Consider the following 56,799-nt stretch of genomic DNA (forward strand, 5'->3'; position numbering starts at 1 on the left):
AATCGATCAGCGGCTGGAGGACGGACATCGCGCCATTGTAGAAGAAATAGGCGTTGTTATCGTCGGGCGAGCCGCCGAAAACTTCTATGTTCCAGGGCTTTACGTCGCCGTAACGTGCCTTGAGACCATTTACCAGATTTGTCGCCTGGAGAACGCCCACCTGGAAATTGTTGAAAGTGGAATAATAGTCGACATGTTCGCTGTCGCGGATCAGGCGGTCATAGGCGATCACCTTGATGCCGGCGGCATTTGCGTTGGCAAGCGCATTTGAAAGCGTCGTACCGTCGATGGCGGCTATGACGAGGACATTCACGCCCTTTGTGATCATGTTCTCGATCTGGGCAAGCTGATTGGGGATATCGTCTTCAGCATATTGCAGATCGGTGGTGTAGCCTGCGGCCTCGAATTGCTCGACCATGGAATTGCCGTCGGATATCCAGCGCGAAGAGGATTTCGTCGGCATGGCGATACCGACGAAACCGTCGGCAAACGAAAGGCTGGGCGCTGCGAATGTGGTTGCAGCTAACGCGGCAGCCATAAGGGTCCTGGTGAATTTGCTCATCATGTCCTCCCGGATCGCCGCAGGGCGAGAGGCGGCGCGCCGTGACGGCTCGCGAAGACCCTCTGCTGCGATGCAATCTCGTTTCCTCCCAACGGCGCCGGTAAGACAAGGGATCGGTTCGCGCGGCACCGCTGCGTCAACCTGACGCAACGAAAGCGTTACCCAGTTTCGATATTCCGTACAAATACATATAATGCTATTTGATATATATAAAATGTAATATCAAGTCGAGAGAAGTACGATGGACCATGTTGACGCGGCTTTCGATAATGCCGGCAAGGACAGGCTGGTGCGAAAGGGGCTCAAGCTGCGCCACTTGCGTCTTATTTCCGCTGTTCGGGATACCGGTCAGGTCGGTGCCGCCGCCCAACGCCTGAGCATGGCGCAGCCCGCCGCTTCGCGCTTGCTGGCGGATCTGGAGGCGATCGTCGGCGCAGATTTGTACGTGCGCCACCCACGAGGCATCGAGCTTACCGAGCTTGGCGGGCGTCTTGCCGAGCGGGCGAGACGTATCCTCTGCGAACTCGATGACACTGACCGCGAGATTGGGGAAATGAGCGCCGGACAGCGCGGCAGGGTGAGTCTTGGATCCGTTACCGGGCCCGCACTGGAAGTGGTTCTTCCGGTCATAAGGCAGATGCGCGTCACGCACCCGGCGATAGATGTCATGGTGACTGTGGAGACAAGCGGCAAGCTTGTCGAAGCACTCCTCGATGGGACCATAGATTTTTTCATAGGCCGAATTCTGGGCGATGCCGATCTGGATCTTTTTTCAACCCAGGTCGTCGGCGAGGAACCTATCGGCTTGATCGTGCGCAACGGGCATCCGCTGACGAGGCGAAAGGACCTCGAGCTTGAGGACTGTATCCCTTATGATTGGGTAATGCAGACGAAGGACGGATTGCTGGCGCAAACCGTTGAGCGCTATCTGGTCGAAGCCGGAAATCTGCTGCCGCAACGGGTGGTACGCACGTCTTCCCTGCTTATGACACTTGCGCTGATCGGGCAATCGAATGCGATCGCGCCGATCGCCCGCTCGGTCGCGGAATTCTACTCGGACAGTAACGGTTTTGGCGGGCGAATTACCACCCTGCCGGTGGCCGAAGACCTGACCGTTTCGGCGTATTCGCTGATCCGAATGAAAGACAAGGATCTTTCACCCGCCGCGCAGCTGTTTTATTCGGCCGTCGAGCAGCAATTGAACCGTTGCCAAATGGCATCGCGGCTTTCCAGGGAAAAGTCCGACGTCATTTCTTGATAGTGGTTGCTTGTCGAATTTCCGGAGCCCGGATTGATCGGCCGTTTGCTATTCGACGTTGCCCATCTGCTTGGCCTGATTGATCAGTTCCTGACATGCTGCCTCGTCGCCGTCGCGCCGTTTTTCATTCGCCTGGTCAAGCAGCACCCGCATCGACTCCGCTGTAGTGACATCAATGCCGTAGTCGCCAGGCGTACCAAGAGCGCGCTCCACCTTGTCTATATCCTCAGCGCAATCCGCCAAGGCGATCGCCGGTGCTGCAATCATGAAAGCCGAACAGGTGAGCATTATTGTAAGTAAATTCGATTTTCCGGGCATTTTCATTTCCCTTCATTGTAAGAAACTGGCGTCGAGCCTTCGCGCAAGACAAGTATGAAACCCTATTGCCGTTTGTATCTACGAGACTGATTTCTCTAGAGCATATCCCGCAGAATCTGGATTGGATTTCGCGACAAGGATATGCTCAAGATATTGATTATGAAGCGGTTTCCAATCACGAAAGTGAATCCGCTTTCGTGGAAAGCGCTCCAGGGAATTGCCGCAAAAACTATGTGCGGATCCGAGTTACTATAAAACAACATTCTTATTCCGTTAAGTTATTATCGCACCAGTAGCAAAAGAATGAAAGTATGTATTTTCGCTATCAGGAATTGTGATTCTGGTGAACTCATTCTCTCGACAGGACTCTTGCCAGCCACACATTGCTATGGATCTTCATTTTGGCGCGCGGCCTCTTGCGCGCGTTCAAGAAAGCGCCTTGCCTCCTCCTGGCGGCCTGTCGATCCGAATATCTCCGCGAGCGTAGACATTAACAGGGCGCTGTCCGGCCTTTTCTTCAACCCTTCCTCGGCAATGGAAATGGCGCCTTCCGGATCTCCCGTTGCCCATGCAATACGAGCGCGCATGCGCCATGCCTCGTGGAGCTGGGGATCGAGTTCGGCGGCAGTGCGAAACGCCTGATCCGCCACCGGCACGTTTCTTAGCGCGAGCGCGAGGCCGCCGATCGCCATCTGCGTTTCAGGAAAATCCGCCTTGGCCGCCAGGGAAGATTGATATTCGCGAAACGCCTCGCTCAGCGCTTGCCGTTTGTCGTCGGGGATCGGCCGGGACAGTACGGAAATCATGTACCTCGCGGCATCGATCCGAACGCTTTTCACAGGATCGGTGAGAAGCGGAAGCAAACGCTCCAGAATGTATTCCGGTTCTGCACCGGCCTGCAGATCGGCGGCTGCCGACCTGACAAGCGGATCTTTATCGTCCAGCAAAGGGGCGACCCGGATGCCGACTTCAGGCGTTTCCGCCTGAGAAAGGCGCTCAAGCACGCTTGCCCGCGCAATGCCCGCATTTTCGACCGTTTCCGCGTAAACGGCGAGACGTTCGACCGCCACATCGTCAAGCGTCATGCCCGGATCGAGAAAATGCGCAAGGGAGGGCGTTCCGGAGCGACCGTCGGGATACCAGCCCTTCACCGTTTCCGCGGCCCATTCGTCAGTCTTGCCGGTATGGCATCCGGTACATGCGTTCGGGACGCCGAATTCCACCGATAGATCGGGTCTCGGCACACGAAAGGAATGATCGCGGCGCGGATCGACCCGCATGTAAGTGGTTTCGGGCATATGGCATGATGTGCAACGCGCACCGTCGCTCCTGGCCTCGTGGTGATGGTGGCCCGGATCGTCGTAAAGCGCCGGCTTCAGGCCGGAAAAATCGGGATTTCCCTGAGGATTGTGGCACTGCGTGCAGAGCGCATTGCCCTCCGCCTTGAGCTTCAGCGAATGCGGATCATGACAATTCGTGCAGGTCACGCCTGCGGCGTACATTTTACTCTGGAGAAAGGAACCGGCGACATATACTTCGTCGCGGATCTGGCCATCTGGGTAGTAGAGCCCGGGCCTAAGCAGTGAAAGGCGGTAGTCATTCGAAAACAGTGACGCGGCGGGCGGGCTGTCCGCGCCAATCGGTTCGCGCCGCGAATGGCATCGAAAGCAAAGGTTGAGTTCCCGGAACTGGTTCGATCCTTCGAGCCCTGTGAGAAATCCGTAGTTGTCGATGCCCGCAAAGCCCGAGATCGCAGCCGAAGGATCGGCTCCGCTTTCCTGCGCATGAGCCCAGGCGACATGCGCTTCTCCAGCGCCGTGGCAGGCTTCACAAGTAACGTTCAACTCGCTCCAGGTGCTTGAATAGCTGCGTGTTCTCGGTTCGTAATTCTTGCGAAAGTCGGTCTGATGGCATTCCGCGCAGCGCGCGTTCCAATTCTTGTAGGGTCCCGTCCAATGCAGGCCGTCCTCCGGCGTAAGCTTCTGGTCGGGGAAAAGGTGAAACCAGCGGCGATTTTCAGTGTCCCAGGCAATGTCCAGTGCCTGAAGGCGACCGGGTTTCGTCTCCACCAGATACTGTTGCAGGGGGGTTATTCCGACCGCATATTCGATTTCATATGACGTGTTTTCACCGTCTGCGCCTTCCTGTTCTACTCGAAAAGCATTTCCATCGCGATGGAAGAGATAGGACGTGCCGTCGTGTTCGAATTCCGCATCATCGAAATCGCCTAGGACGTATGGCTCTTCAGCAGGTTTCAAGGCCCAGTCGTGATGCGAACCCGACCAATCGCCAAAAGCTTTCGAATGGCAGGACTGGCAGGTCTTGCTGGTGACGAAGGCGGGATCCCGTGTTTCTTGGGCTAATGCAGGGGGGGCTTCGAAAAGACATAGGCAAACGAAAAGAGCAGAAAGAAGGAAGGAGAGCGGATTCAGAAAGAACATACGGTGCAACCGCCGGCGATCATGTGCCGGCGTGATGACTTGGCGGTTGCCTAGACGGTCAAGTCGAGGCGGAGCCGGCTTTGTTTTCTTCCGATCGAAAATCAGATCCTGAAACAAATGCCCTCCTGAGTGTCGGCGATGTCGTCGAAATGCAGCTTGAGGAGTTGGAAATCTTCCTCCGCGGATGCGGCGAAGGCAAGGTGATCGCTTCCCTCGTGGACGACGAAAGCAGCCGTCCAAACGCCGATCACGAAGCCTGTGCGGTCTCGAAGCTCCAACCTGTGCCCCAGAAGGTCGCGGTGATCGAAACCTTCCTTGTCCTTGCTGGCGACAAGCTCCAGGCAGATCAGAGCGTTTTTGTATATGCGCCAGCGCACACTATTGAACGTGCAATCATCCAAATGCTGGTCGACTGGCCAGTCGAACTGCTGCCAACTTATCGTCTCCTCGCCGCTCACGACATCGCCGCGCGTGACGGAGACCGATGTGGACCGCAGATGCCCTTTGATGGAAGGAGTGGCTTGCACGCGCCCCAGCGGAAGCCACGCATCGCCCGTCCCGCCAGCGAGCAGTGTATTGACGGCAGCAAGCTTCTTTCCGTCCCCTTCGCCGGATGAAGCCTTGCCAAGGAAAGGGCGGGCCAGAATGCTGGCGAACTGGATCACTCGGGCACGACCTCCCAAGCCTCGTCCGGGTTGAAGCGATCGATATATTTTACGATCGCTTCCGTCGGCGTGCCGAGGTCGGCTTCATAGACGATGCCGTGATGGCTCACCATGAAGGTGTGAACGCCCGTTTCGCCGTACTTCAAAGGCCATGCTATGAGCGCGAAACCGGCGATCATATTGTCGTTTATGACGTAATCGTAATTGCCGCCGGCGATGCGGTCGCCTTGTCCCGTGAGAATGCGGTAGCGGTAGCCGAAATAGCCTTCGCCTTCCTTGGCCTTGTCGAGGGCGGCTTGCTGGACGAACTCTCCGGCTGGGCTGGCCTCATCTTCCCAATAAAGACCGTCTTTTAGGCCTTCACTGCTGATGAGTTTTTGGGCGAACTCCAGTACGCCGTCGTCGTCGCGATCTTCCTCCGCATAGTCGTGCTGGGCATCGACATAGGCGCGCATGGTGGAGATCGTCTCAAGCTCGTTCTCGCCAACGCGCCGGTTCACGATTTCTTCCAGGCCCGCGTAGGTGTCGAACGCCCATTTGCCGTCTTCACCCTTTGTGATGGGGAAGGGAAAGGGCCACAATTTGTCTCCAATGTCGATAAGTGCGCGATCATCCATTTCGTCGACGATAACGCGCTTTGCGGCTCCCTCCCGGATTTCGCCATAGGCTTCCATGGTGCTCTCGTCGCCTTTGAGCTTCGAGGCATCAAGGCCAAGGAGTTCCGCCACCCGATCGAAGTCGTCGTCTGCAAGCGCTTTCTTGAAGGCTTCGACGGCCGCCTCGGCGTTATCGAAAACCGGCGGGTCCTGATCGAGAGCGAAGTCGGAAATCGAAGGTTCCTCCTGCGCCAAACCGGGAGCGGGATTAGAAACGGCGACAGTGCCTGAAAGGACCATGGCCGCCGATACCAGAAGCATGCGATGAAATGCCGTGTTCATGATTTTCGTTCCCTGTCCCGGAAGTTCAGCGCCTGCGCCGTCCGCCGCCGCCCTTGCGTTTGACGGACTTGTGGGCTTTCTGTCCGCCACCACGCCTTCCGCCACCCATGGACTTGTTCCCGCGCTTGGCAGCCACCTTCTGCTGTTTGCCGCGGCTGGGCTTACCGAGCTTGGAGGCATTCTTCGGTCTGTTGTCTCTTTTCGCGGCGGGCTTTTTCTTGCCGGACGGCCGGCTGGCTTTCTTGTTTGCCGGGCGTTGAACGTTCGCCTTCTGGGGCCGTTTCCTGTCGGCTGCGGGCCTTGATGGTCGGTTCGCCGGGCGGGCATTCGCGAGGTTGTTGGATGCGCCGGGCTTGCCCTTCAGGCCGTCCAATGTGCTTTTGCGAATGTCCCTCGTGTTGCCGGCTTTGCCCGGAAGTGTCGTCGGCCGCTTCTTCTTTATCTCCGACGCCCGGTTACGGATCGAATTGTTCGTGTTCTGCTTGATGTTGTTCCTGATTTGCGATCGGTCGATGTTCTTGAGTTTGTCCTTGTCAAAGTTGATCTTGCTCCGGTCGACATTCTTCCAGTCGATATCGTTGAACTTGAATTTTCCGTCGACATTGACGTTGTTGAAACATCGGTTGCAGTCGATATCGACGCCGCCGCCGTTCCAGCGTCCGCCCCAGACGCCCCAGTCGTCCCAATCGACAGCCGCCGCCCAGACCGCACCGGTGACGGCCGCAGTGAAGAAGGTGGCGGTCGGCCAGTAATAGTTGGGATAGGGATCGGGATAGTAGCTTATGGGCGCGGGAGCATAGCCGGGATCATAGAGCATTTGCGGTTCGTACTGCGGCACGTAGACGACTTCCGGATCCGCCGGCTTGATGATGATGTTGTCGTTTTCTTCGCTCACATCCATCTTGTCGTCGGATTTGATAATGCCGTCGGCGACCGCCTGCTCGCGTAACTGCTGGATGGCGACCAGAACGTCTTTCTGCTGATAGGTCAGCGCGTCGCCTAGCGACTGAGTCCAGTCGAGATCGTCGCTCATCATTTTTACGATCTCGGGATAGTTCAGAAGCGATATTATGCTGCCGTCCCAGGTGGACTTCGGCTCTAGCGAATTGTCCTTGGCGTAATCGTCGAGAAAGCGTGAAGCTTCGACGATCTGGAGCGGGTAAAGAGAAGCACCGGAAATGGCTGCGATCAGCTCGTCGGGATAGAGCGCGATCCGCGCGACCAGTACTTCCAGCTCCTCTTCGGTCAAAGGCGGTGGAGACTGGTCATCCACCGGTGCGGCCGCTTCCGCCGCAGCGGATTGGTCCTGGGCGAAACCGGGAGGTGTTTCGAACATTATGAAAAGCAAGATGAGGAATGGCGCGATAATTGACAGCCAGATTGACTTTACGGTCATCTTTCACACTCCCACCAATACAGATTATCTTTTTATTTGCTCCCGGTGCGTTTGATCTTCCTTAGAGATCGGCAGAATATCTTCAATCGGCTTGAGATTTCAACGTTTTGCGGTTCAGGCCGCTGTGGCGTTTTCGATCGCATTTGCCACCTCTGAACTATCGAGAGGTTTTATCAGGTAGGCGACAGCTCCGGCATCCAGGCATTTTTCCCGCAAGCCCGGCTGGTCGAAGCCGGTAATGGCGATAGCCGGAACGTGTCGCCGTCCAGCGGTCATTTTGCGAAGCACACCCAGCCCGCTGAGCCCTGGCATGTGGACGTCAAGCAGCACACAGTCCGGCATCCGGCGATCCAGGCTGGCGACAAAGTCGTCGCCAGACTGAAAACCCACCGGGTCGAACGATAACGACAGGACCATTCGCTGCAACGCGCGGCGTACCGACTCATCGTCGTCCACGATCGCGACCACGATTTCTTTTGGGCTCATTCATTATTATTACGACAACGGCCGCCGTATTGGATATTGCCCTTGGGTCCAACAGCGTCAGCTGAAATAACGATTATGATTCATGGAGCGTGATAATGCGCACAAGATCGGCAACGGTGCGGACCTCCATTTTTGTCATCATCCTACAGCGGTGAACCTTGACGGTTTTTTCCACTATGCCGAGATCGGCGGCGATCTGTTTGTTCATACGCCCGGTGACGACATGGGTCATCACTTCCAGCTCGCGTGCGGTAAGGCTTGCCAGACGTTCCTCCACGGATTTCTTCCGGGCAAAGGCGTTTCTGGCATCGATATCTCGCTGGCAAGCTGCCTTGACCGCGTTCACGAGATCGTCCGCTTCGACCGGTTTTGTAAGAAAATCGATCGCGCCGGATTTCATGGCGTTGACACTTCCGGCAATCGTTCCGCGTCCTGTCAGGAATATGGCTGGCCGACAGGGGGGCATTTCACGCAGCCGATCGTATAGGGCAAAGCCGTTGAGTCCCGGCAGTTCGACATCGAGGACGACACATCCGGGCGCGGCAGGATTGTGTTTGCTCAGGAAATCCTCAGCGCTCGAATAGCGTTCACACCGATATCCGTAACCGGTAAGCAGTCTGGAAAGCGCGGAGAGCACACTTTCGTCGTCATCGACAAGATAGACTGTCGCAGGCGTGTCGTTCATTGCCGGCATGCCTTCACCCTCCTATTGCCGGCAAGGTGAGGATGATGCGAGTACCCTCGCCAGCCTTTTCATCAAACTCCAGAGTACCCCCGTGCGCTCCGGCGATTGACCGGCAAATGGCGAGGCCAAGACCCATGCCGTTCGTCTTTCCGCTGACGAATGGTTGAAATGCCGCCTCCCGTAACTCGGGAGACACACCGGAACCCCGGTCTGATACCGAAAGCGTGCGCGTCCCGTCTTCCCGAGCATATGTTTCGATCTGTATACGTCGATTGGACGCCGGGAGATCAGCCATGGCATCTGCTGCGTTCATTGTCAGATTGAGGACGATCTGCTGTAACTGCGCCATATTGCCTTTGACCGGCAGTACTTCGGAATTGCGAATGAAAGAGACCTTTGTCTGCCGTTCGACAAGTTCGCCACGCAAAAGCGCAAGGGTGGCCGAGACGGCTTCATTCAAATCCATCGGCTCGAGCGTCACTTCGCCCTTCAGCATCATTTGCCTGAGCTGCTTGATGACGCCTGCAGCGCGGCGATCAGAGGAGGCTATGTCTTCAAGGATATTCCGGATCTCCGGAATATCCGGCTCTTCCCTGTCAATAAGGCGAATGCCCGCTTCTGCATTTGCTAGGATCGAGGTGAGCGGCTGGTTCAGTTCATGTGCGAAGGATCCGGAAAGTTCGCCCAGTTGCGTGGTCCGCGATAGGTGGGCAAGTTCAAGCCGCTCCAGCGCGAGTTCTTTCTCGATCCGCCGCTTCCTGCGGTCGAGCACGATCAAGGCAGCTATCGTGCCGGATTGAAGCATCAAGATCGCTAGGATCGCGAGGATCTGCAGTCGATAGCGATCCCAAATCGAGGCATCATGATGCAGAACGAGTGTATCCGTCGGCAGCAATGCCTCGTGTATTTCCCACCGCGCTAATTGACGCCAGTCGACGGTTGGGCGCCCCGGGGAGGTTCTAAGTCGTTCCCCGGAAAGGCTCCCGGATATTATCCGCTTAGCCATCAACGCCAGATCGACGCCAATCCCGTCAAAAGTCTCAATGAAACCGCCGACAATGCCTGTGCCGATGTATGAGCTGTACACCCCGTATGCGGGTGCAGCGGATGCGGATGCGATTTGTGTCGTCGCATCCTTAGGGATAAAAGCTCTTCCGTCGGCATCCTCAAAGACCGTGAGTACCAACAGAATGGCAGTCGGCGGCAAGGCGGCGGCGGCTTCCTTGAAACCGTCGAGCGTCAGCCCGGATAGATATTTCACCTCGACGCCGTGGTAGCTTTGCGCAAGATCGCGACGTGCGCTCTCCCGCCAGCTCCGGTCGAAATCGGATGATCCGCTGAGGACTACGATCCGGGAGGCGTCCGGCTGAAGCCGGAGAGCGAGGTCCAGCGTTTTTGGCACGTCGAAATGGCTGATGATGCCCCAGACATTTTCTTGAAGGGAAGCAGGATCGATCGATGCTTCAGTGATAGCGCCGGCGACAATCGCCACATCCGGTGCTATAGCCTCGCGGTTTTCCAAGATGAAACGAAATGCGCCCGGGCCGATCGTGATCACTACGTCGAGAGGGGCATCCGCGTATTTTGAGGTCATCATTTCGACGAGCCGATCGCGTAAGTCGGACCCGGGAAAACGCACCGTATCGAGATATTCCGTGTAGAGCTCGACCGATGTTGGCGCACCTCCCTCAAATTCACGCTGAAGGGCAGTCCTTATTTCCGCAATGGCGTTGAGCGTGCTTTCATTCTCGCTGACTATCAGAACGCGCGCTACCTGCGATCTTTCGTCTCCTTGGGGTAGGGCAGGGCTGAGTGGATAAAGAAATAGTTGTGCGAGGAGGAAAATCCTTACGGCCAAGCCTCGATTTGCGACGAAATTGACCATGCTCACAAAGCTTATTCAACAATTGCATCGACAGTATTACGTAATGTCATGCTGCAAAATTCAAGACAATTAGCTCGGATAACGAGCTGGCGGCCGTTTCCTGAAAGGCGAATGAACTCTCTTTCCAGGACGCTGTTACCCATGTCAGAAACGTCAGCAGCGGATTGTCCCGCTGTGTTTCCCCAAGGTCCAACTTCCCAAACGTAAGATTTACCAGGACAGTAAATATCGCCATTACCGCGGCTGTCACCACGTCGTCGACCGGATTCGATCCGGATTGCCGCAGGCTGACGGGGCTTATCACACCTGAAGAGGTTGGGAGAGATGCTGGCTGAATTGGGATTTCGTCATTTCCTGAAAGGTATTTTCACAAAAGCTGTTTCGAGCCGCCTTCCGGGGAGGGTGTTTCGCGACTGGAAAACCGTCTTCCCGAATTCCGATTGAAATTCCGAAACGTCCCGCGCGGCGCCGGATCGGCGTCTGCTTGTCAGAGGTATTGAAGGAATTACGAGGAGGAGCAGATGAAAAGGATACTGCTGGCCGCTGCATTCGCGGTTTCGCTGACCATCCCGGCATCGGCCCAGGATGGCCAGAAACCGAACATTCTGGTGATATGGGGCGATGATATCGGCACATGGAACGTCAGTCACAACAATCGTGGCATGATGGGCTACGAGACGCCGAATATTGACCGTATCGCCAATGAGGGTCTTTCCTTCACCGACTATTACGCACAGCAAAGCTGCACTGCCGGGCGGGCCGCCTTCATCGGCGGCAGTGTGCCCGTGAGAAGCGGTATGACGAAGGTTGGCCTACCCGGCGCAGAGCAGGGTTGGCAGGAGACAGACGTCACCATGGCGACCATTCTTAAGTCGCTTGGTTACGCCACCGGCCAGTTCGGCAAAAACCACCAGGGCGACCGAGACGAACATCTGCCGACCAATCATGGTTTCGATGAGTTCTTCGGCAATCTCTACCACCTCAATGCCGAGGAAGAACCGGAAAATCGTGACTATCCCAATGAGATGGTGCTCGCCAACGGCAAAACTTTCGAGGAGCAATTCGGCCCACGCGGCGTGCTTCACACATGGGCGAATCAAGATGGGACGCAGCGGATAGAAGATACCGGCGCACTTACAAAGAAACGCATGGAAACAGTCGATGACGAGACGGTTGCGGAAGCCATCCGCTTCATCCGAGAAGCGCACGAGGCGGGTACACCATTCTTCGTGTGGTGGAATGGTACGCGCATGCATTTCCGCACGCACGTGAAGGAGGAGCACACGGGTATCTCCGGACCGAGTGGCGATGAATATCATGACGGTATGGTTGAGCATGACATGCACGTTGGCCAATTGCTCGACCTGCTTGATGAACTCGGCATCGCCGACAATACAGTGGTGATGTATTCCACCGACAACGGGCCGCACTACAACACATGGCCGGATGCGGGCACGACGCCATTCCGCAGTGAAAAGAATTCCAACTGGGAAGGTGCTTATCGTGTTCCAGCCTTTGTGCGCTGGCCGGGCCAGTTTCCGGCGGGCAAGACGTTGAACGGAATCGTGGCGCATGAAGACTGGCTGCCGACATTCGCCGCCATTGCAGGTGATCCGGAAATCAAGAACAAACTGCGCGAAGGCGTCGAACTGCTTGGTCGGACTTATCGTAATTACATCGATGGATACAACATGGTCGACTATCTCTCCGGGGCTACGGAAGATTCGCCACGTCATGAGTTCTGGTATGTCAATGACGACGGGCAGGTTGTTGCAGCCCGCTATGATGACTGGAAAGTGGTTTTTCTGGAAAACCGGGGACAGGCCTTCGGTGTATGGCGCGAACCTTTCATCGAACTGCGTGTGCCGCTGATATTCAACCTGCGGCGCGACCCGTTCGAGAGGGCCCAGCACAATGCCAACATTTATGATGACTGGCTTCTGGATCGGGCGTTTGTCATCGTGCCGATACAGGCGCTCGCGGCGCAGTTCCTGCAGACCATGCGCGACTACCCGCCCAGCCAAACGCCAGGATCGTTCAATCTGAGCGCGATCGAGGCGAAGCTTAAAGAGGGCATGGGCCGTTAAGGCACGTATTTGTGCCTGATTTGCATTGGGGCCGGGCCAACCGGCCCCTTTTGCACGACAAAATGGTTGTGCTTGCATTGGCTAGTTTATATATTCAAAATTATAGATGTGTTTGATGGGGCTGATATCTGCACGCAAGCAGAGCCTTTCACCACGATATGCCCGATGCACCGCGTGTCGCTGAGATTCGTTGAACACTTTGTGAGGGTGCGGCGAATTCGCCATCAGGGCGTCTACGGCCTTGGAATCTGCGGCACGATCGGGCAAAGAAGGACGAGAAAATCGTTCGCGTTGATTTGTTAGCGTTCAGCGACGTTCGACACCGCGAAGAAACAGGGACGAGGAAAGGGGAAGAAGCGTGAAGGATATGGACGCTTTCTTCAAGCAGGCCATCGACGGATTGCGCGAGGCGGGGAACTACCGCGTTTTCTGTGATCTCGAGCGGCATTCCGGCGCCTTCCCGAAAGCCACGCGTTACCGTAACGACGGCTCGACCCACGATGTGACCGTGTGGTGCTCCAACGACTATCTGGGGATGGGCCAGCACCCGGCCGTGACGGCTGCCATGAAAACGGCGATCGACCGTTGTGGCGCGGGGGCCGGCGGCACCCGCAACATCTCAGGCACCAATCATTATCACGTCGAACTGGAGCGCGAGCTTGCCGACCTGCACGGCAAGGAAGCGGCACTTATCTTTACCTCCGGTTATGTCTCGAATTGGGCCGCCCTCGGCACGCTTGCCTCGAAGATCCCCGGCGTCATTGTCTATTCCGACGAATTGAACCACGCCTCAATGATCGAGGGTATACGCCATTCGCGCTGCGAGAAGCGGGTGTTCAAGCACAACTCCCCTGAAGATCTCGAGCGGTTGATCGCGGCTGACGATCCGGCCCGGCCGAAGCTGATCGCTTTCGAAAGCGTTTATTCCATGGACGGGGATATCGCGCCGATCGCCGATTTCTGTGACATTGCCGATAGATACGGCGCAATGACATATCTTGATGAAGTCCATGCGGTCGGTCTCTACGGCCCGCGCGGTGGTGGCATTGCCGAGCGCGAAGGATTGATGGACCGTCTGACGGTGATCGAAGGCACACTCGGCAAGGCCTTCGGTGTCATGGGCGGATATATCGCCGCATCGGCGACGCTTTGCGACTTCGTACGCTCATTCGCTTCGGGTTTCATCTTCACGACCGCCTTGCCACCGGCGCTTGCCGCAGGCGCGATCGCCTCGATCAAGCATTTGAAGCAAAGCGAGTTCGAACGCCGTCAGCAGCGGCGAAATGTTGAGAAACTGCGTGCCATGCTGGATGCTCGCGGCATACCCCATCTCGAGAATCCGAGCCACATCGTACCGGTGATGGTCAAGAATGCCGCGAAGTGCAAATGGCTGTCGGACCTGCTTCTCGACAGTTACGGCATCTACGTGCAGCCGATCAATTATCCGACGGTGCCGGTCGGGACGGAGCGGCTGCGCATAACGCCTTCGCCTCTGCATACGCAGGCCGATCTCGATCATCTCGTCGGTGCGCTTAATGACCTATGGTCGCAGTGCGCGCTGTCTCGTGCCGTAGCCTGATACCGATCTGCCGGCAAGACTGGGATTAAAGCGCATCCGGATGGCATTGTCCGGATGCGCTTTTCTTTGTGTGCATACACGCCGTTCCGGGGCGGTGATTATAAAAGGTTTCGGCCCGCAAGGTTGCGCATCAGCGAAGCGGTACCGAATTGCCACTGAGGGCATTCGGTTGAAAGACGCACCGTGTTTCGAAGCTCGCCGAGATTTGCTTCCGAGATCGAGACGACGTCACCCACTTTATGCGTGAAGCCTTGGCCAGGTTCGTCGCGATCCTGAACCGGCGCGAAGAGCGTTCCGAGGAACAGCATGAACCCATCGGGATACTGGTGATGGCGGCCGATGGTCTGGCGGACGATATCCTCCGGATCGCGGCTGATTTGCGTCATCGACGAATGGCCGTCGAGAACGAAGCCGTCTTCTCCTTCTACCTTCAGGCTCAACTCGGCACTTCGCACGTCGTCGAGAGTGTAGTTGTCGTCGAACACGCGAACGAACGGGCCGATCGCACATGAGGCGTTGTTGTCCTTCGCCTTGCCGAGCAGCAAAGCGGAGCGCCCTTCGACATCGCGCAGATTGACGTCGTTGCCGAGGGCAGCACCCCGGATCCGGCCCTTGCTGTCGATCGCAAGCACGATCTCGGGCTCGGGATTGTTCCAACGCGATACTGGATGCAGACCGACGGATGCTCCCCAGCCGACGGAAGCCATGGGCTGAGCCTTGGTGAAAACCTCGACATCCGGGCCGATGCCCACCTCCAGATATTGCGACCACAGGCCTTCGCGCAGGAGCACAGCCTTGACCTGCATGGCCTTGTCGGAGCCAGGAACGATGCCGCGCAGGCTGTCGCCGATAACGGATTGCACCTTTTTGCGGATATCCTGCGCAAGATCGGGGTCGCCGGCCGCTCTTTCCTCAATGACGCGCTCGACCATCGACTGGGCAAAGGTGACGCCGCTGGCCTTGATCGACTGGAGGTCGGCTGGAGACAGGAAATGAACCTTGCCTTCGTCAGCGCCTTCGGTGGAGTTTCCCGATATCTCTTCCAGCGTGCCCAGATCTTCGCCTTCGACCTTGCACAGATACTCGCCGAGGTCGTCGCGCTCCAGAAGGTCGCGCATGGTGGGCGTTTGCCTTGACGTAATGTCGACGACCCGCCCGCTGCGTACGGTGACAAGCGAAGGGCCGGCCGCATCAGGGCGCCATACACGCCCGACAAGCAGCGCATTATCCAAGTCATTGCCTGTGGGAAGCATCTATCTTTCTCCGGTATTCATCTGTGGTGCTTTATCGCCCCCACGATAGAACGAGAGGATTGAGCGGTTTCAAGAGCTCGATCAGCATCGCCCGGGTTTGCGGATGCAAGGGCGGGATAGGGTGCCGGCAGAATGCGGAATGGATTACGCCGCCTTCCACCATCGCTTCCTTCGCCGCGCGGAACCCGCATTGGCGGTTCTCGTGATTGATTGCCGGCAAGACTCGGGCATAACCTTCAAGTGCCGCCTGACGGTCGCCGGCAAGATGGTCCTTCACCACGGGGCCGATCAAGTCCGGAATCATCGCCGAAGTCATCGTGCCGCTTGCACCTGCATCAAGGTCGGCCATCAATGTGATCGCTTCCTCGCCGTCGAACGGCCCCTCGACCGCGTCTCCACCCTCGGCAATGAGCGCGCGAAGCTTGGCCGCCGCGCCTGGACATTCGATCTTGAAAAGCTTCAGCATTTCGATCTCGCGTGCCATTTTCGCCAGAAGAGGGACGGGCAGGTCGACACCTGAAAGCGGTGCGTCCTGCAGCATGATTGGTATGCCGATTTCGCCGACGCGCTGGAACTGTTCGAAAGTCTGTTCGGCATTACCCTTGAGCAGTGCCCCGTGATAAGGCGGCATCATCATGACGATGGCAGCGCCCAGATCCTTCGCCTGACGCGCGCGAGCAGCCACGATTTCCGTTGCGAAATGACTGACGGTTACGATCACCGGAGCACGGCCGGCGACATGCTCTATCGACAGGCGGGTAAGCGTATCGCGCTCGGCATCCGATATCAGAAACTGCTCCGAGAAATTGGCGAGGATGCAGATACCGTCGACGCCCTGGTCCACCATGCAATCCAGTACCCGGCGCATTCCGTCGGTATCTATCGTGCCGTCCTCGTTGAAAGGTGTAGGGGCAACCGGCCATATGCCGGAGTATTTGTAGGCCGTCATTATAAACCCTCCCGCTTCGCATTTACGATGCCTTGCCGCTGAAGCCGGATATGAGTGCCAGCGCGACAACGCCCAGCATCGACAGCGCCATGATGACATTGATGCGGAACTGGTGATGCGCGGCTATTTCCAGCCGTTTCAGCGCAACACCTGCATAGAGCCAGGCAAGATGAATGGGTATCCAGATCAGGTTCAGGATGATGAGTTTCGACACGGTCTCGACCAGCAAGCTTTCCGGATAGAAGGCGAAGCCGGTGAAGAGCGTGGTGTTAACCGCATAGGCCTTGGGATTGATGAATTGCAGCAATATCCCCGCCGTGACACCTGGCGCGGATTTCGCCTCGATGAAGGCGATTTTGGACCCTGCGAATGCGATCCGCGCGGCGAGATAAAGTAGATATGCCACGGAAGCGACCAGCAGGACGGTTCGTACGACGGGGTTGGCAAGTACGATCGCCGCGACGCCGGAAATGACGGCGAAGGCGACCATGTTCGTGCCCGTGAAAAGGCCTGCGATATATTTCAGGCCGGGTCGCACTCCATAGGCGGAGCCGACACCTGCGGTGGAAAGAACTCCGGGGCCGGGCGTGATGATCAAGAGGAAGACGGCGGCAGCGAATGTCAGCATGAAGTAGAAGTTCCGTTTGTGTTGGTCGCTGCCGTCATGCGCCGAAATCCAGTTGAACCTTCATTGCCCGAGACCTGTCGGATGCGGTTTCGAAGGCTTCCCTGAAGGAGGCGAGGGGTAGCGTATGGGTCAAAAGCGGATTCACATCGATAAGGCCTTTCGACATGAGATCGATAGCGACCGGAAACTCCTCGTGAAAGCGAAATGAACCGCGCAGTTCAAGCTCCTTGGCCGTGATCTGCGTCATTGGAAGGCTCATATCGCCGGAAAGGCCCAGTTGTACGATCACGCCGCGCGGGCGCAAGGCGCCGATGCCTGCTGCAAGGGCAGCCTGCGCGCCAGAGCATTCCATCAGAATGTCGAACGTGCCTTTGTCCGTGGAATAGTGGGAAAGGGCTTCTGTTTCCTCCGCGGAATTGATCACGCGGTCTGCGCCGGCTCGACGGGCAAATTGCAGCGGGTTTTCGGCAATATCCACCGCCACGATCTCCGCAGCTCCGGCGCGGCGGGCCGCAAGCACGGCCAATACGCCGATCGGACCGCAGCCCGTCACGATAACCCGCTTGCCAAGCAGCTCTCCCGCACGGCGAACTGCATGCAGGCATACGGATAGCGGCTCGGCCATTGCCGCCTCCGCGGGGCTCAGTTTGCCCGCGGGTACGCATTGCTCAGCCTTGGCGACGAGATCCTCCCGAAAGGCTCCCTGTATGTGAGGAAAAGGCATCGCCGACCCGTAGAACTGCATGTTCAGGCATTGGTTCGGCAGGCCCTGGAGGCAAAAGCGGCATGATTTGCATGGTCGAGAGGGTGAAACCGCGACGAGATCGCCTTCGCGCAGATGATGCACGTCGCTGCCGGTTTCGCTCACATGTCCCGCAACCTCGTGACCGAGGATCATCGGTTCGCGCAACCGGACTGCGCCGAACCCCCCATGCTGGTAGTAGTGTAGGTCCGAGCCGCAAATTCCGCCGCGGCTGATTTTCACGCGCACGTCACCCGGTCCGATCGGCGCTGTCTGCACCTCCGAGAGCCGCACATCTCCAGCGGCATGAACGTATATCGCCTTCATGGCGGACCTCCCTGGAGTACGATATCCTTGCAGGCGACAAAGCATACTTCGGCTTGCAGCTCTGCCGAAATGGTATACCATTTGAGCCACTCAGCAAGGAGATTGGAAAAGTATCCAGAACCGGCATGCGCCGGATCGGCAAGCGGATCAGACGGGTAATATGTCGCATTTATTCGACCTTTCAGGCCTTACGGCACTTGTGACGGGATCTTCACTGGGTATCGGCAATGCCCTAGCGTGGGGGCTCGCCGAGGCGGGGGCAGACGTCGTCGTAAACGGCCGCAATGCGGAGCGTTTGGCGGAAGCGGCATCCAGGCTCCGGGAAGAGGGTTTCAAGGTGCATGAGTTGCCCTTCGATGCCTGCGATGCAGGGGCGGTGGCGCAAGCCGTGGACCGGTTCGAGCGCGAGGTCGGGTCTATCGATATCCTGGTGAACAATGCGGGCATGCAGCATCGCGCCCCGCTTGAAGATTTCGAGATCGAGGCTTTCGACAGGCTCATGCGAACCAATGTATCGTCTGTGTTTTATGTCGGTCAGGCCGTCGCACGGCACATGATTTCGCGTAGGCAAGGCAAGATCATCAACATTTCATCAGTGCAATCGGCCTTGGCCCGTCCCGGAATTGCGCCCTATACGGCAAGCAAGGGCGCGGTGACGAACCTTACGAAGGGCATGGCGACCGACTGGGCAATGTACGGCCTTCAGATCAACGCCATCGCGCCGGGTTATTTCGATACCCCATTGAACGCGGCGCTGGTCAACGATCCCGAGTTTTGTGCCTGGCTTGAAAAGCGCACGCCAGCCGGACGCTGGGGTAATGTGGAAGAACTTGTCGGGGCCTGTGTTTTTCTTGCCTCGAAAGCATCCAGTTTCGTCAACGGACACACTCTGTTCGTGGACGGCGGCATCACAGCCAGCCTTTGAGCGGTATGACCCGCGAACAGTAGATCAGGTGACGGGAGTTGGAGGGAGCGCCATGCTGACGCAAGATCAAAAGGCGATTTACCACCGTGACGGTTACCTCATGATCGAAGACGCGGTCACGGGGGATGAGCTTCGGGAATTGCGGCGGATCACATACGACCTGATTGAAAAGTCTCGCGATGTTTCCGAAAGCAATGACATCTATGATCTGGATGAAGGCCATAGCGCAGCTTCGCCGCGACTGACGCGGATCAAGTTGCCTCACCGCGTGCACCCTTATTTCTGGGAGTTGTTGCGCGCATCGAAAATCACCGAGGTTCTGACCGACCTGCTTGGCCCGGACACGATGCTCCAGACCAGCAAGCTGAACACCAAGGCGCCGGGCGGAGGCGCGGCTGTGGAGTGGCATCAGGATTGGGCGTTCTATCCTCATACCAACGATTCGATGCTCGCCTTCGGCTTGATGCTCGAAGACGTTGACGAGGACAACGGGCCGCTGATGGTGATACCGGGATCGCACAAAGGCGAAATCCTTAGCCACATGGTGAACGGCGTATTCTGTGGTGCGATCGATCCGCACGATCCTCTTTTCGAGAAGGACAAGGTGGTGACGCTGACCGGCAAAGCCGGAAGCATGACGGTGCACCACGCGAGAACCTTGCATGGATCGGCGGCCAACAGGTCCGACCGTGCGCGATTGATACTGTTCTACGAGTGTCATGCAGCCGACGCCTGGCCCTTGCTCGGTGCCGGTTCATACATCCATTCGCTGGGGCAAAGGCGCCTTTGGGACGACCTTCAGGAGCGACTGATAACCGGACGCTTGTGCCTGACACCGAGGCTGGAAAAAATTCCCGTTTCGATCCCGCTGCCGCCGGCGCCCGATGCCAGCTCGATTTTCAAATCGCAAAAGACGGGCGGGGCGAAAAGCGCCTTCGCCTGAGCTTATCCGAGCAGGAATTGCATAAGATATAGCGTTCCCATTCCCGCGGCGACCGCGCCGACGATGCTGTTCTTCAGGCCTATAAGAAAAGCCGCCAATGCCGCGATCAGGCGCGCCGTATCCGTTTTGCCGCCGGTTGCCGGCGGCCACAGGACGAGTGGGGTGATGAGGGCGGGCAGCACTGCGACAGCCACATAGCGAAGATGGGAGAGCACCCAGCCAGGCAGGGCGCGCCCGCCCAAAATCCCGAGAAAGGAAAAGCGGATCAGAAAGGTGCCGACGCCAAGAAGGCAGGTCACGATCCAGAAGGTTTCTTTCTCGATCATGCGCGCTTCGCTCGCCGTTCCAGGTAAAACTCCATTTGGGCTCCTGCCGCCATGGCAAGGCAACCGGCGACGATCAGCCAAAGATTATATGGCATCCAGGAAAACAGGATTGCTCCTAGGACCGAGACGAAAGCCGCTACGACGTGCGGAAGGCTGCGCATCATAGGCGCGACCAGCGCGATAAAGCAGACGGGAATCGCGAAGTCGAGTGAGAGGTGCGCCGGAATCGCCTGTCCAATCATCGCTCCGGTGAAGGTGCAGAGATACCAGAGCGGGCAAACCGCCAACACGCAGCCGAAGTAATAGGCGATCTTCTCCTCAAGAGGCATTCGCGGCTCTTCCTCATAGGTTTTCACCGAGACCGCGAAGCTCTGATCAACCATCAGATAGGCCATGAGGACGCGCAGCCGCATCGGGGCCTTGCCCAGATGTGGGACGAGGGCGGCAGAATACATCGCCATGCGCATATTCACGGCGAGCGCGGCCAGAAGCACGATGAAGACGGGTGCGTGTTCCTGCATCAAGGCCAGGGCCGTGAATTGCGATGCCCCGGCGATGACCAAGATGGACATCGACATGACTTCATAGACGGCAAGTCCCGCATCGCGCGCAACGACACCGAACAGCAACGCATAGGGAATGACGATCGCGACGAACGGGCTGCAATCCCTGAAGCCGCGGCGAAAGGCTTTCTTCATGGGGGTGGTCATGCTGATCCGGCGGGCGGCTTATTTTGTTGCGTTTGACTGAAGCAGCAGCTTCACATAGGCAAGCCCGACGGCGGTTGCTTCGCAGCGCGCATTTGAATGCCGTGTTTTCTTGTCCGGGTCATGGCGCACAAGTGTCAGTTCCCGCAAGCGGTCGCACTGGAGCAGATTCTGCTGAAGGTCGTATTTGACTTCAATACCGGCAATCTGGCCGATCTCATCGGGCGCGCTTGCCTTGATCTCATCCATGCGTTCCTTGATCATCTCGCCCCATTTGGCCTTGGCATCAATAAAACATGCGATGCCAGCGCTGCTACCTTCTTCATACTGCAGGCAATTGGCCTGAAAGCGGCTAACGCATTCAGCTGCTGGAGCGCCTGCCTTTGATTGGGTGATGACGCAAGCACGCGGTGATTCCGGTTCTGCGGCCTGAGCCGGCAACATAAAACTACTTGCTGCGGATATGAGCGCGACCGTAGCGAGCCTGGCGGCGAAGGGCATGTTGTCTCCTGAACTCACCGGACTTTGGCGCAACCCAACATCCGAGTGTGAATATTATTGTATCTGGTATACCAAGAGGCGAGCCTGTCCAACGTGATATCAGAGCTAAATTGGAAAGCGAGTCCGAAAGATCGTTCCGCGCATGCGCGGGCCGGGCCTGCGGATGCGTTGAATGTGCGGCAATTTTAATTGGCAATGACTGCAGATCCTGTGCTGCATGCACGTTTCATGACGCCAAGAGGCTTTCGCAAATTATCGGAATTCGAAGGGGAGAAATGGAATGGCTGGAGAAGACTCACAGACGATCCTCATCACAGGAGCCGGCAGCGGTATCGGGAAGGTGACGGCGAGACTGTTCCTGGAGGAGGGCTGGCGGGTTGCGCTCGTCGGGCGACGCAGGAGCGCCCTCGAAGAGGCTGCGGACGGCCATGAAAATGCGCTCGTTCTACCTTTCGATGTGACGGAACCGAAGGACGTCGCGGATGGGTTTGCGAAGCTTTCAGGCGAGTGGGGGAGGCTTGATGCGTTATTCAACAATGCCGGTATGAGCCTTCCTTCGACGATGATCGACGAAATCGCGGTCGATGACTGGCTGGCGCTGAGCAACGTCAATATTACCGGCATGTTTTTATGCGCGCGGGAAGCCTTTGGCCTGATGCGCAGACAAAAGCCTCAAGGTGGGCGCATTATCAACAACGGCTCGGTATCGGCATATGTGCCGCGTCCGGGCTCGGTTCCCTATACGATGTCGAAGCATGCGGTGACAGGCCTTACGCGCACGCTCTCGCTCGACGGGCGGAGGTTCAACATTGCTTGCGGACAGATAGACATCGGTAACGCGCTAACCGACATGGCGGTTGCGATGACCAAAGGCGTGCCGCAGGCCGACGGTTCGATGCGCGTTGAACCCGTGATGGATGCAAGTCACGTCGCGAGCTCCGTCCTGCATATGGCTAACTTGCCGCTTGAGGCCAACGTGCAATTCATGACGGTGATGGCCACAGCCATGCCTTATATCGGCCGCGGCTAGCAGTGAAGGGGAAAGTATCGGCCTACGCACAGGTATCAGTGCCTGTGTTAAGGCCGATCTTTCAGAAATGCATCCCTTAGATTATCGAATGGTTGGGAGGGGGGCTGCTGAGCGTTAATTTCTGAGACTTATTTCCTCGATAAAGATGATGCCAGAAAATCCACCATTTCGGGCACCATTCGCTCGCCCCAGCCTTCATCGACCGCTTCGCCGAGAGTATCGGCGGCTGCCGAGGACATTCTCGACTTTGCCCCGAGTTCGTCGGCCATCGCGCGATAATAGCCGACATCCTTTTTCGCATTGGCCATGGAAAAGGCGAGGTCGATTTTGCGGTCCGTTGCATAGGACTTGATGAAATCCATCATGCCCGAGTGTAGCGGGCCTGCAGACATGACCTGATAGAGCTTTTCACGCGGAACGCCTGCGCTGTCTGCCATGGCGAAAGCCTCCGACATTGCGCAGGCGGTCGTCATGGCGAAAAAATTGTTGATCAGCTTGATCGTATGTCCGGTGCCGAGCGGACCGAGATGGAATACATTCTCCCCCAGAACATCTAGCACCGGCTTGACCTTCTGATATGCCGCCTCATCGCCCGAGCACATGATGTTCAGTTTGCCTTCCTTCGCGTGCGAAGGTGTGCGCCCGAGCGGTGCGTCCAGATAGGTAGCTCCTTTCTCCGCCATATCGGCGCCGATCCTTTTGGTGGAGCCGGGCAGGGAGGTGCCGAAATCGATCACGACAGCGCCTGGCTTGATCCCGGCGAGAACGCCGTCATCGCCGTAGACACGGCTTTCCACGCTGGCGGAAGTATCCATGCAGAACATCACGATGTCGGAAGCAGAAGCAAGTTCGGCGGAGGTTTTGGCTTCCTTCGCGCCTCTTGCAAGTGCCTCTTCGACCGATTTGCGCGAACGATTGACGATCACCGTCACGTCGAAGCCATTCTTTTGCAGGCATTCCACCATAGCCGAGCCCATAAGGCCAAGGCCGATGAATCCGATTTTGGGCTGGGTCACGGTTAGAACTCCCGATTGGATTAAAGGTCGTTTCGCCGGATCGCCGCAAAGGCGACGTCCGGCGGAATTCGACTGCGCCTTACAAGAAAAGCGAGACCATTGGCGGCCAGATCAGCAGCACGGCGAGGGCAAGCAGCTGTATGCCGATAAACGGCAGGAAACCCCTGAAAATGTCGGTGAGCGTGATGTGCGGCGGTGCAACCGACTTCAGGTAGAAAGCAGCCGGGCCGAAAGGCGGCGACAGGAAGCTGACCTGCATGTTCATCGTGAATACGACCCCAAACCATATCGCCACGTGCCGCGGGTCCAGGCCACCCAGAAAACCGAGTTCCTCCACCGGAAGGCGCAGCACGATCGGCAAGAATACCGGCATGACGAGCAGAACGATGCCCACCCAGTCCATGAATGCGCCGAGAAACAGGAAGATGACCATCATGATGAGAATGATGCTCATGGTCGGCAGTTCAGCGCCGATGATGGTGTTGGCGATGTAGGTTGGACCGCCGGCGATCGTGTAGGCGCCGGCAAGCGCGGTGGCGCCGATCGTCACCCAGATGATGGTGCCAGTGGATTTCAGTGTGCGCTTCAGGCTTTCGAACAACAGATGAAAGCTCATCTCGCCGCGCAGCGCGGCAATGACCCCGACAGCCACGACGCCCATTCCCGCGGCTTCGGTAATCCCCGTGATGCCGCCGTAGATCGAACCGAGCACCACGCCGATCACGACCAGCGGTGCGACAAGACCTTTGCCCATCTGCCAGGATTTGGAGAGCCTGTCGCGACCGGCGACGAAGAAAATCAATCCAAGCGCCACGGCCGCGGCTATGCCAAATTTGACGACATAGTCGGACGTTCCAAATGTAATTTCGTCCACGCCTTCCTTGATCGCGTTTTGCCCGGTAACCGTAAAGAACACCGCTCTTAGAAAGAGCGCCGAACAAAAGCCGCCAATCAGCGTCAGCAAAAAGGTTCCGAACAGCGCGGCTTTCTCCCGTCCCCTCGGCTCGCCCGGAACGGGCTCTGGCAGGGGAGCGTGATCAGGATTTAGTTGTGTGCGCACGATTATGTAGATGATGAAGAAGCTCGCCAGCATGAAGCCGGGGAGAAAGCTCGCCGTAAACAGCGCCTTGATCGAGGTTTCGGTAATCAGGCCGTAGATGATCAGCACGATCGAGGGGGGGATCATCGTCCCGAGCGAACCGCTGGCGCAGATCGTGCCGATAGCGAGATTCTGGTTGTAGCCAAGCCGGAGCATCTGCGGCAATGCAATGAGCCCGAGAAGCACGACCTCGCCGCCGATGATGCCCGACATCGCCGCCATGATCACCGCCATGACAGACGTCACAATCGCGATTCCGCCACGTGCCCGGCTGAGCCAGACATTGAGCGAGTTGTACATTTCATTGGCGATCCCGGATCGTTCGAGCAAGTTCGCCATGAAGATGAAAAGCGGGATGGAGATCAGCACATAGTCGGTGAGAAGGCCATAGACCCGTTGTGCCAGAATGTTCAAAGGGCCGGTTCCGAAATTTCCGAAGAGCAGATCCGGACCGAATTTCATCACCAGGACGCCGACCGCGAGAATGGCAGATGCGAAGCCAAGTGGCATGCCAATCGCCAGCAAAAGAAGCATCGACACCAGAAGGATGATCGAGATGGTTCCAATATCGAACATTTATTTTTCTTTCTCGCCGGCGTGCTGATGTTCTTCGACTGAATGGATGATGTCCTCGATCTCTTCCTCATCGATGATGGCGTGATGCTCGGGAAGCTTGTTCCAGTCGGCAACCAGATTGAACAGCGCCTGAATGGCCACAAGCAGGATGATCAGCAGGATCATGGGTTTGAGCGTCGCCGGAATGGGAGGATCGAAGGCCGTGCCGAAGGTTTCCCAACGCAATAGCTTCGCCATTGCCTCGTTGTAGCTGCCGTAGATCATGGCGAGCGCGAACGCGAGGATCAGCAAGGCTGAAATCACGTCGCACAATCGCTGAATGTTTCGGGGAAGAACGTCGTAGAGAAGATAGATGCGAATGTGGCTTCGCTGCTGCATCGCGTAGAGGCCGGCGAGCAAAAAGATGAAACCTGCCATCCAGAGGGACAGTTCGTTCGCCCAAAGCGTTGGCCGCTCGAAGACGTACCGCAGAACAACTTCGTAAAACATGACCGAAACGAGAATAACGATCAAAAGCATCGTCGATCGCCCGAGGAATATGCTGACGCGGTCGAAGAAGGTTTCGACGTTCCCTTCGCCGGCCGTCGTTTCCGCGGTTGCGATTCCCATCACGAGAGAGGCGGCGGCAACGAGCATGATGATGAAATCAACAATGCCTGCAGGTGAATTCTGGGAATTGAGGGCATCGTTCCCGAGCCCGAAAAATACGAGGAACTGCGGAAAGTACCATATCAAGTAACCAAGGCTGGCGACGAATATCGTTGGCCAGAGCATATCCTTGGCGGAGCCGGACCTGTGCATCGCGGTCCCTCTGAAGCTTTGAGCTGGAAATTGATAGGCAAGCTCCGGGTCGGAGCTTGCCTTGTTTGACGTGGCTTCGGTCTTAGTTCGCGACGAGACCGAGCTTTTTCAGGAAGGCCATATGGCTATCGACGAGCGCACGCGCTTCCGGTGTCTTCTCGGCCCAACCTTGCCATGCCTTCTGGGCAGCAGCGCGGAAGGCGGCGCGGTCTTCGGGCGACCAGTCGTAAAGGGTGACACCCTGTTCGCGCAGTTTCGCGGCTGCCTCGTTGTTGGCCACCTCGAATGTCAGCGCGGTCTGGAACGCCAGCTTCTGCATCGCCGTATCGATGATGCGCCTTTGCTGATCGGTAAGACTGTCCCACTTGTCCTTACGGCAAGCAAGATGATCGGACGGCATCGAGTGGAAGCCGGGATAAGTGGCGTGCTTGACGAGGTCGTAGAGACCGAGGCCCACATTGTTCGCCAATCCGCTGGCATCCGCGCCGTCGATAATTCCGGTTTCAAGCGCGGTGAAGATTTCGGTGAAGTCCATCACCACCGGCTTGGCTCCCATTTCGGCGAAAATCTCGGTCTCGAGACCCGGCGGAGAGCGGAACTTCCAGTCCTTGAGGTCGGCGGGGCCTGCAATCGGCTTAGACGACGACATGGATTCCTGACCGTAGATCCACCAACCCACCAGTTTCATGTTGTACGTGTTGTAAAGGGCGTCGGCAGCTTCGAAGCCGCCGTTGTAGAGCCAGGCGTACTGCTGCCAGGGCGTATCGTATCCGCCCATGATGTCGCCCACAAACTGGAACGCGGGGTTCTTGCCGGTCTGATAGGCGCCGCCGGTCATGTCGCAGTCCAGGATGCCGTTTGCCGCGGCATCGAACGTTTCAACCGATTTAACGACCGACGATGAATAAAACATCTCGATCTGAATATCGCCGCCGGACATGGTCTGGACGTCGTCCACGAATTGCGCGGCGAGCTTGCCGGAAACCGTTTCGGGTGCGTAGTGCGTCTGGATACGCAGCGTTTCCGCAGCCGCCGGACCCGCCAGAAGCGCGGACACTGCGACCGATGTGATCAGCGTCTTGATATTCATTTTTCCTCCCTTCGGCTTATGCCGAATTCGTTGTTCGCGTGGTGGTGTGCGACGAAGTGCCGCCACCTTGCATGGTATACCATACATGCGGGAACGCTAGCCAAACCGGCCTCGACAATCAATTGTTTTTGGTATACCAAATTTCCATTGTTGAAATTCAATTGCCGACGCAAGGAGAGGCGGGGCGAGGGGCGAACATGCTTCTGTGAGTTGGAACAAAAATGGAACAGTCACAGCCCCTCGCGGAACGTATTGCCAATCAACTGCGCCGCCATATCCTGCTTGGCAGTCTTGCGCCGGGTGTAAGCATCAAGGAGCGCGATAACGCCGAAGAGCTTGGCGTCAGCCGAACTCCTATGCGTGAGGCGATCAGAATTCTCGCCAAGGAAGGGCTTGTGGTTCTGCGCCCGGCACGCAGTCCGATCGTAGCCGCACCCTCGCTGAAGGAAGTGTCGGACGATCTTGAGGTCATGAGCGCTCTGGAAGTCCTCTCCGGCCGGCTGGCCTGCAAGAACGCGACTCCCGAAGATCTTGCGGAAATCGAACGTCTTTATCAGAAGATGCTGGATACTGCCCGCAATGGCGATTCCGTCGATCTTTTCGAGGTCGATATGGATTTTCATCGCGCGATCGCGGCGGCTTCCCACAACAAATCCCTCGCCGAGACGCACTCCGCCTATGTCGCCCGGCTATGGCGAACTCGATATCTTTCCGCCAGTATAAAGAGCGACAGGGATCGGTCACTGCGCCAGCACGGAGAGATCGTGCGGGGGTTGAAAGCTCGCGATGCGCGTTTCGTTGCTAAGGAAATCGGAAGCCACATCAGGCATGTGGTTACGAACGTCGCGGACCTGTTCGATGAACGCGAAGCCTGAACAGGCGGTCGACGGGACGCCGCGCCGATTCACTTAATTCAACCTGAAGGAAGGAAAGTCGTTGAAGCTTTTGCGATTCGGGCCGAAGGGCCAGGAAAAACCCGGCATTCTGGACAATAGCGGCAATGTGCGGGATCTATCCGGGAAGGTGGTCGATTTTGCCGGCAAGGGCGTGTCCCTCGAGGCGCTTGATGCCCTTCGGCAGATCGATGTCGGTGGCCTTCCGCTCGTCGATCAGCCCGGGCGGATCGGAAGCTGTCTCGCGGACGTTCCGAATTTCTTCTGTATCGGGCTCAACTATGCAAAGCATGCGGCCGAAACGGGAGCGGAGCCTCCCAAGGAACCTATCGTCTTTTCCAAGGCGACATCGGCTTTGTCCGGTCCGTTCGATCCGGTCGTGATCCCGCGAAGATCGGTAAAGGCCGACTGGGAGGTCGAGCTTGGCGTCGTGATCGGGCGCAAGGCGACATATGTCAGTGAAGCGGAAGCGCTCGGCTACGTCGCCGGTTATTGCACCATCAACGACGTATCGGAGCGCGAGTTCCAGATCGAAAAAGGCGGGCAGTGGATCAAGGGCAAGTCGGCTCCCACTTTCGGGCCCATAGGCCCGTATCTCGTCACGGCCGATGAAGTTCCGGATCCGCAGAATCTCAAGGTCCGGCTCACTCTCAATGGCGATGTGATGCAGGATTCCGATACCTCGGACATGATCTTCACCGTGGCCGAGATCGTCTCCTACATGTCTAACTTCATGATGCTCCGCCCCGGCGATATCATTGCCACCGGCACGCCGTCGGGCGTGGGAATGGGCCTGAAGCCCCAGCGGTACCTCAAGCCTGGCGATGTGATGGAAATCGAGGTTGCCGGCCTCGGCAGGCAACGACAGGAAGTCATTGCTGCCGATTGAGGCGCTTATGAATGCGAAAACACTCCCGTCAGTCAGTTGACGGGAGTGATCAGTTCGTCGCCGGCGAAGAAGGCGGCCAGGTTGTCGCGTTGCAGCTTGCCCATTGCCTTGCGTGTTTCGATTGTGCCGGAACCCTGGTGAGGCTGCAGCACGACGTTATCGAGTTTCAGGAATCTGGGATCGATATTCGGCTCATTGTTGAAAACGTCGAGCCCTGCCCCACGGATGGTGCCATTTTCCAGCGCCTCGAGCAGCGCGGGCTCGTCGATGGTGGAACCGCGCGAAATGTTGATCAGCAGCCCGTCCGGCCCCAGCGCCTCGATCACTTCTTTCGAAACGTAGCCGGCTGTTTCCTTTCCGCCGACCAGCGCGATGAAAAGATAGTCGACATCGCGTGCCATTGAGACGGGATCGGCGTGATATGTCCAGGAAGGCGGGGTGTCCTTGGGTTTTCGCGAGTGATAGTGAATCGCCATTTTGAAGGCCGCCAGCCGGTCGGCGATCTCGCGTCCGATTCTGCCAAGGCCGACGATGCCTGCGCGTCGGCCGCTAGCCTTTCTGTTCAGCGGCAATTCGCCCTTATTCGGCCACTCGCCTGAACGCACCCAGGTCGACCCTTCGATCAGCTTGCGCGACTGAGCCAGCAAAAGAGCCACGGCGAGATCCGCCACATCGTCGTTGAGCACATCCGGCGTGTTGCTCACCTTGATATTTCGCATGCTCGCAGTCGCGATATCGATCGCATCGAAGCCCACGCCATAATTCGCGATCAGGCCGAGCGCGGGCAGGCTCTCCATGTGCTTTTCGCCGAACGGAGTGTGTCCCTTGAACGCGATCGCGCGAACTTGCGCGCGCAATTCTGCTGGAAGGTCGAGTGCCGCGTCGGCGTTGGGCACCTCATGAAGGGCATATTCGGAAGACATCGCCTCCCGGTCCCACTCGAAATAACTGCCGATGGCGATCAACTGGTGGCCGGCCATGTGTTTCCCCTTTTTTCGATTTTTGCCGATGTGCGGATGACGGCATATTGTTTGTGGCGCGCGCCTGGCACGCCGATTAACGAATGTGCGCCACTTATTGTCGACCGAGATCCAGGGTGCAAGCGCAATACCTGCCTGGCATTATGTGGAATCGTGACGTGACCGGTTGAAATTCACGCCGCGTCCTTTCCATCTGAACTACCGTTTTCTCGACGACAATAGAATGCTTGTTTCCGTGGAGGCGATGCCGTCGAGCTGGCGAATTGTCGTCAGAAGCTTGTCGAAGGCTTCAAGCGTGTCCGTTTCGATTTCGGCTACCACGTCCCAACGCCCGTTTGTTGTGTGAAGCGTGCGGATTTCAAGAAATCCGTAAAGGCGCTTGATGATCGCCTCGGTCCGGTGACCTTCAACAGCAATCATCATGACCGCACGTATGCGATTGGCGCTGGCGTCCACTCCGAGATTGACGGTGAAACCCAGAATGACGCGGTTCTGCACGAGGCGGTCGATGCGCGATCGAACCGTGGCGCGGGACACCTCAAGTTCCGTGGCGAGACTTGCTATCGGCAATCTGGCATCATGCCTGAGCAACGCGACTAGTTTGCGGTCGATATCGTCCATCGATGTTCCAGAAAGTTCAAAGCCGTTTATCAGACTGGAAAAATCATATAAGCAAAACGCCGAATTTCCAACTTTTCGCCAACCTCCAGATCGGTCACTCTTCGTTTAAGACGTCGAATGAACGAAGGGCCGGACGAAAAAGGGCATCCAATGGCAAAACGTACGGACACTTTGATTGGTATCCTCGGTGTACCGCTCGAGGCCGGAACGGGGCGGCGTGGTGCAGCTATGGGCCCGGCGGCGCTTCGGGTGGCGGAACTGCCCGAACGCTTGCAGGCACTCGGCCTGAAGGTGGAGGATTTCGGCGATATCGTTCCCGATGGATTGGACACGGTTGACGGACTTCGCTTCGACGGGAAGGCGCATTTGCCGGCAACCGTGGCCACATGGGTGCGTCCGCTTGCCCGCAAGACGCGTGAGATAGCAGGAACAGGGCATACGCCGATCATCCTCGGCGGTGACCACAGCCTCTCCATGGGTTCCGTGATGGGTGTTGCGCGCCACTGGCAGGAGCAGGATCGTCCGCTTTTCGTGCTGTGGCTCGATGCGCACGCGGATTTCAATACGCCTTCGATATCACCTTCGGGAAACATGCACGGGATGTCGCTGGCATTGCTTGCGGGCGAGGAGGAGTTGAGGCCTGTTTTCGACGGCGAGCCGACGTCATTTGTAGCTCCCTCGCGCATGTGCGTTTTCGGGGCACGGTCAATCGACCCCGGCGAACGGGACCTCCTGAAGAAGCGTGGCGTGAATGTCGTCGACATGCGCATGATCGACGAGCATGGCGTTTCCGTCCTGATACGTTCGTTCCTTGATCAGGTCGTGGAGCAGGATGGCGTGCTTCACGTTTCGCTTGATGTCGATTTTCTGGATCCGTCAGTCGCCCCTGGCGTCGGCACGACGGTGCCAGGCGGTGCGACCTATCGCGAAGCGCATCTCGTCATGGAGATGCTCGAAGATTTCGACCGGGTCGTTTCGGTCGATGTGGTCGAACTGAACCCCTTCCTGGACGAGCGTGGCCGCAGCGCCACCGTGCTTGCCGAACTCGTGGCAAGTCTTTTCGGTCAGGACGTCATGGACCGGCCGACGCAGGCCTTCGCGTAATTTACCGGAGACAAGAGAATGAGCCGTCTTCCCGAAGACTTCATCGCCGCCGAACACAGGTTGGGCGCGCACAACTACAAGCCTCTCGACGTGATCCTGACCCGTGGTGAAGGCATCTGGCTCTGGGATGTGGAGGAAAACCGCTATCTCGATTGCCTGTCGGCCTATTCGGCGGTCAACCAGGGGCATTGCCACCCGAAGATCCTGAAAGCGATGGTCGACCAGGCTTCGAGGTTGACGCTGACTTCCCGCGCGTTCCGCAACGACCAGCTCGCCTATTTCTATGAGGAGATCGCGGCCCTTACAGGCTCGCACAAGGTGTTGCCGATGAATTCGGGTGCGGAAGCCGTTGAATCCGCCATCAAGGCCGTGCGCAAATGGGGCTATGAAGTCAAGGGCGTACCGCAGAACAAGGCCGAGATCATCGTCTGTTCGGACAACTTCCATGGCCGGACCATGGGCATTGTCGGCTTCTCGACCGATCCGGTCGCCCGGACCGGATTTGGTCCCTTTGCCCCCGGCTTCAAGGTCGTTCCCTTTGGTGATTTCGAGGCATTTGCGGAGGCCATCAACGAGAATACGGTCGCGTTTCTTGTCGAGCCGATCCAGGGCGAGGCGGGCGTGCTTATTCCGCCGGCGGGCTATTTCCGGCGCGTTCGGGAACTTTGCACCGAAAAGGACATCACGCTGATCCTTGACGAAATCCAGACCGGCCTTGGCCGTACGGGTAAGATCCTCGCGGAAGAGCATGAGGAGATCGAGGCGGATGTGACTCTCGTCGGCAAGGCGCTTTCGGGCGGCTTTTATCCTGTCTCGGCCGTCCTTTCGAACACGGAGGTGCTGGGCGTTCTGAATCCTGGCGAACACGGTTCGACCTTCGGCGGCAATCCGCTCGCCTGCGCGGTGGCTCGCGCCGCGCTCAAGGTACTGGTGGAAGAAGGTATGATTGAAAATGCGGAGGAACAGGGAGCCTACTTCATGAAAGGGCTTGAGGAAATCCGCTCCAACGCGGTTCGCGAGGTGCGGGGCAGGGGCTTGATGCTGGCAGTCGAACTACACCCGGAAGCGGGTGGTGCACGGCGTTATTGCGAGGCGCTCAAGAACCTCGGCATCCTTGCCAAGGATACGCATGAGGATACGATCCGCATCGCGCCACCTCTCGTCATCAAGCGTGACGAGGTGGATTGGGCGTTGGAACGCTTCGACAAGGTGCTTACCCGCGCAGCGGCTTGAATGATTGGCGCCTGCGCGTATGTTCCGGTTTCCAATGCAGGAGTTCGCGCCTTGACGCAAAGCCGCTATCCCCGTCCGACCGACAACGCTTTCCTGGCCGAATCCCTGAAGGGCGGCTCGCACGAACCGACATATGGTGGTGCGCTTTCCTTCATGCGCCGGAAGTTTTCGCGGGACTTGACGGATGTCGATCTCGCGGTCTGGGGGATACCGTTCGACGCCGCCGTTTCCAACCGGCCCGGCGCTCGCTTCGGGCCGCAAGGCGTGCGCAGAGCGTCCGCGATTTTCGATGGCGACCCTCAATATCCGTTCGGATTCGACCCGTGGGACGTGCTGGCTGCCGTCGACTACGGCGACTGCGTGTTCGACTATGGAGTGCATGCCGAGATCCCGGGCCATATCGAGGCGCAGGCACGCGAAATTATCGGCCGTGGCGTTCATCTCTTTTCGATTGGCGGCGATCATTTCGTCACCTGGCCGCTTCTGAAGGCTCATGCGGCGAAACATGGTCACCTGGCACTTGTTCAGTTCGATGCCCACCAGGACACCTGGGACGACGATGGCGGGCGGATCGACCATGGATCATTTGTCCTGCGTGCCGTTCGAGAAAGCATTATCGATCCTGCTCGATCGATCCAGATAGGGGTTCGAACCCATGCGCCGCAGGACTGTGGCATGGAGATCATCCACGGCCACGAATTCGATACATTAGGCATTTCGGGAATAATCGAACGAATCAGGACGCGCGTCGGCACCGGTCCTGCATATTTGACGTTCGATATCGATTGCCTCGACCCGGCATTCGCTCCGGGCACGGGAACGCCCGTTGCGGGCGGCCCGTCATCGCGCGAGGCGCTGTCGGTGCTCAGGGGGCTGGGCGATATCGATTTTGTAGGAGGCGATATCGTCGAAGTCGCGCCCGCCTACGATCATGCCGACATCACTTCGATTGCCGCCGCGACGGTGGCTCTCACTTACATCGGCCTGTTGGCAGAGAAGAGGCGGCGCGGCTAAGTAATTTAGCCCGCCCGCCTGTGTCGGTCGCCTGACCTCTCGTTGTCGTTTTCCGGCGAAAGTGTCCAGGAACTATAAAGCGGGTGAGCGTTGCGCATCAGGTCGTAGATCCGGACCATCACCGCAAGAAACGCAAGTTTTCCCGCGTATGTCACGGCAGCACCTGTGACCATCATTGGCATGGAGCCGGAAATTGCGCCCCAGATGCCGACGAAGAATCCGATGCCGGCAACGGCTGACAAGGCGAGTGCCTTTCGGTTTTCATCATGCGGCACGGGAATTGCGGTACGGTTGAGCCAGACGCGCTCGCCAAGCACGGCGCGGGCGTGCCAGCTTTCGAATGTTTTCGGCGCCGGGAAAAGGCGCGGGTTCAGCCAGAGCCAGACAATGACCGCCGCTGTGAAGCCGGCTGCGGTTAGCCAGCCATAGACCGTATGCGACCAGACAGCGAGATAAAGAAAGGGAAGTGAAGCAAAGCGCGTCCAGACGCTCCAGCCGCTGGCATGGCGTTTCCAGACGTCGGAATTCATGCCGAGCAGACGAATGCGCCCGACATCCATCGGGCGGATCTGATGACTGGAAAATCGCGATCGGTCGAGCCTGAGCATGACGGATGGCTGTTTTTGTACGGCCGGTACGGCACGTTCTTCAAGGTACTGAAAAGGATACTACCGGCGCTGCAAGGTCTCAATTAACGTTTGCGGCGCTGGTCATATCCGGCAAGAGAGTATGCCTTCAGACTTGCGTTTTCACGTAGCTTCCGGGTGCATCCTCGATGATCTTCATCCGCCTCGCGCCCGGCTTGCGGGCCTTTACCCGCGTGTCGTCGATCGAGCGTATCCACGCGTCCCAATGCGGCCACCATGAACCCGGGTGCTCTTCGGCCGATGCGATCCAGTCCTCCAGTTCGCCTTGCGGCTTTCCGTCGAGCCAGTATTGATACTTCTTTTTTTCAGGTGGATTGACCACACCGGCTATATGTCCGGATCCGGCAAGAACGTAGGTGACATCCCCCCCGAAATACTGTGAGCCGAGGTAGACGGACTTGGCCGGCGCGATATGGTCTTCGCGCGCCGCGAGATTGTAGATCGGGATCATCACCTTTCTAAGGTCGAGTGTCTCGCCGGCGATCTCCATCTCGCCTTTCGTCAGGCGGTTTTCCAGATAGCAATTGCGCAGGTAAAACGAGTGGTTGGCCGCCGGCATCCGGGTGGAGTCGGAGTTCCAGTAAAGCAGGTCGAAGGGGAAGGGTTCGCGGCCTTTCAGATAGTTGTTGACCACGTAAGGCCAGATCAAATCGTTTGAACGCAACAGGTTGAAGGCCGTCGACATTTTCGAGCCTTCCAGATAGCCCTTTTCCGACATTTCACGCTCAACCGCGGCAATCTGGTCTTCATCGACGAAGACCTTGAGATCGCCGGCATGTGTAAAGTCGACCTGCGTCGTGAAGAATGTGGCGCTTTTGATGCGCTCGTCGCCCATTGCGGCCATATAGGCAAGTGTTACGCCCAGCAGCGTGCCTCCGACGCAATAGCCGATCGCGTTTACCTCCTCTTCGCCGGTCGCGCGTTTGATCACGTCCAGCGTCTCCAAAATGCCCTCGCGCATATAATGTTCGAAGCTTTTTTGCGCTTGCCTGCGGTCAGGGTTGACCCAGGAAATCACGAAGACGGTATGCCCTTGCTCGACAGCCCATCTGATGAAGGATTTTTCGGGGTTGAGGTCGAGGATATAGAACTTGTTGATCCAGGGCGGCACGATCATGAGCGGGCGCTTCAGCACCTGATCGGTCGTCGGAGTGTACTGAATCACCTGACAGACGTCGTTTTGCGCGATTACCTTGCCCGGTGTCATCGCCAGGTTTGTGCCGACCTTGAATTTCGTCGGGTCGGACTGCCGGATCCTGAGTTCGCCCTTGCCGGCCTTTATGTCCTCGGCAAGCAGCTGCATTCCCTTGACGAGGTTTTCGCCGTTCGATTCCAGCGTCTCGCGCAAGAGCTCCGGGTTGGTGAGCACGAAATTCGAAGGCGAGAGCGCATTGGCGATCTGCTTGACGTAGAAATCCGCCTTGTGGCGCGTATGATCGTCCAGTTCCGCGGCATCGGCCACCATCTCCTCCGCCCATTGCGAAGTGATGAGATAAAGCTGCTTTACGAAATCGAAGAACTGGTTGTCGTTCCACTCCGGGTCCTGGAATCGTTTGTCGCGCGGATCGGGTTTCACGGAAGGCGTGGCTTCTTCGCCCATCATGCGCTTGAGAGATGAGTTCCAGAGGCTGATGTAATTGTTCCAAAGGCGCGTCTGGGCTTCCACTGCCCGATGCGGATCGGAGATCCAGTACTCGCCGACCTGGGAAAGTGTCTTCACGATGGCCGTCAGATCGTCTGTGGAAACCGGCCTGATGTCGCCCTTTTCGCGGGGTTCGACATAGGCCGCCATGGCTTTTCCGGCATTCTCGACGACTTTCGCCAGATTTTGGGCGAAGGCCTCCGGGTTCTTCACGATATATTGCAGTAGGGGATTCTGACGGTCTTCTGTCATCGGTCGGCGTTTCCCCGGAACTTCATTCGAGTTTCGTTTGTCTGTTTGAGTCATAATAACGCTTTATGAGCGGGGGCTGACAAGATGGTGAAAGGTCATAAACCGTTAATCACGTTGCGCAAGAACACTGCCCTTCGCGTCTCATCCGCGAAATTCACGTTGTATGACTTATCGTCATATTTTACGGGAGTGTGACCGACGCGTATCTACCGTTTCAAGGCGTTACGGTGTAAAGAGTTCACGGCAACAACAGTCTGGTATCGGGAGCCAGGGATATTGAGCGGTATTTTCAATCGGGCCTCGGCCGTGGTAGCGGCAGCTCTTGCGCTAGGCGCTTGCGCATTGAATCCGAATGAGACGTTGTTCGAAGCGCTGGAAGCGCCGGTGGCTCAGCCGGCTACCCACCAGTCATCTCCGCTGCCTGCGGCGACGCCCGATCCCGTGAGCGATCCGAATGTCTCCACTCCGCTTGTCCAAGAGAATTCACGCTCTGCCTCCCGTTCGGCTCCCGCCGTGACGAGCGGCGAAAACCTGCTATCCTACGAACAGCAGCAAGCGACACGCAGCTCTTTGGAAGCATTGGCAAGATCGCGCGCCGGCACCGGCACCGGCACCAGCGGAGCGACGTCGACGGCGGAGATTCTCAAGCGCCTGGGCGAGACGCATGGCGATGCCGCGATCACCGAAATCGAGGGCAGGCGGGCGCCCGCTCAATAAGATCAAAGCTGAAAATTGTGCCAGTGGGTCGATTTTGACATTTGATGCCCGTTTGCAGTTGGGCCTGCGACAGCAGAACGATAATGTTGAAAAAACCACTATAAATCCGGCTTTCCTGAGCGAAAGGCCGGTGCACTTTTGTCCGTACACTGGTAAACAGGCGTCGAAATATACGCCCGTGCCGTAATGCCGATATTCCTGCTTTAAGGAACCGGTAGCGGTGTGGCGCCGAATACCCGATGCAACGCTCGAGGCTCGCCATGGAAGACTTTTACAAGACCCGGCGTTTGCCGCCCTATGTCTTTGAACAGGTCAACCGGTTGAAAGCGAAGGCGCGTGCAAGCGGTGCCGACATCATCGACCTCGGCATGGGCAATCCCGATTTGCCGACACCAAGGCACATTGTCGAAAAGCTCGTCGAAACGGTTCAAAATCCTCGCACTCATCGTTACTCGGCGTCCAAGGGCATTCCGGGCCTGCGCAAGGCGCAAGCCGGATATTACGCCAGAAGATTTGGTGTGAAGCTCGACCCGGACACGCAAGTCGTCGCGACGTTGGGGTCGAAGGAGGGATTTGCCAACATGGCCCAGGCGATTACTGCGCCGGGCGATGTCGTGCTGGGCCCCAATCCGAGCTATCCGATCCACGCCTTCGGCTTCCTGATGGCGGGAGCGGCCCTTCGCGCCATTCCCGCCGAACCGGGCGAGGAATTGTTTCGCGCGCTCGAACGCGCCGTTGTCCATTCGGTTCCCAAGCCGATAGCCGTGATCCTCTGCTACCCCGCCAATCCGACCGCCTACGTTGCCGATCTCGACTTCTACAAGGAGGTTGTCGCATTCGCGAAGAAGCATGAAATTTTCGTGCTGTCCGATCTCGCGTATTCGGAGATCTATTTTGGCGACACGCCTCCGCCTTCGGTTCTTCAGGTGCCGGGAGCCATGGATATTGCCGTCGAGTTCACTTCTTTGTCGAAAACGTTTTCGATGCCGGGTTGGCGCATGGGCTTTGCGGTGGGCAACGAGCGCCTCATCGCCGCTCTTTCCCGCGTGAAGTCCTACCTCGACTATGGAGCCTTCACGCCGATCCAGGTTGCCGCAGCCGCGGCACTTAATGGGCCGGAAGATTGCATCGCCGAAACGCGGGAAATTTATCGCAGGCGGCGCGATGTTCTGGTCGACTCCTTCGCGCGAGCCGGGTGGGCGGTTCCAGCGCCGGAGGCGAGCATGTTCGCCTGGGCGCCGATCCCCGAGAAGTTCCGCTCCATGGGTAGCCTGGAGTTCTCGAAGCTTATGATCGAAAAAGCGGATGTGGCGGTCGCGCCCGGCATCGGTTTCGGTGAATATGGCGACGACTATGTGCGTATCGCACTTGTGGAGAACGAGCAGCGCATCCGGCAGGCGGCAAGAGGTGTGCGGCGTTTTCTTGAATCGGCGGACGAAACGTTGCACAACGTCGTCTCTCTGAACTCTTCCCGCTGATCCCTTTGAATTGGAATTGCTTGTCTCATGGCAAATGACTTGCGTTTGGGTGTCGCAGGCCTCGGTACGGTCGGCACATCCCTCGTGCGGATTATTCACAATAAGGCCCGGGCGCTGGAAAAGCGGTGCGGCAGACGGATTATCGTGACGGCCGTCAGCGCTCGCAACCGGGACAAGGATCGCGGGATCGATCTGTCTGAAGCGAATTGGTTCGATGACCCGGTGGCGCTCGCGGAAAGCGACGGGATCGATGTTTTCGTCGAGCTTATGGGCGGTGACAGCGGCGCGGCGGAAGATAGCGTCAGGGCGGCACTCAAAGCAAGCAAACATGTCGTGACGGCCAACAAGGCACTTTTGGCGAAGCACGGCGTGGAGCTTGCGCGAAGCGCCGAGGCAAATAACGTCAGCCTAAACTATGAAGCTGCGGTCGCTGGCGGTATTCCTATCGTAAAGACGATGCGCGAAAGCCTTGCCGGCAACGATGTCACGCGCGTTTATGGAATTTTGAACGGCACCTGCAATTACATACTAACCCGTATGGAGCGCGAAGGGCTTGCGTTTGCGGAGTGTCTGGCAGATGCACAGCGGCTCGGCTATGCGGAAGCAGACCCGACTTTCGATATCGAAGGTTTCGATGCCGCGCACAAGCTGGCGATCCTGACGAGCCTTGCATTCGGATGCGAAATCAGTGCGGATTCGATTTACGTCGAAGGCATCACATCCATCACCACCGCCGATATCGAGGCAGCCGACGAACTTGGCTACCGCATCAAGCTGCTTGGAGTGGCGCAACGCACGGATACCGGCATAGAGCAGCGCGTCCATCCGACGATGGTGCCGAAATCGTCGGCTATCGCGCGGATCGATGGGGTTTTGAACGCGGTCGCCGTTGATGGTGATGCCGTCGGCGAAGTGGTTCTTGCCGGGCCCGGTGCGGGCGGCAATGCAACGGCGTCTTCCGTTCTTGCCGATATTGCCGACATCGGCCGCGGGGACCGTGCGCCGACGCTAGGCAAGTCCGCTGATGAATTGGAACCCTATGTAAGGGCGCGGATGCGCAAGCACGAAGGTGGTTACTATATCCGCCTTTCGGTGTTCGACCGTCCGGGTGCGTTTGCGACGATCGCGCAGGAAATGGCTGCCCACAACATTTCGCTGGAATCGATCGTGCAGAGGCGGCGCGCGATCAAGAGCGATGCACCCGGCAATAGCCATCCAGGTGAGCCTGCTCCGGTCATACTGATAACCTACGAGACGACGGAAGAGGCGATCAAGGAAGCGCTGGGCGCGATTGACGCGCAAAACGTTATCGCCGACAAGCCGCAGATGATCCGTATCGAAAAACTGACTTGATGACAGCGTAGGCTGTATCCTGTCCGTTTCTGGGAGTTGCTGAATGTCTAAGACGCAGGCGCCGCAAGGCGAAGTACTGGACCGTATCCTGACGCTGGAGCTGGCGCGTGTTACGGAGCGTGCGGCCGTGTCCGCGGCGCGTCTGCGCGGGCGGGGCGATGAAAAGGCGGCCGACCAGGCCGCGGTCGATGCGATGCGCCGCGAACTGAACCGTCTGCCGATAGATGGAACGGTGGTGATTGGCGAGGGCGAGCGCGATGAGGCGCCGATGCTCTATATCGGTGAGGAAGTTGGTACCAAGCATGGGCCGAAGGTCGATATCGCGCTCGATCCTTTGGAAGGGACGACGATCTGTGCCAAGAACCTTCCCAATTCGATCGCCGTTATCGCCATGGCCCCGGCGGGCGGTCTTCTGAATGCGCCCGACAGCTACATGGAAAAAATCGCGATCGGACCCGGCTATCCGGAAGGCCTGGTCGACCTCGATGCGCCGATTGCCGAAAATCTCAACGCGCTTGCCAAGGAAAAGGGCGTTGAGGTCGGCGATATAACGGCTTGCGTGCTTGACCGCCCGCGCCATGCTCGTCTTGTCGAGGAAATCCGGGCGGCCGGCGCTTCCATTCGCCTGATCGGCGATGGTGATGTTGCCGGTGTCATTCACACGACGGACTCCGACGAAACCGGAATCGATATCTATGTCGGCATTGGCGGAGCGCCGGAAGGGGTACTCGCTGCTGCGGCGCTGCGCTGCATTGGCGGTCAGATGCAGGGCAGGCTTGTGATCACGCGCGATGAGCAAGTCGAACGCGCTCACCGCATGGGCATCACCGACATCAAGCGCAAATACGTGATGGAGGAAATGGCTAGCGGTGACGTGCTGTTCGCGGCGACAGGCGTGACCGATGGCAATTTCCTGCGCGGGGTCAAATTCGCGCGCCGCTTTATTTCCACCCACACGGTCGTAATGCGTTCAACGACGAGCACCCTTCGCTATATCGAGGCGCAGCATAGTCACTTCGACAAGTTTTTGCTGGACTGATCGCTAAAGCCCGGCAATAGCAGGGTAGATGATCGACGCCCGAAACCGAATTGAGTCGCATGTTGATTGATCGCGGCGAGAGCGAGCGCCGGCTCGTGCTGGGCGTCAGGAAGTCCGCGCTCGGCCGGACATGGCGCGAGCGGCTTAACGCCGAACAATCCGCGCAGGCGCTTGCGATCACCCAGCGCTACGATCTCCCGGATATAGTGGCGCGCATCCTTGCAGGCCGCGACGTTCCGGCTGATGCGGTCGAGCGTTTTCTGGATCCGACGATAAAGGACCTTCTCCCTGACCCTTCCACGCTGACGGATATGGATGGCGCCGCCGCAAGGGTCGCGGATGCTGTGTGCCGGAACGAGCGAATCGCGATTTTTGGCGATTATGACGTTGATGGTGCAACGTCATCGGCGCTTCTGTCACGCTACCTCGGCGCGCTCGGCGTCGGTTCTCGCATCTATATTCCCGACCGAATAATTGAAGGCTATGGCCCGAATGGGCCGGCAGTCGAGGCGCTGAAGGCGGAAGGGGTGGATCTCCTCGTCTGTGTGGACTGCGGCAGCACGTCTTTCGATGCGTTCGAGACGGCAGGTCGCGTGGGATTGCCTGTCGTTGTGATCGACCACCATCAGGTGGGTGAGACCCTGCCGCCGGTCGAAGCGCTGGTCAATCCGAACCGGCAGGACGACCTATCCGGACAAGGGCATTTGGCCGCGGTCGGGGTGACATTTCTGTTTCTCGTTGCACTGAACCGCGAACTGCGGCGGCGTGGATACTTCGTGAACGGGAGCCAGCCGGATCTGCTTGCCCTGCTTGATCTCGTTGCCGTCGGTACGGTGTGCGACGTGGTGCCGCTCCAGGGGCTTAACCGCGCTTTTGTCATGCGTGGGCTTCAGGTCCTCCATCGCCGGCTGAACCCCGGGTTTGCGGCACTTGGCGACACTGCCCGCGTGCAGGGCAAGCCGACGCCTTATCATCTCGGTTTTCTCATCGGCCCGCGCATAAATGCCGGTGGGCGCATTGGTGATGCCGCGCTCGGCGCCCGCCTGCTGACCACCGGGGATATCGACGAAGCCCGCGATATTGCCGCGACGCTTGAGCGTCTCAACCAGGAACGTCAGGCCGTTGAGGCCACAATGCTGGAGGAGGGGGAGGCACAGGCATTCGCGCGAATGGAAGCTGAAGATCCTGCGGTACTTTTGACAGGCTCTGCCGGTTGGCATCCGGGCGTCGTCGGGCTTGTCGCTTCCCGTCTGAAGGAGCGCCATCGCCGTCCGACCTTTGCAATCGCCTATGATGAAACGGGCAAGGGCATCGGGTCGGGGCGCTCCATTCCCGGGGTCGATCTCGGCCGGGCCGTGCGGGCTGCGGTCGAAGCGGGGATACTGGAGAAGGGGGGCGGGCATGCCATGGCGGCAGGTCTTACCGTTCGCAAGGAAAAAGAGGCAGAACTGTCGGCTTTCTTCGCCGAAGCGCTTGCCGGCGATGTCGCAGCGGCGACAACCGAGCATGAACTTGCCGTCGACGGTGCGGTGACGGCATCGGGCGCAACCATCGACCTGCTGCACAAGATAGAGAGCGCGGGCCCCTATGGCGCGGCGCACCCGGAACCGGTTCTCGCAATGCCGAGCCACCGGATTTCCTATGCCGATGTTGTCGGGAACGGTCACGTTCGCGTGACGATTGCTGCCGGCGCGGGCGATAGCCTCAAGGCGATTGCCTTCAAGGCCGCCGACACGCCGCTTGGCCAGTTGCTGCTTTCGAGAAGGGGGCAGCCGCTACATCTGGCCGGCTCGCTTTCCATCGACACCTGGCGTGGTGCGGAGCGCGTGCAGATGCGACTGATCGATGCCGCTGACCCGGCTCTTTCCCGTGCCTGACCTGACTTTATTCACAAGCTGTTAGCGTTAACCAGCGTGTAACACGAGGGCCGGTAGCTTGCCCGCGGATGGTATTGAGTACGGGGAAGGCAATGAATTCTCGCGCGCAATTGCGGCGCCTCATGTCTGATGTCGACGCAGCAGCGACACGGGCGGAAAGAAGCCTGAAGCGGGCCAGGCAGCGCTCGGCCGCGTTGACTTGTGATGAGCCGACAAGAGCGACCGCGTTGCGCACGTCGCTCCTGTTGGCGTGCCTCGCAATGGCGGCTAAGGTCCTTATTCAGCAGGACTAGACGAAGAGGGTTTGGCGATCCCATAAGATGCGTTTGTGCCAGGAATGACCATCGCCGGAGATCACCAATGTCTTCTGAAACCTTTCGTATTGCCCTTTGGTCGGTCAACCTCGGCGCGGAGGCGGGAGACCTTAAGGCATGGCTTAAAAGGGCTGAAAGCCGGGTCATTGAGGCAAAGGCGCAAGACGCTCGCCTGCTTCTCATGCCGGAATACGTGAGTGAAGGCTTTCTTGCCTGGAAACCGGCCGGACTTCCCGAGCGAGAGGAAATCGCATGGCTGGCAAGCCAGACCCCGGCCGCGATCGATGGGCTGAGAACCCTTGTGGACCGGCATGACATTTCCATCGTCGCCGGTTCGATGCCTTTTGCCAAAGATAACACTCACACGAACCGTACCCATGCGCTTCTCACCGATGGGCGGACGCTTACCTACGACAAGTTATGCCTGACGCCGGCCGAATTGGATCCGGTCAACATGAACATCGCTACCGGGAGCCGGCTGACCGTATTCGAAGTCGAAGGTGTGCGAATTGCTCTCCTGATCTGCCTTGATGTGGAAATGCCGGCGCTTTCCATGCTGCTCGCCCCGCTCAAACCGGATTTGATCCTCGTTCCTTCGATGACGCATCAGCTTTCGGGCTATCACCGCGTCTACGGCTGCGCGAAAGCGCGGGCGGTGGAACTTATGACCTCGGTCGCGGTATGCGGAACAGTTGGTGTGGCGAAAGGCGCGACGCTGCACGAGACCAATGTTTCGGGAGCCGCGCTCTACATCCCGTGCGAGCCGGAACTCGGCTTTGATGGTATCGCGGCCTCGCATCCGCCCGTTGACGGGATGGCGCGAGAAGAACCCTTTGTGATTGCCGATGCGCCTGTGGGGCTCGTGCGCCGGCTGCGCGAGGGTGGTGCGGAAGTTTGGCCCGGATCATGGACGGGCGAGCATGTCCGCGTGAATTTCGAGAAATAACTGCAGAAAATGCGCGGACGGTAAGCCGCCCGCGCCAGTGGGGCATTCAATTCGTCGCCTTGTCGGCATTCGGGAAGAAGAGCTGCTGGCCTTCGAGCTTGTAATCCGCGATCGCCTGCTGGCCCTCAGGTCCCGTCAGCCAGTCGATGAATGCGTTGCCTTCGTCGGCTTTGACCGCGGCGTGCTTTTCCGGATTCACGAGAATAACGCCATACTGGTTGAACAGCCTGTCGTCGCCTTCGGCCAGTATCGCAAGTTCACTCTTGTTCTTGAAGGAGATCCAGGTGGCGCGGTCGGTCAACGCGTAGGCGCCCATGCCGGCAGCCGTATTCAAGGTCGCACCCATTCCCGATCCGGTCTCGCGATACCAGTCGCCGGAAGCGTGAGCGACATCGACATCGGCGGCCTTCCAGAGCGAGAGCTCCTTCTTGTGTGTACCGGAATCGTCACCGCGCGATGCGAAGGGAGCGCCGGCTTCCGCGATCTTCTTCAGCGCTTCGGTGGCTTCGTCCATGCCCTTGATACCGGCGGGATCGCCCTTGGGGCCGACGATCACGAAGTCGTTGTACATGACGTCGCGGCGCTTCACGCCCCAGCCATCAGCTACGAATTTCTCCTCGGCAGACTTTGCGTGAACGAACAGGACGTCGCCGTCGCCGTTCGTCGCGTTCTTGATCGCCTGTCCGGTGCCGACGGCGACGACGCGCACATCGATGCCAGTCTTGTCCTTGAACTTCGGGAGGATGGCGTCGAGCAGACCGGAATTCGCCGTCGATGTGGTGGACTGAACGACGATGAACCTTTCTTCCGCGCTTGCGGGGGCGATGGTCCAGTGCAGCGCTGCGGCTGCGATGAAGGCAAGAGAAAACGCGGTTTTCCTCAGCATGTTTTGCTCCCATTGATTTAAATCAGGATTCTGCCGTCCAGATATGCCCTGGCCTCCTTGGAGGTCGGCGCATCGAAGAAGATGTCGGCGGGCGTGATCTCCGCCACTTCCCCGCGATGAAGGAAGACGAGCTGCTCCGCCAGGCGCCTGGCCTGAAGTATGTCGTGGGTCACGAGAATGATTTTGGTGCCTTGAACCTTCTCCTGTTTGATCGTGTCCTCGATCAGTTGAACGGACGCGGGGTCGAGGTTGGCGCAAGGCTCATCTAGGAAAAGTATTTTCGGTTTGAGCGCAAGTGCGCGCGCAAGGGCGAGGCGCTGTTGCTCGCCGCCGGACAGGAGCCGAGCGGGACGGTCGGCAAGGGCCTCCAGATGCAGTCTCTTGAGGATCGGTTGCAGTTCGCTTCGCGATTTGGCCAGCCCGCGCAATCCCATGACGAACCTGAGATTTGACAGAACGCTGCGGCGCAGGAGTACGGGCTTTTGAAACACCATCGCCTGTATTTTGCGGATCGAACGGTCGATTGGTTCGCCGTTCCACAGGATCGTGCCGTTCGACGGTGCGATAAGGCCATGAAGGAGGCGGAGCAGCACGCTTTTGCCTGCACCGTTCGGCCCCATCAGCACGGTCAGTTCATCACCGGGCAGATCGAATGAGATATTCTTGAGAATCTTATGTCCGTCGATGGCGAATGAGAGGTTTCGCACACTGAGCGTATGATGGCCGACGTTCGAAATCGCCCGACGGGGTACGGCTCTTGGCAAAACCTCGCGCAGGGCAGCCGCATCATGCATAGGCATTTCTCCGCGCTTTCGCATTGATGCCCTGTACGGCGGCATTTACGGCCATCGCAATGATCAGCAGGATAATTCCGAGCGCCAGCGCAAGCGCCAGGTCGCCCTTGGAGGTCTCAAGAGCAATCGCAGTCGTCATCACGCGGGTCACATGGTTGATGTTGCCGCCGACGATCATTACCGCGCCGACCTCTGCGATCGCCCGTCCGAAGCCGGCAAGCGCGACGGTCGCGAGCGCGAACCGCGCATCCCACAAAAGCGCAGCCATGGCGGTTGGAAAGGGAACCACGAGCGAGCGGAACTGTTCAGCGTATTCCTTGTTGAGGTCTTCTATCATCTGCCGGGAAAGAGCGACGACGATCGGCGTAACCAGGATCGTCTGGGCAATCACCATGGCGCCTGGTGTGTAGAGCAGTTTGAGAACGCCAAGCGGTCCGGCATTGGAAAGCATCATATAGGCGAGAAGGCCGACGACGACCGGTGGCAGGCCCATCATGGTATTGAAGGTTACGACGAGTGCGCCGCGCCCGGGAAAGCTTGAGACGGCAAGTGCCGCACCGATGGGCAGTCCGATCAGGCAGGAAATCAGCAGGGCAGCGAATGTGACGCGCAGCGACAGGCCGACAATCGCCAGCAGATCGGTGTCGAAGCCGACGATCAGCTCAAAGGCTAGTCCAAAGGCACTGCCGAAATCCTGCATATTTATGCTTTCTGCCCCAGGAGGTTTTTGTTTTTGTCTCAGAAAGGAAAATATGCAGTGAAATCGCGTTGGGTCAAATCATTCCGTCGAATTTGTCCCGTGAGCGGCCTGCGGCGCCCTGTCCGTTTCGTTTTTGCGCTATCGCGTGTAACGCTTGCATGAATTTCGACAGGGAGAAATCCATGCCCGAATTGCCAGGTGCAGGAGTGAAACAGAACATCGGGCCGGGTCATCCGGGGTCGCGATTGCTGTCGGGCTTCGCTTTGATTTGTGCCGGGTTGAGCGGGTCAACGGGCGTCGTTATGTCGGCGGTCGCCGCACACGCCATCCAGGAAGAACTGATTTCCACGGCGGCCAACATGCTTCTGTTCCACGCCGGCGCCTTCGTTGCGATTGGAGCTTACTCCGCGCTTAGGCGCAGCTTCGTGCTTGCGCTCGGTTTCTTTCTTCTCGCTATCGGTTGCACGCTTTTCAGCGGCGATTTGTTGTTGAGGGCATTGGCTGGGATGCGTGCTTTTCCCAATGCCGCGCCAATTGGCGGATCGGCGATGATACTTGGCTGGACCGCCGTATTTTTCGCCGGTTTGGCGCATCTCTTTCGTCGCTAATTCCATAAGCGACGCATTGCAGCAGGCCGGTGTCGGATTCTGGCAAGATCGATAGCGCTTGGCGTTTCAAAACGACGGTTGGATTTGTGGTCACGTCCGAGCGAGAAGGGGCGTCAGCGCCAAATGAGCCGTTTCAATTTCTGGGAACTCGCCAAGAATGCGCTTTCCGCGCATGAGAACTGGGGCCGCCAGTGGCGCGCGCCCGAGCCCAAGGCCGAATATGACGTCGTCATAATCGGCGCGGGTGGTCATGGCCTTGCGACGGCCTATTACCTGGCCAAGGAGCATGGCGTTACAAATGTCGCTGTCCTTGAAAAGGGCTGGCTCGGCGGCGGCAATACCGGCCGTAACACCACGATCGTTCGCTCCAATTACCTCTGGGAAGAGAGTGAGGGGCTTTACGATCACGCCATGGATCTGTGGCAGGACCTATCGCAGGAGCTGAACTACAACATCATGTATTCCGCGCGCGGCGTGATGATGCTGGCGCATACGATCCACGACATTCAGGTGTTCAAGCGCCACGTCTATGCCAACCGTCTCGCGGGTGTACAGAACGAGTGGCTGACGGCGGAAGAGGCCAAGGAATATTGCCCGCCGCTCAATATCTCGAAAAACATGCGCTATCCGGTTCTGGGTGCCGCGCTCCAGCGCAAGGCAGGTGTCGCGCGTCATGATGCGGTGGCTTGGGGCTATGCGCGTGGGGCTGACAAATACGGCGTCGACATCATCCAGAATTGCGCGGTGACGGGCATTCGCCGCGGGGCCGATGGCGCCGTGGAAGGGGTGGAGACCTCGCGAGGCCTTATCCGCGCCAAACGGGTCGGCGTCGTTGCCGCCGGCCACACGACGACGGTGATGGATATGGCGGGCGTGCGCATGCCGCTCGAATCTTATCCCCTTCAGGCGCTCGTGTCGGAACCCGTGAAACCGTGCTTTCCTTGCGTTGTCATGTCGAACACGATCCATGCCTACATGTCGCAATCCGACAAGGGCGAACTCGTCATCGGCGCGGGCACGGACCAGTATATTTCCTACAGCCAGACGGGCGGCTTGCAGATTCCTGCCCATACGATCGAGGCGATCTGCGAACTTTTCCCCATGTTCCGGCGCATGCGTATGCTCAGGAACTGGGGCGGCACGGTGGATGTGACGCCGGACCGTTCGCCAATCATCGGCAAGACACCGGTTCCGGGCCTGTTCGTGAATTGCGGCTGGGGGACGGGCGGTTTCAAGGCGACGCCGGGCTCGGGCCATGTGTTCGCGCATACGCTTGCCAGGGGCGAACCGCATCCGATCAACGCCCCCTTCACGCTGGACCGGTTCCGTACCGGCCGGCTTATCGACGAGGCGGCAGCCGCCGCCGTGGCGCACTGAGGCCTGACCATGCTGCTGATTACCTGTCCTTATTGCGGCGTCGAGCGCCCTGAGATCGAATTCCGCTACGCAGGCGAAGCGCATATCGCGCGGCCTGCCGAACCGTCGAAGCTGACGGATGAGGAATGGGCGGAATATCTCTATATGCGCACAAATCCGAAGGGGCTCCTGGCCGAGCGCTGGCGCCATGCGCACGGCTGCGGGCGTTTCTTCAATGCGATCCGCGACACGGTCAGCGACAGGTTCGTGACCATCTACAAGATGGGCGAGGCGAAGCCCGATCTCGAACGGCTCGTCGTGGAGGCCGCCCAATGACGCAGGATTTCCGCACCTCCGCCGGCGGGCGGATCGACCGTTCTTCGCCGGTCGATTTCACCTTTGACGGCAAGGCCTATAGGGGCTTTGCGGGCGATACGCTTGCTTCCGCCTTGCTTGCCAACGGAATTCATCTCGTCGGGCGATCCTACAAGTATCACCGCCCGCGCGGCATCATCACCGCCGGTTCCGAAGAGCCGAATGCGCTTGTAGGCATCGCGCGCGAAAAGGGGCAGAACACGCCGAACCTGCGCGCGCCGCAGGTCGAGATCTATCAGGGCCTCAACGCGGAAAGCCAGAACCGCTATCCCTCGCTGTCTTTCGATGTCGGTGCGGTCAACGACTTGTTGTCGCCGCTCTTCGTGGCGGGTTTCTACTACAAGACGTTCATGTGGCCACGCTCGTTCTGGCAGAAGGTCTATGAACCCTTCATCCGCTCCGCGGCAGGCCTCGGCAAGGCGCCGACGGATCCGGACAAGGACCGTTATGCCAACCACTATGCTCATTGCGACGTGCTGGTGATTGGCTCCGGCCCCGCCGGCCTTGCCGCTGCCACCGCCGCCGCTCAATCCGGTGCGCGAGTGATCCTGTGCGACGAGCAGTCAGAGTTGGGCGGCTCGTTGTTGCATGACCGCACGTCCGCGGTCGACGGCAAACCCGCTGTCGACTGGGCGGCGGATGCGATCAGGGCGCTTTCCGAAAACGACAAGGTGACGTTGCTGCCGCGCACCACGGGCTTTGGCTATTACGCCCAGAACTTTGTGGCACTTGCCGAGCGCGTGACCGACCATCTCGCCAATCCAGACCCGCGTTTGCCGCGCGAGCGTCTTTGGCAGGTGAGGGCGAAGGAAGTTGTCATCGCCACCGGCGCTATCGAGCGTCCGCTCGTCTTCCCGGAAAACGACCGCCCCGGCGTCATGATGGCCGAGGCGGGCCGCATTTATCTCAATCGCTACGGGGCGATGGCCGGAAAGCGCGTCGTGATCGCAACCGCCTGCGATACCGCCTATCGCACGGCCGTGGACCTGAAGGCTGCAGGTGTCGACGTCGCAGTAATCGCCGATCTTCGGCCCGACCCGGCGGGCGTGCATGTGGATGCCGCGCGTTCCGCGGGAATCCGTATCGAAGGAGCCTGTGTTGTCACCGGAACCAAGGGGCGGCTCAGGGTCAAATCCGCCCGTCTTGGCCGCATCAGGCCCGACGGGTCTGTAACGGCGATGGGCGAAGAGGCCTGTGACAGTCTGCTGATGTCCGGTGGCTGGACGCCGAACGTGAGCCTCTATTCCCAGTCGCGCGGCAAGGTCGCCTGGGACGAGGACGCTGGCGCCTATCTTCCCGGGGCTTCCGTTCAGCATGAGCGCTCGGCCGGAAGCTGCCATGGGGTTTTCGGGCTTCAGGCTGTCCTTGAGGATGGTTATGCCGCGGGCGAAAACGCGGCGCGAGCGGTCACAAGCGCGGCGAAACGGCCCAAAGTGCCCGCAGTGACAGGCGGCGAAGAAGGCGCCGGAGGCACGCTCGGCGCGCTGCCGCACGACCGCGATCCCGCACGCGTGCGCGCCTTCATCGATTTCCAGAACGACGTGACCGCAAAGGACGTGAAGCTTGCGGTTCGCGAGGGCTTCCACTCCATCGAACATATCAAGCGCTACACGACGACGGGCATGGCGACCGACCAGGGCCGGCTATCGAACATGAATGCGCTATCGGTCGCCTCGAAAACGCTTGAAAAGCCCATCCCGCAGGTGGGGCTCACGACGTTCCGCCAGCCCTATACGCCGGTCACCTTCGGCACGTTTGCCACGACCGCGCGCGGCGAGGCGTTCGACCCGGTCAGGCGCACGCCGATGCATGACTGGGCGGTGGAGAAAGGCGCCGAGTTCGAGGACGTAAGCCTTTGGAAACGCGCATGGTATTTCCCGAAGCCTGGCGAGAGCATGCATGACGCGGTGGCGCGCGAATGTGCGACGGTGCGCGAGAGCGTCGGCATTTTCGATGCCACGACCCTGGGCAAGATCGAGGTTGTCGGCCCGGATGCGGCGGAATTCCTGAACCGGGTCTATACCAACCCGTTCCTGAAGCTGGGTGTGGGGCGGTTGCGCTACGGCATCATGCTGAACGAGGCAGGTTTCATCATGGATGACGGTGTCGTCGGGCGGATCGCAGAAGAGCGCTTCCACGTGACGACGACGACGGGTGGGGCGCCGCGCGTTCTTGCCCATCTTGAGGACTATCTGCAGACGGAATGGCCGGATCTCAATGTCTGGCTGACGTCGACCACCGAGCAGTGGGCGGTGATCGCGGTGCAAGGTCCGAAGGCGCGTGACGTGATTGCGCCGCTGGTGGAAGGCATTGATCTTTCAACCGAATCCATGCCGCACATGAGCGTGCGCGAAGGGAAGATCTGCGGTGTGCCGACACGGCTTTTCCGCATGAGCTTCACTGGCGAGGCGGGGTATGAGATCAACGTGCCGGCCTCCAGGGGGCGCGAAGTATGGGACGCGGTCTGGAACAACGTCGAGGCTGTGGGCGGTGCGCCTTATGGAACGGAAACAATGCACGTTCTGCGCGCCGAAAAAGGTTACATCATCGTCGGTCAGGAAACCGACGGAACGGTGGTGCCTGACGATGTCGGGATGGACTGGGCCGTCGGCAAGAAGAAGGCCGATTTCATCGGCATGCGCTCGCTGGCGCGCCCGGATATCGTGGTGGCAGGACGCAAGCAACTCGTCGGCGTCCTGACAAATGATCCAAAGGTAATCCTTGAAGAAGGGGCGCAGGTGACGGCGGAAGCTTCGCCCGCGCTGAAAACCCCTGCACTGGGGTATGTGACATCTTCCTATTATTCGTCCGCTCTCGGCCGGTCCATGGCGCTTGCCATGATCGCGGACGGGCGCGGCCGGATGGGCGATACGCTGTATGTCTCGACGGCCGAAGGCGCTGTCGCCGTGGAAATAGTATCTCCGGTATTTTACGACGCCGAAGGGGGAAAACAGGTTGCCTGAGAAATCCGTTTATTCCGCGAACGCGCATCTGTCCCCGATCGTCGTCACCTCGAACGTGCGGGTTGAGGAGGCGGCGCCGCTCGTCCGTCTTTCCCTCAGGGGAGGGGAAGCTGCGGCTTCTCACGCAGGGGCAAGCATTGGCGCGCCGCTTCCGCTTGAGCCGCTGACCTCTACCATGGCTGACAAGGCGGCGGCATTCTGGCTTGGGCCGGATGAATGGCAGATTGCGATCCAGGAAGGTGACGCAACGGCTGTTTTCGAGCGCGTCGAAACCGCGATGGCTGATACGCCGCATTCGCTCGTCGACGTGAGCGAGCGCAACCGCGCGCTCATCATCTCGGGGCCGAAGGCGGCGTGGCTGCTGAACTCGCAGATTTTCCTCGATTTCGATGAGGCGGTATTTCCCGTCGGAATGGTCACCCGGACGCTCTTCGGCAAGGCGGACATCATGCTGTGGCGCCAATCCGAAGACATTTTCGTGCTCGAAGCGTGGCGTTCTTTCATGCCTTACGTGATCGAACTGCTCCAGGAAGCCTCAAGGGAGCTTGAAGCGGCCTGAGGGCCGCCCGAAGTTTCTTTCCCGGTCAAGCCAGTTCAGGCCACCTTGAGCCCCCGCTTTTCCAGAAGTGGGCCGACGTCGGGCAGGCGGCCTCGGAAATTCACGTAAGCGTCCGCCGGATCTTGCCTGCCGCCGGCGGAATAGATGAAATCCTTGAGCTTGCCGGCGGTTTCGGCGTCGAAAATGTCGCCTTTTTCCTCGAATGCGGTGAAGGCGTCCGCGTCCATCACCTCCGACCACATATAGCTGTAATAGCCTGAGGAATAGCCGTCGCCTGAGAACACATGGGCGAAATGCGTCGGCCGGTGGCGCATGATGATTTCGTCGGGCATGCCAATGCGGCCAAGCGTTTCCTTTTCAAGATCGCCGATCTCGACATCGTCGAAATTCTCGCGCGCATGGACATCGAGATCGTAAATGGCGGAAGCCAGATATTCGACAGTCGCGAAACCCTGGTTGAAGTTGCGCGCGGCAAGGAGTCGGTCGAGCAATTCCTTCGGCATCGGCTTGCCCGTCCTGTAGTGGACGGCGTATTTCGACAGCACCTCCGGCTCCGAAAGCCAATGCTCGTAAAGCTGGGAAGGGAGCTCCACGAAATCGCGGGCGACCGACGTGCCCGAAATGATCGGGTAGGTAACGTCGGAAAGAAGGCCGTGGAGCGCATGGCCGAATTCATGAAAGAGAGTGCGAGCGTCATCGAAGGTGAGAAGCGCGGGCTCGCCGGCCCCGCCCTTGGCGAAATTCATCACGTTGACGACGATCGGACGGATTTCTCCGTCGAGCTTGTGCTGGCGGCGATAAACGCTCATCCAGGCGCCGCTGCGCTTGGAAGCGCGGTTGAAATAATCGCCCAGGAACAGGCCGACGTGATTGCCGTCCCCATCGGTAACCTCGAAGGCTCGCACATCCGGATGATAGACCGGAAGGCCCTTCTTTTCCTCGAATTTCAGGCCGAAAAGCCTGCCCGCCGTGTCGAAGGCCGCCTGGATGATGTTTTCAAGCTGGAGGTACGGCTTCAGTTCCGTCTCATCGAGATCGTGCTCGGCCTTGCGCCGCTTTTCCGCGTAGTAACGCCAGTCCCAGGGTGCGATTCCTGCATTATCGCCCTCGCTTCTGGCGATACTGGCGAGCGCCTCGGCTTCGCTGCGGGCCGCTTCCGCCGCAGGCGACCAGACCCCCTCCAGAAGTTCGCGCACGGCAGCCGGCGTCTTCGCCATCGTGTCGTCAAGCTTGAATTCCGCGAAAGTGCCGAAGCCAAGAAGGTTCGCCCGTTCCTTCCGCAATTTCAGCGTCTTGGCGATGATCTCGCGATTGTCGGACGTATCGCCGTTTTCTCCCCGGCTCGCCCAGGCGCGGAATGCCTGCTCGCGAAGGTCCCGGCGCGAGGAAAACTGAAGGAAAGGCTCGATCAGCGAGCGCGACAGCGTGATTGCGTGTTTGCCCTGCGCACCGCGCTCGGCAGCGGCTGCCCCCGCCGAAGCGCGCAGAAAATCGGGCAGGCCGGCCAATTCATCCTCGCCTTCCAGAAAGAGCGCATAATTGGCCTCGTCAGCCAGAACGTTCTGGGAGAATGCCGTGCCAAGCTCCGCAAGCGACTGCGAAATTTCCGCCATACGCGCCTTGGCATCGTCATTGAGCGCGGCACCTGCGCGCACGAAGGCGGTGTGGTATCGCTCAAGCACACGGGCATCTTCCGGCGAAAGATCGATATCGTCGCGATTTTCCCATAAGCTCGCTACACGAGCGTAGAGCGCTGAATTCAGCATCGTCTCGCTGTGGTGCCGCGACAGCTTCGGCGCCATCTCGCGCTCGATCTCCTGAAGCGCGGGCGAGGTGTTTGCGCCGGACAAATTGAAGAAGACGGTTGCTACCTTCGTGAGCGCCTTTCCGCTCTTTTCAAGCGCGACGATCGTGTTGTCGAACGTCGGCGCGTCGGCTTGGCCGGCGATCGCATCGATCTCCACGCGCGCCTCTTTCAACGCAATGTCGAAGGCTTCGCGGAAATGGGAGGCATCGATATTGCCAAATGGTGGCAGTTCGAACGGCGTGGACCATTCTGCGAGGAGCGGATTTTGAGTGTCGGTCATGACATTGTTACTCGATTTTTTGGATGACGATCGCGAAAACCGGAAGGACGTTCGGTTGGGTTCGGCTCAATATGGGGTGCGATTTGGCTCATAGCCAGTCCTAACAGGCTGGTCGAACCTAGCCGTAATTCTCTCTTTGAATACTGACGATTAGATCCGCCAAAGCGGTTTCCCGACCGGACCTGGATATCAACGAATGAAGTTCATCACGGTGGATACGGCCGCGAGCCCGAAGCTTGAGCGGCTCATGCGTTCGTGCCGGCATCACGCTATCCCGCTGGAAGTGATCGGCGAGGGGCGCCCTTACCCGGGGCACGGTGCGAAGATCGAATATGTGATCGAGTATCTTTCGGCTCAGGACCCGGACGAGGTCGTCATGTACGTCGACGGCTATGACGTTGTCTTGCTGGCGAACAGCGAGGAAATCGAGCGCAAGTTCCGCGAGTTTGGCCATCCCTTCGTGTTTTCGACGGAGCAGAATTGCAACGTCAACGGAGGCCTGTTCGCAAGATTTCCGGTCTGGTTCCGCTATCCGAAGGGAAAAAGGCCGTATCGGTTCATCAATGCCGGCACCTTTATCGGCAAGGCCGGGTACATGCGCGATCTCCTGCAGAGGCTCGACGCCGCGCTGGCACCTTCCGACCAGACGGTGATCAACCAGTATTATGTGCATCATCCGGCGGAACTGGCGCTGGACCACGATCATGAAATTTTCACCTGCACGGCCGGGCGAACTGGTCTGGAAGACGAGGATTACCGGGTCGAGAACGGGCGGCTGCTTAACGTGGTCACGAACACCTTTCCTTGCGTTCTGCATTGCCCGGGCAAGAATTTCATAGGGCTGGAAAAGATCGTCTCGAAACTGGCGATCGCCGGGGCGCCTTACAAGGCGGGCGTGGAGGAGGGGCGGAAATACCGCAAGAGCCGGCGGATGAACCGCATCAATGCACGGCTTCTGCCCGACAACTTCCTGTTCCATCTGATGCTTGACGGCATTCTCTCCATTTTTGGCGTTGTTGCCCTTGTTGCCGCGTCGAAGGCCGCTGCCAACGCGATTATGTGAGGCGTGAGGAGTGCTTCGGCAGGCGGATTGCGCCTTGCTGGACCGGCAATTCGCGGTGTTCGGCCCAATAAATCGTTCGGCGCGCTTCGCGATCCTTTGCAGGTTTCCGATTGGGCGCACTTCTTGCGTACATTCTTGGCGTGTTCTTACGTATGGTTTTTTGAATTCTAATTTTATTCAATAGCTTGGTGTATATGCAATTCATGAAACTTCGGGTTTGAAGTGCAAATTGTTTCTTGTTTTATTCGGATTCCTCTATGTCGTTTTCGGCGCTTCCATCTCGAAAAAGCGTCTCCCGAACAAATCCGGATCCGAAAGCATGAAATTCATCACGGTAGACACGGCCGCGAGCCCGAAACTGGAGCGGCTCATGCGATCGTGCCGGCATCACGAAATTCCGCTCGAGGTGATCGGGGAGGGGTGCCCCTATCCGGGGCACGGCGCGAAGATAAAATATGTGATCGAGTATCTCTCGGCGCAGGAACCGGACGAGATCGTGATGTTCGTCGACGGATACGATGTGGTCTTCCTGACGGGCGGCGGCGAAATCGAACGCAAATTCACTGCCTCCGGCCACCCCTTGGTGTTTTCGACGGAGCAGAATTGCAACGTCAATGGCGGGTTTTTCACAAGATTTCCGGTCTGGTTCCGATATCCGAAGGGGAAAAGGCCGTATCGCTTCATCAATTCCGGCACCTACATCGGCAGGGCCGGATATATGCGCGATTTCCTGCGGCGGGCCGATGTGCCGCTGACCGCATCCGACCAGACAGTGATCAACCGGTATTTCGTCGACCACCCGGCGGAACTCTCGCTCGACTGCGATCAGGAAATATTCACCTGCACCGCCGGAAGAACGGGGCTGGAGGAAGAGGACTACCGCGTTGAAGAGGGGCGGCTGCGCAATATCCTCACCAACAGTCTTCCTTGCGTCCTGCATTGTCCGGGAAAGAATTACATCGGCCTCGAAAAGCTCGTCTCCAAATTGCCGATCGCCGGAGCGCCCTACAAGCCGACAGCGGAAGAGGAACGCAAATATCGCAAAAGCCGGTTCATGAACCGCATCACCGCGCGCGTCCTGCCGGACAACTTCCTGTTCCACCTGATCCTCGACAGCCTGCTCATTGCGCTTGGTATTATTGCCCTGATTGCCGTTGTGGTGGCTTTCCTCGGAATGTAGGGGCGCGAGGAAATCG

At 58.4% G+C, this 56,799-nt stretch carries 52 protein-coding genes (1 of these 52 cut by a window edge); 24 read left to right on the forward strand and 28 right to left on the reverse strand.

Annotated features, from left to right (window positions below; genetic code table 11):
• Window positions 1–562: the 5' portion of a multiple monosaccharide ABC transporter substrate-binding protein gene (gene chvE / locus GR183_RS04840; RefSeq protein ID WP_202395841.1), read on the reverse strand. It extends 506 nt beyond the left edge of the window; the window shows 562 of its 1,068 coding nt (coding positions 1–562); the start codon lies at window positions 560–562; its stop codon lies beyond the left edge, outside the window.
• Between the two features lie 241 nt (window positions 563–803).
• Between chvE and GR183_RS04845 the strand changes: the two genes are divergently transcribed.
• Window positions 804–1,820 carry a LysR family transcriptional regulator gene (locus GR183_RS04845; protein ID WP_160774471.1) on the forward strand — a complete coding sequence of 339 codons (1,017 nt, stop codon included), beginning with the start codon at window positions 804–806 and terminating at the stop codon, window positions 1,818–1,820.
• Between the two features lie 48 nt (window positions 1,821–1,868).
• On the opposite strand, the gene GR183_RS04850 is transcribed toward GR183_RS04845, so the two are convergent.
• From GR183_RS04850 to GR183_RS04885, 8 genes are all read right to left on the reverse strand, one after another.
• On the reverse strand, window positions 1,869–2,138 hold the full coding sequence (locus GR183_RS04850; protein WP_160774472.1) for a hypothetical protein: 270 nt from the start codon (window positions 2,136–2,138) through the stop codon (window positions 1,869–1,871).
• 386 nt (window positions 2,139–2,524) lie between these two features.
• The gene (locus tag GR183_RS04855) at window positions 2,525–4,396 is read right to left on the reverse strand and encodes a tetratricopeptide repeat protein (protein ID WP_160774473.1); all 1,872 of its coding nucleotides are present in this window, start codon (window positions 4,394–4,396) and stop codon (window positions 2,525–2,527) included.
• Window positions 4,397–4,680: 284 nt separating this feature from the next.
• The gene (locus tag GR183_RS04860) at window positions 4,681–5,244 is read right to left on the reverse strand and encodes a hypothetical protein (protein WP_160774474.1); all 564 of its coding nucleotides are present in this window, start codon (window positions 5,242–5,244) and stop codon (window positions 4,681–4,683) included.
• Window positions 5,241–6,182 carry a DUF2950 domain-containing protein gene (locus tag GR183_RS04865; protein ID WP_160774475.1) on the reverse strand — a complete coding sequence of 314 codons (942 nt, stop codon included), beginning with the start codon at window positions 6,180–6,182 and terminating at the stop codon, window positions 5,241–5,243. Before GR183_RS04865 ends, GR183_RS04860 begins: the two co-directional genes overlap by 4 nt.
• 25 nt (window positions 6,183–6,207) lie before the next feature.
• The gene (locus GR183_RS04870; RefSeq protein WP_160774837.1) at window positions 6,208–7,518 is read right to left on the reverse strand and encodes a DUF3300 domain-containing protein; all 1,311 of its coding nucleotides are present in this window, start codon (window positions 7,516–7,518) and stop codon (window positions 6,208–6,210) included.
• Window positions 7,519–7,692: 174 nt separating this feature from the next.
• The gene (locus tag GR183_RS04875) at window positions 7,693–8,064 is read right to left on the reverse strand and encodes a response regulator transcription factor (protein ID WP_160774476.1); all 372 of its coding nucleotides are present in this window, start codon (window positions 8,062–8,064) and stop codon (window positions 7,693–7,695) included.
• A 73-nt stretch (window positions 8,065–8,137) separates the two neighbouring features.
• A complete protein-coding gene (locus tag GR183_RS04880; protein ID WP_202395843.1) occupies window positions 8,138–8,758 on the reverse strand; it encodes a response regulator transcription factor in 621 nt (206 codons plus the stop codon).
• 4 nt (window positions 8,759–8,762) lie between these two features.
• Complete coding sequence (locus GR183_RS04885) at window positions 8,763–10,634, reverse strand: sensor histidine kinase (RefSeq protein WP_244313636.1); 1,872 nt, start codon at window positions 10,632–10,634, stop codon at window positions 8,763–8,765.
• Window positions 10,635–11,155: 521 nt separating this feature from the next.
• Here GR183_RS04885 and GR183_RS04890 point away from each other — a divergent pair.
• Both GR183_RS04890 and hemA read left to right on the forward strand, forming a co-directional pair.
• On the forward strand, window positions 11,156–12,721 hold the full coding sequence (locus GR183_RS04890; protein WP_160774478.1) for an arylsulfatase: 1,566 nt from the start codon (window positions 11,156–11,158) through the stop codon (window positions 12,719–12,721).
• Between the two features lie 367 nt (window positions 12,722–13,088).
• Window positions 13,089–14,300 carry a 5-aminolevulinate synthase gene (hemA, locus tag GR183_RS04895; protein WP_160774839.1) on the forward strand — a complete coding sequence of 404 codons (1,212 nt, stop codon included), beginning with the start codon at window positions 13,089–13,091 and terminating at the stop codon, window positions 14,298–14,300.
• 98 nt (window positions 14,301–14,398) lie between these two features.
• Here hemA and GR183_RS04900 read toward each other — a convergent pair whose 3' ends face one another.
• From GR183_RS04900 to GR183_RS04915, 4 genes are read right to left on the reverse strand one after another with little or no spacing between them, the layout of a single operon-like run.
• Window positions 14,399–15,553 (reverse strand): fumarylacetoacetate hydrolase family protein, encoded by a 1,155-nt coding sequence (locus tag GR183_RS04900; RefSeq protein ID WP_160774479.1) that lies wholly within the window; start codon window positions 15,551–15,553, stop codon window positions 14,399–14,401.
• A gap of 31 nt (window positions 15,554–15,584) precedes the next feature.
• Window positions 15,585–16,502: a dihydrodipicolinate synthase family protein gene (locus tag GR183_RS04905; RefSeq protein WP_160774480.1), complete on the reverse strand. Its 918-nt coding sequence runs from the start codon at window positions 16,500–16,502 to the stop codon at window positions 15,585–15,587.
• A gap of 22 nt (window positions 16,503–16,524) precedes the next feature.
• Complete coding sequence (locus GR183_RS04910; protein ID WP_160774481.1) at window positions 16,525–17,130, reverse strand: LysE family translocator; 606 nt, start codon at window positions 17,128–17,130, stop codon at window positions 16,525–16,527.
• A gap of 34 nt (window positions 17,131–17,164) precedes the next feature.
• Window positions 17,165–18,199, reverse strand: a complete 1,035-nt coding sequence (locus tag GR183_RS04915; RefSeq protein ID WP_160774482.1) for an L-idonate 5-dehydrogenase — start codon at window positions 18,197–18,199, stop codon at window positions 17,165–17,167.
• A 160-nt stretch (window positions 18,200–18,359) separates the two neighbouring features.
• On the opposite strand from GR183_RS04915, the gene GR183_RS04920 reads away from it, so the two are divergent.
• Both GR183_RS04920 and GR183_RS04925 read left to right on the forward strand, forming a co-directional pair.
• Window positions 18,360–19,124 carry an SDR family oxidoreductase gene (locus GR183_RS04920; RefSeq protein ID WP_160774483.1) on the forward strand — a complete coding sequence of 255 codons (765 nt, stop codon included), beginning with the start codon at window positions 18,360–18,362 and terminating at the stop codon, window positions 19,122–19,124.
• 52 nt (window positions 19,125–19,176) lie between these two features.
• Window positions 19,177–20,067: a phytanoyl-CoA dioxygenase family protein gene (locus GR183_RS04925; RefSeq protein WP_160774484.1), complete on the forward strand. Its 891-nt coding sequence runs from the start codon at window positions 19,177–19,179 to the stop codon at window positions 20,065–20,067.
• Window positions 20,068–20,069: 2 nt separating this feature from the next.
• Here GR183_RS04925 and GR183_RS04930 read toward each other — a convergent pair whose 3' ends face one another.
• Genes GR183_RS04930 through GR183_RS04940 form a run of 3 tightly spaced genes read right to left on the reverse strand, consistent with a single transcriptional unit; the run spans window position 20,070 to window position 21,601 of the window.
• Window positions 20,070–20,393: a branched-chain amino acid transport AzlD family protein gene (locus GR183_RS04930; RefSeq protein WP_160774485.1), complete on the reverse strand. Its 324-nt coding sequence runs from the start codon at window positions 20,391–20,393 to the stop codon at window positions 20,070–20,072.
• Entirely contained in the window at window positions 20,390–21,103 is a 714-nt protein-coding gene (locus GR183_RS04935; RefSeq protein WP_208999752.1) for an AzlC family ABC transporter permease, read from the reverse strand. The genes GR183_RS04930 and GR183_RS04935 overlap by 4 nt, the downstream gene beginning before the upstream one ends.
• Window positions 21,104–21,121: 18 nt before the next feature.
• Window positions 21,122–21,601 (reverse strand): hypothetical protein, encoded by a 480-nt coding sequence (locus GR183_RS04940; protein WP_160774486.1) that lies wholly within the window; start codon window positions 21,599–21,601, stop codon window positions 21,122–21,124.
• A 280-nt stretch (window positions 21,602–21,881) separates the two neighbouring features.
• Between GR183_RS04940 and GR183_RS04945 the strand changes: the two genes are divergently transcribed.
• Window positions 21,882–22,631: an SDR family oxidoreductase gene (locus GR183_RS04945; protein ID WP_160774487.1), complete on the forward strand. Its 750-nt coding sequence runs from the start codon at window positions 21,882–21,884 to the stop codon at window positions 22,629–22,631.
• A 128-nt stretch (window positions 22,632–22,759) separates the two neighbouring features.
• On the opposite strand, the gene GR183_RS22245 is transcribed toward GR183_RS04945, so the two are convergent.
• The 4 genes from GR183_RS22245 to GR183_RS04965 form a co-directional block, all read right to left on the reverse strand.
• Window positions 22,760–23,647 carry an NAD(P)-dependent oxidoreductase gene (locus tag GR183_RS22245; protein ID WP_160774488.1) on the reverse strand — a complete coding sequence of 296 codons (888 nt, stop codon included), beginning with the start codon at window positions 23,645–23,647 and terminating at the stop codon, window positions 22,760–22,762.
• A 79-nt stretch (window positions 23,648–23,726) separates the two neighbouring features.
• Window positions 23,727–25,322, reverse strand: a complete 1,596-nt coding sequence (locus GR183_RS04955; protein ID WP_160774489.1) for a TRAP transporter large permease — start codon at window positions 25,320–25,322, stop codon at window positions 23,727–23,729.
• Complete coding sequence (locus tag GR183_RS04960) at window positions 25,323–26,123, reverse strand: TRAP transporter small permease subunit (protein ID WP_208999753.1); 801 nt, start codon at window positions 26,121–26,123, stop codon at window positions 25,323–25,325.
• A gap of 82 nt (window positions 26,124–26,205) precedes the next feature.
• Window positions 26,206–27,213 carry a TRAP transporter substrate-binding protein gene (locus GR183_RS04965; protein WP_160774490.1) on the reverse strand — a complete coding sequence of 336 codons (1,008 nt, stop codon included), beginning with the start codon at window positions 27,211–27,213 and terminating at the stop codon, window positions 26,206–26,208.
• A 221-nt stretch (window positions 27,214–27,434) separates the two neighbouring features.
• On the opposite strand from GR183_RS04965, the gene GR183_RS04970 reads away from it, so the two are divergent.
• Both GR183_RS04970 and GR183_RS04975 read left to right on the forward strand, forming a co-directional pair.
• Window positions 27,435–28,088 carry a GntR family transcriptional regulator gene (locus GR183_RS04970; protein WP_160774491.1) on the forward strand — a complete coding sequence of 218 codons (654 nt, stop codon included), beginning with the start codon at window positions 27,435–27,437 and terminating at the stop codon, window positions 28,086–28,088.
• A 61-nt stretch (window positions 28,089–28,149) separates the two neighbouring features.
• A complete protein-coding gene (locus GR183_RS04975) occupies window positions 28,150–28,995 on the forward strand; it encodes a fumarylacetoacetate hydrolase family protein (RefSeq protein ID WP_160774492.1) in 846 nt (281 codons plus the stop codon).
• A 32-nt stretch (window positions 28,996–29,027) separates the two neighbouring features.
• Here GR183_RS04975 and GR183_RS04980 read toward each other — a convergent pair whose 3' ends face one another.
• Window positions 29,028–29,975: a 2-hydroxyacid dehydrogenase gene (locus tag GR183_RS04980; RefSeq protein ID WP_160774493.1), complete on the reverse strand. Its 948-nt coding sequence runs from the start codon at window positions 29,973–29,975 to the stop codon at window positions 29,028–29,030.
• A gap of 198 nt (window positions 29,976–30,173) precedes the next feature.
• Window positions 30,174–30,596, reverse strand: a complete 423-nt coding sequence (locus GR183_RS04985) for an Lrp/AsnC family transcriptional regulator (RefSeq protein WP_160774494.1) — start codon at window positions 30,594–30,596, stop codon at window positions 30,174–30,176.
• Window positions 30,597–30,746: 150 nt separating this feature from the next.
• On the opposite strand from GR183_RS04985, the gene rocF reads away from it, so the two are divergent.
• Genes rocF through speB form a run of 3 tightly spaced genes read left to right on the forward strand, consistent with a single transcriptional unit; the run spans window position 30,747 to window position 33,947 of the window.
• Window positions 30,747–31,700, forward strand: a complete 954-nt coding sequence (gene rocF, locus GR183_RS04990; protein WP_160774495.1) for an arginase — start codon at window positions 30,747–30,749, stop codon at window positions 31,698–31,700.
• Window positions 31,701–31,718: 18 nt separating this feature from the next.
• Window positions 31,719–32,933, forward strand: a complete 1,215-nt coding sequence (rocD, locus tag GR183_RS04995; RefSeq protein WP_160774496.1) for an ornithine--oxo-acid transaminase — start codon at window positions 31,719–31,721, stop codon at window positions 32,931–32,933.
• A gap of 51 nt (window positions 32,934–32,984) precedes the next feature.
• Complete coding sequence (gene speB / locus GR183_RS05000) at window positions 32,985–33,947, forward strand: agmatinase (RefSeq protein WP_244313618.1); 963 nt, start codon at window positions 32,985–32,987, stop codon at window positions 33,945–33,947.
• Window positions 33,948–33,952: 5 nt separating this feature from the next.
• On the opposite strand, the gene GR183_RS05005 is transcribed toward speB, so the two are convergent.
• The gene (locus tag GR183_RS05005; RefSeq protein ID WP_202395844.1) at window positions 33,953–34,555 is read right to left on the reverse strand and encodes a DUF6653 family protein; all 603 of its coding nucleotides are present in this window, start codon (window positions 34,553–34,555) and stop codon (window positions 33,953–33,955) included.
• A 127-nt stretch (window positions 34,556–34,682) separates the two neighbouring features.
• Window positions 34,683–36,488, reverse strand: a complete 1,806-nt coding sequence (locus GR183_RS05010; RefSeq protein WP_160774498.1) for a PHA/PHB synthase family protein — start codon at window positions 36,486–36,488, stop codon at window positions 34,683–34,685.
• A 276-nt stretch (window positions 36,489–36,764) separates the two neighbouring features.
• On the opposite strand from GR183_RS05010, the gene GR183_RS05015 reads away from it, so the two are divergent.
• The 6 genes from GR183_RS05015 to GR183_RS05040 all read left to right on the forward strand — a co-directional run bounded on the left by GR183_RS05015 (window position 36,765) and on the right by GR183_RS05040 (window position 44,212).
• Window positions 36,765–37,205: a hypothetical protein gene (locus GR183_RS05015; protein WP_160774499.1), complete on the forward strand. Its 441-nt coding sequence runs from the start codon at window positions 36,765–36,767 to the stop codon at window positions 37,203–37,205.
• A gap of 260 nt (window positions 37,206–37,465) precedes the next feature.
• Window positions 37,466–38,683 (forward strand): LL-diaminopimelate aminotransferase, encoded by a 1,218-nt coding sequence (locus GR183_RS05020; RefSeq protein WP_160774500.1) that lies wholly within the window; start codon window positions 37,466–37,468, stop codon window positions 38,681–38,683.
• A gap of 27 nt (window positions 38,684–38,710) precedes the next feature.
• On the forward strand, window positions 38,711–40,036 hold the full coding sequence (locus tag GR183_RS05025; protein WP_160774501.1) for a homoserine dehydrogenase: 1,326 nt from the start codon (window positions 38,711–38,713) through the stop codon (window positions 40,034–40,036).
• Between the two features lie 43 nt (window positions 40,037–40,079).
• Window positions 40,080–41,075: a class II fructose-bisphosphatase gene (glpX, locus tag GR183_RS05030; RefSeq protein ID WP_160774502.1), complete on the forward strand. Its 996-nt coding sequence runs from the start codon at window positions 40,080–40,082 to the stop codon at window positions 41,073–41,075.
• Window positions 41,076–41,134: 59 nt separating this feature from the next.
• Entirely contained in the window at window positions 41,135–42,952 is a 1,818-nt protein-coding gene (gene recJ / locus GR183_RS05035; protein ID WP_160774503.1) for a single-stranded-DNA-specific exonuclease RecJ, read from the forward strand.
• A 360-nt stretch (window positions 42,953–43,312) separates the two neighbouring features.
• Window positions 43,313–44,212, forward strand: coding sequence for a nitrilase-related carbon-nitrogen hydrolase (locus tag GR183_RS05040; RefSeq protein ID WP_160774504.1), 900 nt, complete (start codon window positions 43,313–43,315; stop codon window positions 44,210–44,212).
• Window positions 44,213–44,258: 46 nt separating this feature from the next.
• Here GR183_RS05040 and GR183_RS05045 read toward each other — a convergent pair whose 3' ends face one another.
• From GR183_RS05045 to GR183_RS05055, 3 genes are read right to left on the reverse strand one after another with little or no spacing between them, the layout of a single operon-like run.
• Window positions 44,259–45,098: an ABC transporter substrate-binding protein gene (locus tag GR183_RS05045; protein ID WP_160774505.1), complete on the reverse strand. Its 840-nt coding sequence runs from the start codon at window positions 45,096–45,098 to the stop codon at window positions 44,259–44,261.
• 17 nt (window positions 45,099–45,115) lie between these two features.
• On the reverse strand, window positions 45,116–45,892 hold the full coding sequence (locus tag GR183_RS05050) for an ATP-binding cassette domain-containing protein (protein ID WP_160774506.1): 777 nt from the start codon (window positions 45,890–45,892) through the stop codon (window positions 45,116–45,118).
• Complete coding sequence (locus GR183_RS05055; RefSeq protein WP_160774507.1) at window positions 45,885–46,592, reverse strand: ABC transporter permease; 708 nt, start codon at window positions 46,590–46,592, stop codon at window positions 45,885–45,887. The genes GR183_RS05050 and GR183_RS05055 overlap by 8 nt, the downstream gene beginning before the upstream one ends.
• A gap of 182 nt (window positions 46,593–46,774) precedes the next feature.
• Between GR183_RS05055 and GR183_RS05060 the strand changes: the two genes are divergently transcribed.
• The 5 genes from GR183_RS05060 to GR183_RS05080 all read left to right on the forward strand — a co-directional run bounded on the left by GR183_RS05060 (window position 46,775) and on the right by GR183_RS05080 (window position 52,453).
• Entirely contained in the window at window positions 46,775–47,200 is a 426-nt protein-coding gene (locus GR183_RS05060; protein ID WP_160774508.1) for a DUF423 domain-containing protein, read from the forward strand.
• A gap of 123 nt (window positions 47,201–47,323) precedes the next feature.
• Window positions 47,324–48,577: a sarcosine oxidase subunit beta family protein gene (locus GR183_RS05065; RefSeq protein ID WP_160774509.1), complete on the forward strand. Its 1,254-nt coding sequence runs from the start codon at window positions 47,324–47,326 to the stop codon at window positions 48,575–48,577.
• A gap of 9 nt (window positions 48,578–48,586) precedes the next feature.
• A complete protein-coding gene (locus GR183_RS05070; RefSeq protein ID WP_160774510.1) occupies window positions 48,587–48,892 on the forward strand; it encodes a sarcosine oxidase subunit delta in 306 nt (101 codons plus the stop codon).
• On the forward strand, window positions 48,889–51,894 hold the full coding sequence (locus GR183_RS05075; protein WP_160774511.1) for a sarcosine oxidase subunit alpha family protein: 3,006 nt from the start codon (window positions 48,889–48,891) through the stop codon (window positions 51,892–51,894). Before GR183_RS05070 ends, GR183_RS05075 begins: the two co-directional genes overlap by 4 nt.
• On the forward strand, window positions 51,887–52,453 hold the full coding sequence (locus tag GR183_RS05080) for a sarcosine oxidase subunit gamma (protein ID WP_160774512.1): 567 nt from the start codon (window positions 51,887–51,889) through the stop codon (window positions 52,451–52,453). The genes GR183_RS05075 and GR183_RS05080 overlap by 8 nt, the downstream gene beginning before the upstream one ends.
• A 35-nt stretch (window positions 52,454–52,488) precedes the next feature.
• Here GR183_RS05080 and GR183_RS05085 read toward each other — a convergent pair whose 3' ends face one another.
• A complete protein-coding gene (locus GR183_RS05085; protein ID WP_160774513.1) occupies window positions 52,489–54,540 on the reverse strand; it encodes a M3 family metallopeptidase in 2,052 nt (683 codons plus the stop codon).
• A 196-nt stretch (window positions 54,541–54,736) separates the two neighbouring features.
• Between GR183_RS05085 and GR183_RS05090 the strand changes: the two genes are divergently transcribed.
• Window positions 54,737–55,603, forward strand: a complete 867-nt coding sequence (locus GR183_RS05090) for a glycosyltransferase domain-containing protein (protein ID WP_160774514.1) — start codon at window positions 54,737–54,739, stop codon at window positions 55,601–55,603.
• A 319-nt stretch (window positions 55,604–55,922) separates the two neighbouring features.
• Entirely contained in the window at window positions 55,923–56,783 is an 861-nt protein-coding gene (locus tag GR183_RS05095; protein ID WP_160774515.1) for a glycosyltransferase domain-containing protein, read from the forward strand.
• Window positions 56,784–56,799 lie beyond the last annotated feature (16 nt).

The organism is Stappia sediminis (assembly GCF_009826895.1).
GTDB lineage: Bacteria > Pseudomonadota > Alphaproteobacteria > Rhizobiales > Stappiaceae > Hongsoonwoonella > Hongsoonwoonella sediminis.

What these genes read in the sequence shown, in the direction of transcription:
- GR183_RS04845 (WP_160774471.1), top strand. Translation starts at nt 804, where the DNA reads ATGGACCATGTTGACGCGGCTTTCGATAATGCCGGCAAGGACAGGCTG.
- GR183_RS04850 (WP_160774472.1), bottom strand. Translation starts at nt 2,138, where the DNA reads ATGCCCGGAAAATCGAATTTACTTACAATAATGCTCACCTGTTCGGCT.
- GR183_RS04865 (WP_160774475.1), bottom strand. Translation starts at nt 6,182, where the DNA reads ATGAACACGGCATTTCATCGCATGCTTCTGGTATCGGCGGCCATGGTC.
- GR183_RS04870 (WP_160774837.1), bottom strand. Translation starts at nt 7,518, where the DNA reads ATGTTCGAAACACCTCCCGGTTTCGCCCAGGACCAATCCGCTGCGGCG.
- GR183_RS04875 (WP_160774476.1), bottom strand. Translation starts at nt 8,064, where the DNA reads ATGAGCCCAAAAGAAATCGTGGTCGCGATCGTGGACGACGATGAGTCG.
- GR183_RS04880 (WP_202395843.1), bottom strand. Translation starts at nt 8,758, where the DNA reads ATGCCGGCAATGAACGACACGCCTGCGACAGTCTATCTTGTCGATGAC.
- GR183_RS04885 (WP_244313636.1), bottom strand. Translation starts at nt 10,634, where the DNA reads ATGGTCAATTTCGTCGCAAATCGAGGCTTGGCCGTAAGGATTTTCCTC.
- GR183_RS04890 (WP_160774478.1), top strand. Translation starts at nt 11,156, where the DNA reads ATGAAAAGGATACTGCTGGCCGCTGCATTCGCGGTTTCGCTGACCATC.
- hemA (WP_160774839.1), top strand. Translation starts at nt 13,089, where the DNA reads ATGGACGCTTTCTTCAAGCAGGCCATCGACGGATTGCGCGAGGCGGGG.
- GR183_RS04900 (WP_160774479.1), bottom strand. Translation starts at nt 15,553, where the DNA reads ATGCTTCCCACAGGCAATGACTTGGATAATGCGCTGCTTGTCGGGCGT.
- GR183_RS04905 (WP_160774480.1), bottom strand. Translation starts at nt 16,502, where the DNA reads ATGACGGCCTACAAATACTCCGGCATATGGCCGGTTGCCCCTACACCT.
- GR183_RS04910 (WP_160774481.1), bottom strand. Translation starts at nt 17,130, where the DNA reads ATGCTGACATTCGCTGCCGCCGTCTTCCTCTTGATCATCACGCCCGGC.
- GR183_RS04915 (WP_160774482.1), bottom strand. Translation starts at nt 18,199, where the DNA reads ATGAAGGCGATATACGTTCATGCCGCTGGAGATGTGCGGCTCTCGGAG.
- GR183_RS04920 (WP_160774483.1), top strand. Translation starts at nt 18,360, where the DNA reads ATGTCGCATTTATTCGACCTTTCAGGCCTTACGGCACTTGTGACGGGA.
- GR183_RS04925 (WP_160774484.1), top strand. Translation starts at nt 19,177, where the DNA reads ATGCTGACGCAAGATCAAAAGGCGATTTACCACCGTGACGGTTACCTC.
- GR183_RS04930 (WP_160774485.1), bottom strand. Translation starts at nt 20,393, where the DNA reads ATGATCGAGAAAGAAACCTTCTGGATCGTGACCTGCCTTCTTGGCGTC.
- GR183_RS04935 (WP_208999752.1), bottom strand. Translation starts at nt 21,103, where the DNA reads ATGACCACCCCCATGAAGAAAGCCTTTCGCCGCGGCTTCAGGGATTGC.
- GR183_RS04940 (WP_160774486.1), bottom strand. Translation starts at nt 21,601, where the DNA reads ATGCCCTTCGCCGCCAGGCTCGCTACGGTCGCGCTCATATCCGCAGCA.
- GR183_RS04945 (WP_160774487.1), top strand. Translation starts at nt 21,882, where the DNA reads ATGGCTGGAGAAGACTCACAGACGATCCTCATCACAGGAGCCGGCAGC.
- GR183_RS04955 (WP_160774489.1), bottom strand. Translation starts at nt 25,322, where the DNA reads ATGTTCGATATTGGAACCATCTCGATCATCCTTCTGGTGTCGATGCTT.
- GR183_RS04960 (WP_208999753.1), bottom strand. Translation starts at nt 26,123, where the DNA reads ATGCACAGGTCCGGCTCCGCCAAGGATATGCTCTGGCCAACGATATTC.
- GR183_RS04965 (WP_160774490.1), bottom strand. Translation starts at nt 27,213, where the DNA reads ATGAATATCAAGACGCTGATCACATCGGTCGCAGTGTCCGCGCTTCTG.
- GR183_RS04970 (WP_160774491.1), top strand. Translation starts at nt 27,435, where the DNA reads ATGGAACAGTCACAGCCCCTCGCGGAACGTATTGCCAATCAACTGCGC.
- GR183_RS04980 (WP_160774493.1), bottom strand. Translation starts at nt 29,975, where the DNA reads ATGGCCGGCCACCAGTTGATCGCCATCGGCAGTTATTTCGAGTGGGAC.
- GR183_RS04985 (WP_160774494.1), bottom strand. Translation starts at nt 30,596, where the DNA reads ATGGACGATATCGACCGCAAACTAGTCGCGTTGCTCAGGCATGATGCC.
- rocF (WP_160774495.1), top strand. Translation starts at nt 30,747, where the DNA reads ATGGCAAAACGTACGGACACTTTGATTGGTATCCTCGGTGTACCGCTC.
- rocD (WP_160774496.1), top strand. Translation starts at nt 31,719, where the DNA reads ATGAGCCGTCTTCCCGAAGACTTCATCGCCGCCGAACACAGGTTGGGC.
- GR183_RS05005 (WP_202395844.1), bottom strand. Translation starts at nt 34,555, where the DNA reads ATGCTCAGGCTCGACCGATCGCGATTTTCCAGTCATCAGATCCGCCCG.
- GR183_RS05010 (WP_160774498.1), bottom strand. Translation starts at nt 36,488, where the DNA reads ATGACAGAAGACCGTCAGAATCCCCTACTGCAATATATCGTGAAGAAC.
- GR183_RS05020 (WP_160774500.1), top strand. Translation starts at nt 37,466, where the DNA reads ATGGAAGACTTTTACAAGACCCGGCGTTTGCCGCCCTATGTCTTTGAA.
- GR183_RS05025 (WP_160774501.1), top strand. Translation starts at nt 38,711, where the DNA reads ATGGCAAATGACTTGCGTTTGGGTGTCGCAGGCCTCGGTACGGTCGGC.
- glpX (WP_160774502.1), top strand. Translation starts at nt 40,080, where the DNA reads ATGTCTAAGACGCAGGCGCCGCAAGGCGAAGTACTGGACCGTATCCTG.
- recJ (WP_160774503.1), top strand. Translation starts at nt 41,135, where the DNA reads ATGTTGATTGATCGCGGCGAGAGCGAGCGCCGGCTCGTGCTGGGCGTC.
- GR183_RS05040 (WP_160774504.1), top strand. Translation starts at nt 43,313, where the DNA reads ATGTCTTCTGAAACCTTTCGTATTGCCCTTTGGTCGGTCAACCTCGGC.
- GR183_RS05045 (WP_160774505.1), bottom strand. Translation starts at nt 45,098, where the DNA reads ATGCTGAGGAAAACCGCGTTTTCTCTTGCCTTCATCGCAGCCGCAGCG.
- GR183_RS05050 (WP_160774506.1), bottom strand. Translation starts at nt 45,892, where the DNA reads ATGCATGATGCGGCTGCCCTGCGCGAGGTTTTGCCAAGAGCCGTACCC.
- GR183_RS05055 (WP_160774507.1), bottom strand. Translation starts at nt 46,592, where the DNA reads ATGCAGGATTTCGGCAGTGCCTTTGGACTAGCCTTTGAGCTGATCGTC.
- GR183_RS05060 (WP_160774508.1), top strand. Translation starts at nt 46,775, where the DNA reads ATGCCCGAATTGCCAGGTGCAGGAGTGAAACAGAACATCGGGCCGGGT.
- GR183_RS05065 (WP_160774509.1), top strand. Translation starts at nt 47,324, where the DNA reads ATGAGCCGTTTCAATTTCTGGGAACTCGCCAAGAATGCGCTTTCCGCG.
- GR183_RS05070 (WP_160774510.1), top strand. Translation starts at nt 48,587, where the DNA reads ATGCTGCTGATTACCTGTCCTTATTGCGGCGTCGAGCGCCCTGAGATC.
- GR183_RS05075 (WP_160774511.1), top strand. Translation starts at nt 48,889, where the DNA reads ATGACGCAGGATTTCCGCACCTCCGCCGGCGGGCGGATCGACCGTTCT.
- GR183_RS05085 (WP_160774513.1), bottom strand. Translation starts at nt 54,540, where the DNA reads ATGACCGACACTCAAAATCCGCTCCTCGCAGAATGGTCCACGCCGTTC.
- GR183_RS05090 (WP_160774514.1), top strand. Translation starts at nt 54,737, where the DNA reads ATGAAGTTCATCACGGTGGATACGGCCGCGAGCCCGAAGCTTGAGCGG.
- GR183_RS05095 (WP_160774515.1), top strand. Translation starts at nt 55,923, where the DNA reads ATGAAATTCATCACGGTAGACACGGCCGCGAGCCCGAAACTGGAGCGG.